Genomic DNA, 43,344 nt, shown 5'->3' on the forward strand with positions numbered 1-43,344 from the left:
AATCCAGTCGAGGTCACTATAAAATACCGCAACACACTTGTAAACAAGTAGTTGTGGTTTTTTTATGCTTTAGATTGTACGATTTCTGTACGGCTGCTTGTTTTTCCTAATGTTATTACTATAATTCAAATATTTCTATAAAGGCATTTTAAGGCTTTAATTCTCTCATTGTTAATATTAAGGAAGACGTTATTTACGCTTATATCATGTGGTAAATTATAATAATAGTGTTTATTGCCATAATAAATAAAAAAACATAAAGACAACCTACACTTAGTTTCTTTAAAGATGATTTCTTTTTAATTGTCGAATTGCTTGATATAAAATCATCAACCTCTATTAAATGACCATTGCTGTCTCTTTTGGGTCTATAGCCTAAAGTTCCTACAAACCCCCTTATTTTATTCTGACACTTTGAAACATCAACAATTTCGTTATTCATTGCGTATTCATAATTGAATGCATTATTTTTAAACGAGTCGCAATAAGAACAACAATTGTTTTTTGTAATGACTACTACCTCCATTTTATAAGACTCGAGTGGAAATATGCTTTTTAATTCGCTATCAATGGCTAATTGTTTTAACCTTGTGTCTATAGTTTTTTCATGTTTTATTCTGTAATTAGACATTGCGAAATAAATGCTAGAAAGTGATTTGTTTAGCTCATAAATGTTCTTTGTCTTATTAGGGATGTCATTTAATAGATAGTTATAGTAAGCCCATAGAACTGCTTTATGATTAGCATCAATATGGTTCTTTGTAAATTTATTATAAAAGTCAATTAATACCTTGTCTTTATATTTTAAAATATGGTTTATACTATTATTTCTAGGGACAAGAAGCCATTCAATTCCTGTTTTTCGTTTTGCCATATCTTGAGTTTTCTCAAAAACAAGGAAGTTTATTCTTGCAGATTGAAACAAGTTAAAATAATTTTGTAATACTTTTGTATAGAAATGTGTGTAAAATTCAAAAGAGGCATAACTAAATAGTCGTGCCTCTTTTTTTTGCTATGAAAGTTACTATTGCCATGAATAGTAAGTTAAATGTATTACAAAAATAATTAATGACAGATTAAAGTAAAGACTATTTATCTTTCCTGTCAGTATAGTATCTTATTAAGTGAATAATATAAGATTAGTTTTAGACTAACCCCAAAGCTATCATTTGCTTATTAGATAGATTAGCTAAAATTCCTTTTTTACGATTGTAATCTTTGATTGCACCATTTAGAGTAAACAACCTAACTATTGCCCATATTCCAGCCCCACCAAAGGTAATATAAAATAAGATTTGAGTTCCCACTTTATCCATAGACCCATAGCTCCATCCGAAGAATAAAAACAGTAACCAAATCACAGTTGTGTTTAATTTACCTGACTCATACATTAATAAATTCTCTACTGACTCATCCATAATTTTTTTTTAATGACTATTTAATTATTACACCTTTTAGCTTTTGCTAAACGTGGTCTTGTCTCCTATAAAATAGCAACTGTCGTAAAACTAACTCTTTATTTTAGAAACCCAAACTAATCAACCTTTAATTTAAAGATTCATACGACACAGAATGTCATTTTTCTCAAAAGAACAATGTCGAAATTTGATATTATCTATTTAAGGAAGAATTTATCTATTTCCTTCGGGTCGATAGTTTCTATCCCCTCAATTTGTTTGAGCAGCTTCAAATATCTTTTTGTTAGTTTCCCTTTGTACGTTTTCTTAAAGTGCTTACTATAAAGCTCCTCATAGATTTTATCTGTCTTAAAATACGCTCCCATTGATTTCCCTAATAGCCTGAACGACTTACTATACGTTTGACTTTCATACATAACACCTTTGAAGGCTTCACGATGTAGAAACAAACCACCCACTAAATACAAGTTTCTACACCGCTTCATTGTTTGAGGACAAAGAAAATACCACACAACACCCTTGCCTAAATTAGAAGGTACAGAAACCAAAAGTACTTTGTAGTTTTTAGGTTCTCCATTTGCTTTATAGTTTAAATGTACATAAGGCTCTGAGCTAACTGTATTCACTTTTATTGAGATAGTAGATTTACTGCCACCTCTACTAGTCCAGTGTACATCACCATTTTGAATATTTCCCTTATCTAAATACCTCCATTCTTTGAGTTTAGTAATCTTTAATTTAAGAACATCATCGTATAAAGTAGGAAAAGAATATTGTTTTGGCATATTGTAGTTTTGATTTGAAACCTAAATCCTTAGGAAACATTAATTTGTATTATTTAAGTTTTTTAATCTCGTATGATGGAATTACTCCAATTTCTTTTACAAAAACATCATTCATAATTTCAATAGTTTTGACTCGGTCTTTAGTTTTTACAATAACAGAATCATGAATAGTAAATGGTACAATTCCATTATCAACTAATTTCTTTGCAATGCAGTCTATAAATAAGTAACTCTCAAGACTTTGCAAGTAGATTGGTAGCGTTCTATGGTCTTTTACTTTTAAAGCTTTTATCACCTCGTAAACAAAGGGAAAAACACTTGCAAATATCTTTTTATCATCTTCGTAAGGCACAAATTTTTTATACCCTTTATAGCATTCGTTTCGAGAAAACAAAACTTTAATCACTATGTCCTTTACTGTATCTCTTACAACTCCAAAAGGTTGAACAAGGTCATCGTACAATGCTCCTTCCAAAGCTGAATTAAAGTAGTTTCTAAATTCCGCCATTAAAGGTTTTTCGTTGTTTTGGTGAATTAATAAAACTTGGTTAATCCTTTTAACACCAAAGGCTTTGACGAGGTTCACTTCATTTAAATAACAACATAAGGTATCCCTATTGTTTATAATACTATCTATCAATACTCCTAATAGAAAAGGTTGTGAGTTCTTTAAATCGATACTTACATAATCACCAATAATAAATTGCTTTAAATCACTTTTTAAGTTGGTTAGATTTGTGTCTAGCCTTCTGTTGGTTCTGTTTCTTTTGAAGTACCTAAACCTTTTATCTTCAATATGATTAATCGCTGTCAAATAAGGTAATTTCTGATTGTCATTTGCGTTGATTTCTGTCCATTTAATTGCACTTTGATAATCTAACTCAACTTTCATAAGTTCATCGTACATTGCCTTTAAATAAGGCTCTAGCCTATTGATGTGTGACTTACTTTTATAACGTTGCTTTATCAGACTTTTACTCAATTTAGATTCTTTCACTAATTTTATTTGGCAGAAGTCTTTTACAAATACTGGATTAATCTTATAACCTAAAGACTTAACTCCTGGTTTGTAAAGATTATCGCTTATTATAAATTCACCATTCTTTAGTGTTTTAATGTATCTCTCTATATTACTAACAGTTACACTCTTTATAAATTCATTATTTAACGAAAAGTATTCTTTCTTTTTGTATTGTATTTGCTTTAAAATCAAGTAATGAATTACATAATAGAAATAAGTTATTTCAAATTTGAAGATAGGCGAGTGCTTACTTAAATAACTATGTAATTCTTTAACTAACAGATCGGGCAAATACAAGATTATTGGCTTGTATACCCTCATCACTAAAAGAGTTTTAATTGGTTAGAATTAGTTAACTTTTCAAACTCCTTTGGATTGGTGGTTAACAAGTGTGCCATACATCTCGTGAACGGACAAACAACCTCATCAATTGACTGTACTAGATAGCCGTTTTTTTCAAGTGTTCTTTTGTATCTACACCCAGCTTCAATAGGTATTTCCAAAACTGTACAAAGAGCTTTTTTCGTTGTTGTAATATACTTTAGAGATACATAAAACAAATACTCTTCAGAGTAACTATTTTTTAGTTCTTTAAGAGACAATCCAGTTCCTTTTTCAATTTGATTTTTAATGTACTGTAAGTTCAAATACTTATCTTTACCTATTCCGTTTGCGTGCGGTGTTATAGGGTTATGTTTGTTGTCTACATTCATAACCTTATTTTTTTAAAGGTTTTAAACTCTCTAAAATCTCACTTCGCTTGTAATAATTCTTATTAGCGAGCTTGTATACAATAATTTTTTGACTGTTTTGCCAATGCCACAAAGTGCTGGAGTTGATTTGTAGAAGTTCCAAAACTTGTCCTCTACTCATCAAATCATCTTTTGAAGTCTGATTGTTTAGTTCATTTTTAAAGTCCTCTAGTTGACTTTTAACGCCTTCTTTGATTAATTGAGTTAAACCCTCAGGAGTTACATTTTGTAATAAAATTGAATTTGTCATTTACCTATTTTTTTAATTATTAATAGGCAAATATTGATTTGAAGTTGACCTTTGAAGCTGTACGTTTTGACCTATTCCAAGGTTATCTTAAGGTTGTTCTTGTATTGAGTATAATCGTTTTTTCTTTGGATGTTTGGTCTTGAATCCAAACTCAGCTTTTTTATTTCTGTTATCACACCATCAAAGTACTCTTTATTAATCCATACGATAAAATGTTTTAACTCAATTGTATCTTGAAAATAGTTATCTTCCATCATTAACTGAAAGACCACAGTTAAATCTGTTTTACTGCTAGCTGTAATATTCTTATTAATTCGGTATATCTCCCATACCTTAAACGTGTTACCTTTGAAAATTCGATTATGTAATTTCTTTTTAACCTCATAAGTATCAGTCTTTGTGTTTTCTGATTGCTGAGGTTTTTTAACTACTAGGGTGTCGTGTTCAATATCAATCTTAATTGATTTAATTTCCTTCTCACAAAAACCAACAAACGAAATACCAAATATATCTTTAGGCTTCATTAATTCCATATTAAAAGTAACTCTAGCAAAATCCAATGAATCGAACTCTAATCTCTCTTTTTTGTATTCTTTTTTTAATAGATTCCAGTATTGAATTTTACCCTCGTTGGAAGGAATACTTTTGCATTCATTTTTATAACTAAACCAAAAGTCGAATTTATATTTGGAAATAAATTTATCCATCTCCAGTTCCTTTTCTATACCATCAATAGTGCTTTGTATTATTCTAATATATTTATGAATAGTTTGTTTGTTTATTGCTTTTTTTAGCTGACCAATAGAATCATCTATAAACTCTTCTCTTTTACCTCCCTCTAATCTTTTATAGATGTAAAAAAACAATCGCTTTAATTCGTACAGTCTATCATGGGTATTGCTATACTCTTCTTTATCCTCATTCTCTTTAAATGTTTTAATATTCTGAAATCCAAATCTTTTATGCTTAACATAATGATTTAAGTAATCTAAATCAAACCATTCTACTTTATTCCGTTTACGCCCTAAATAATAGCTGATGGCACTCCCTTTTTGGCTGTTATCACTACTAATATTATCATATTCAAAATGGTCTACAAAAGTAACTTCTGTAGAATCTACGTTATCGGGATTGTACTCTTTTAGTAACGTATCGTAAACCTCGTCAATATTACTGTTGTCTTCGTTTAGTTGTTTTATGAATTTATCAATCATTTTAAATATTATTTCTGAGTTAGTCATTTAGTTTCTGTATCTTATTGTCATTAAATATAACAGATATGGATGTTTTTCAAGGTCAAAATATACTGAGTTTTATAAAAGAACTGCCAAATGATGAATTTTGTTTTAGAATTAATAGGTCACAATACAAAGAATCCATTTTTCATAAAACAATTCTTAGAATGGTACTACAAAAACCTAAATATCAAAAAAATATAAAACAGACATTAGGCGTATAACTCAGTATTATTTTATGTATGAAATGAACCCTAAAAATTAACTTTATTTTTCATTTAAAAATAGTTAGTTATTTCAAGAGCTAAATCTTTGTTGCTTTTACCTATGTAACTTAAGAATAAAGCCTCTGTGCTATGCCCTGTTACATTGATTAAATAAGTAGTTGGTATTTTACCATAAAAGTTTGTTGCAAAACTACGCCTCCCAATATGGCTAGTTGTCAATTCCCATTTAGGAAACAATCCAGCTTCTTTACGGTATTGTTTTACCGCATTTTTACTTTCCTTATCCACAATAAGTTCACTTGTTTTACTGCCTTTAATCTTTTCAGTTAGTTTGGCAATTCTGCAAACTTGTTTTATGTATAAATTATATTTAGGGTCTGAAATCACCTTTGGAAAATCTCCGCTTCTTTTCTCTAATATCTCAATTACTTTAGGATGTAAAGCAACTGTCATTATCTTACCTGTCTTAACTTGTGTAAACTCAATCAAAGGCTTTAAAACCCCTTCCTTATTATTTTCATACCTTATCATTTCTTTTGTGAAACGCATAAAATCAGATACTCTCTGCCCTGTATAACAACTAATAATTAACCAATCTTTTGCATTGTCATAATTATCATTCAAACGCCTTTTATCTATTTTATCTATTTTATCTAAATCATCAAATGATAAATATATCTTCTCTGTCTTCTGCCGAGGTGTTTTTATTTTATCTAACTGGTGACTGGTCTTTAACCCATTATACTTAGCATGATTACATACTGTTTTAATAGTTCTTAGATCTTTTGAAATAGTATTTTGTGCATAGCTGTTTTTCAAACAATAGTTTTCAAAACTTATTCTAAATTTATCATTCACATCAATTATTTGAAATATTCTTCTTTGCTCTAATTGAAACCGCTGTAATAGATGTTTTGATACATTATACTTTTTTAAAGTCCCCTTTGTTATTTCGTTTTTCTTACTCTCTGTAAAGTATTCAAAGTACTTTAACAGCTCTGTGGGTAGATCTTCGGTTTCTTTTATAGGATTGTAATACAAATCAATTTGAGTTTGCAACCAGTCTTTGTTTACCTCATCAGGATTAGCAGAATTAAAAGAGTTTATAATCTGGTTTTCAATTTTGTTTAATTCAGCATTTATTTCTGTTTGTTTATTAGCAACATCAATATTTTTAGACTTCTTTTTATGTTGCTTGCTCCAATATTGTTTTGAAACCTCTACTTGCGTTTTACTGCCATAAACATAGTCAATACCATTATGCCTAAATAACAAACGTAATATTAAACTTGATTTGTCTTTTGTTGAACGAAATAAATAATTAACTGATGCCATATTATAAATGTTATTAGTAATACAAATATAATATTTATGTACAGTAATTGTACGGTTAAATGCAAATTGTTTAAAATTATTGCAAACTACATCAATAAACAATACATTTACAAAACCTTACAATCATTACATTTACAGGCATTAACCAAACGAACAGTAAGATTTTAGAGTATTGCACTTTTCACCAATCGTAGTTCAGTCGAGGTCACAATGGTAAAGTTAACCAACAAATAATTCGTGCTAATACATAGTTAAAAGACTGTGTATTAGCCTTTTTTGTTTATTAACCTTTTATACCATTAAATAAAATGATCTCCAATGACTTAATTTTTGACACGAGGATTGACACAACTAAAATATACGTGTCAATGAAAACAAGATTTGTATTAAGAAAAGACAATAACAAAAAAGTGGTCCCAGTATATTTACATATTACCGGAGGATCAAAAAGAGAACGTCTTAACCTTGACTTAGAGGTAGACAAGCGTTTATGGAACGACAAAAAACAGCGTCTGAAAACAAAAAACACCGACAACTTTAATTATATCAGGGATCTGAATTTGATTTTAGATAATATTGAAGCCAAAATAACTAACGTCAAAACCGTATACAGATTATCTGATCAAATCATCTCGCCTTCTATATTAAAAAAAGAATTAATAGATGGATTGCCTCGGGTAAACTTCTGTAGCTACTTTGGACATAAACTAAAAGAGGAAAAAGAATTTCTAAAACCTGGCACATATAGAAAACTCGTGTCAAATCTAAGCAACCTAAAAGGATACAACGAAGAGATATTTTTCAACGACCTTACAAGTTCTTTTTTCACAAACTACAAACTCCACTTAAAAAAGAAAGGAAACTTAGATACGACTATTAATTCTAATTTAAAATCTATAAAAAAGTTTTTAAGACTGGCAATAAAGGACGGTATCAAAATTCCTATAAGCATAGACGATATCATAACAGGCTCTACACTCGGAAACAGAACCTCTTTAAAACCAGCAGAAGTAAAAAAATTATTTGAATTTTTTAATTCTCAATTTATCATACCTACGCATAAATTGATTCTTGGTTATTTTTTATTCTCGTCAATGACTGGATTACGATTTTCCGATGTGATGCATATAGTCAGATCTGATTTTGATGATGACTTCTTACAATTTTTAAGTCAAAAAACACAAAAGTCACAAACGATCTCTTTAAATAAAAGAGCGAAAGAAGTGATTGAGAACTGCGAGGATCTTTTTGTCACAAAATACACCAACGAATTTATAAACCGTGAGCTCAAAAAAATAATGAAATCTCTAGGAATAACTAAAAAAGTATCATTTCATGTTGCACGACACACTTTTGCTACTAACTATTTAAGAGTAGGAGGGCGAATTGAAAAACTACAAATGTTACTCGGACACTCCACTATTTCAATGACAATGGTTTACGTTCACATAGTATCAGCAGAGGCAAATGAAGACATTCATCTATTAGATGATTTATTTTAATATTCGTTAATTCAATCTAATAGGATCTTCAATGGCAACTGTCTCTATTTCTACCTGATGTAAACCTTCTTTTAACAGGGTTCTCGATTGACTTTTTACAATATGGTATTTTCCGTAAGCGAAAATTTTCTTTTTTAAATTTTTTAAATTTTCAGAATTAATCAAAAAAGACCAGGAATAAAAAAGACCGCTCACACGAATAGTGAGCCACGAAAAATAAAATTCAGCAAAAAGATTGCTCAATGCAAAAAAAGAAGTCGCTTCCGTGGCATTAATCCCGTTATCGTTCAGACCGCTATACATTAAAAATATAGTCGTTAAAGAACTACTACTCTCGCTGTCGTATGAGCTATTAACACCACCTCTCTGAAGGTGAACTAAAGAAACAACGTCTAATTCTATCTCCTCGGTATTGTCATCTGACAAGTCTGTATTAGACACTCCTTTATAGTTGAAAAACAAATATTCTTTTGTTTCAGAATCAACTTTTCTAAAAAGCAACACGCCTAAATTAGAAGGCTCTTTGTAAGGATAAACAACCTCGTATTCTGTTAAATTAAAAGCAACTTCTTCTTTCAAAGAATTTGTAATAAAATTCATATAAACCACAGTACCCGATACCTCTAAAGATATGTTCATTAGCTTTTTCAAAGTAGTGATAAGATCTCCGAATGTAATATCAGGAACTACCTGAGAAAGATCTATTTCATTTTTAAAATCAACATCTAAAACCACATCATCAACAACCTCAGTAACGACTAAATCACAAGGAATGTCTGATTTTGCCCCTACATAATAAACTTTCACCCCTAAAAACCCTATATTATCAGGGGTAAAAGTAAAATCAATTTCTTCCGTTACAACATCTCCTGGCAAATAGCCATTATCTGAGAACAAGCGTCTATAAAAATAATAAACAACATTCCCAAACATAGAATCGTTACTTATATGAAATATCGAGGCAGTACCCTCTACGCCTATTTCCAGGGTCACGGTGCCTGTAATTCTATATTTCTTGCCATTAGCGAGAGGTATATGTTTTTCACCTTCCCAGACGCCATAAATCGAATCCAAATCAGAGTCTTGGATAAGAACAGTCTGCTCATACAAATTTAATTTAAACCACTCCGCATCCTTATACACAAGCAATTTCTTTACTTCTGGATGCTCAATAAAATCTCCTTTCAAAACATAACCCGCATCAGAAAAACCAACGGTTAAGACATGTAGTAAATAAGGAAATGGTTGAATTATATTTTTATTATACCGAACGCCTGACGACGTGAAATTTGTCAGAAATGCTCCTTCTTTATAATTATTGATAGTGCCTTCAAAAGTCTCCCAAGTAAGCTCAGTATCGGGGTAATTGTCTGTATGGATTTGCGGAAAGTTATAATTCACGTCTGGCCAAGTTTTGTCAATTATATTTTCTGCATCGGTTATTATTGACTCTACTATTTTTTGCTCCAAAGGAAAATCCGTTAGCTCCTTTTCCCAGTTCGGAAACTCATCAAAACCGTAGCGCAACACAAACTCTACAGACAGGCCCTCAAATGAAATAATTTCAAATTTAGCGGCCTCTAAGACGTTTTCGAAAACATATGTTACCTCAAAAAAATAATTTTTAGTTGTATTATTGTCTTCTAATAAATAATTGAATGCTTTCAGCAAATCCCCTTCAAGATGAATAGTAAACGGAAATGAATATTTAGTAAAAAACTGATCTGAAAACCAATAATTATCTTCTACTATCTCTATTTCGCAGGTGCTTAAATCTAATTCAAAATCTGTATGTACTATTTTGTGCATCAGTTGGGTTGTTTATATGAAATAATAAATCGAACTGGAAGAGTTCTTCTCCGGAATCTAAAGTTCTTATTTTTTTAGACAAAGGAACTAAACACAAATAAACAGTATCAGAAACAACAAGCCAAGCTCGCTTATTCAAGATCAAACTATCTAAACTTATCGTATCTGTTTTTAAAACATGTCCGGTATTTATCGTTAAAGCAACCTCCTTAGTAGTGTCTACGATTTTTAAAACTTCCTGAAAATCTTCCCTGTATTTCTGCTTAAGTCGCGTGTATTCCTCATCAATATAATAACCGCCCGTACATTGAAAAGCAGACAATAGATTATATTCATTTTCAAAATACAACTGGGTTGAATACAAAGTTGAAGGAAATACTAAAATTTCATAAAAAATATTTGTCTCAGAAATTTTAACCTTAAAACAATCTCCTTGTTCTCCGTTAAAATTAGCTACATCAACCATGATCGTATACACATTGTTCTTGTCATCAGCAACGACTTCAATGCTTTTCTGCAATACGTTATTTTTATAAACCAACAACAGATAACTGCCTTCAGGTAACAAAAATGACACATTAACTACCCCTTCTGAAGTTACTCTACAAGGGTGATAATTTCGCTCTAACAGAGCTGTATTGTTTTCAAAAAGATATGGTTTATTGCCTGCTATAAACTTTACGCCCTCTAAAATTACTGTATCAATCAACTCTCCATCAATCTGCCCCAGCTCATTACAAATAATAGTAACTGTTACTGTTTTATATTGAAAGCCAGGAACAAAATTAGAATAATCATCAATCCTACTCATATAGCGATGAATAATTTCACTTATATTAAATTTTTGATATTTTTGAAACAAAGGTATTTTGTAATTTAAAATCTTAGTTTTTAAACTACTTTCATAAAAATCAAAATAGGATATTTGTAATTCCACAGAAAAATAAGTACCCTCTGCATCGGTAGAGAATTGTAAATACTCACTACCTAACGTAAAAGCAAAATCTTTAGTGTTGTAAGGAAACTGAACCATATTTATAATTTATTTCTTGAGATTAAAGACACATAACTATCTATTGTTTTTTTCATTTGCTTTCCTGTTTTCAAATCATTACTTAAATAAGCGATCACCCCGTCTTTATCTAATTTTTCTAAAACAGCGGTATTCCTGTTTAACGCTATCAGTAAAGACGCATTATAAGATACGTCTGAAGATGAAGTCTCTGAAATATTTTCCGAAATTTTAGAACCAACAACAGAAGCGTAGTAACCAGTTTCAAACCCTTTTACTCTAGAGATTTCTCGATGAAGAGATTGTTTTACCTCTGGTGATATTTCTTTATAAGCCGCACCATCAATAATCAACTCAGGCTCGTTGGGTCCTTTTTCACCTGCCAAGAAATCACCTCTGGGAGTTGAAAACACGGTTGGCTCATATACCATTCCTGTTTTGGTTTCACCTCCATACACCGCAGAAAAGTCTTTGCCATCCTGTGCTCTTACCACATCATACATACCCCCTTCAAACCCTTGAATAGTTGCAGCTGCTATTTGCGCCAACTGCACACCTGCAGTTATCTTTGTTGTTAATGCCTGCTTAGCACCTACAGCGGTATTTGTGATAATTGCAGCAGGAGCTAAGAAAGGACCGAGCAATAACGCTTGAGCATTCGCAGCAGATGTTGAGGCACTAATAATACCTAACGCCTTAGCAGCGCCAACAATAACCTCATTAATAGCCATCGCTTTTTCTATACCAAACATCAATTTATAAATAGCTGTTTTCTGCCCAAAAACAGCTCCCAATAAATCTACTCCAGAATAAAGTAAATTCTCTTTTGCCGCTTCTAATTCTTGGTCAGCTTTTAACTGAGCGGCCATCGATTTTTTATCAAGCTTTGCGTATTTTAAATCCTTTGCGGCTTTATCATCTAATTCCTTTTCATCCCATTTTGATCTAATTTCATCTAATTCAAATTGTTTGGCCTCTTCAAGACCAGCTGCTAGTGTAGTTTCAAACCCTGCTTCCTCTGCCATCTGTTCAAACTTTCTCTCAATCCGCATAAGTTCTTCCTCTTTTTCTCGCTGATCTTCATTAAACTTCAGCAACTCTTTTCGCAACGCCTCATCAGCCTCAAAAGCCTCTAAAAATTCTTTTAATTTTAATTTGGAAGAAATAATTGCCTGATCTTCTGGAGACAAATCCTCTGAAGGAGTTACAACTTTCGGTTCTACTAAAACCCAACTCCTATTTTTAAAAACACATTCAACTCCTCCTATCAATTTCGTGTCTCCTTCTTTATAAAGAGGGTCTGGAGAAGGAGGAACATCGGGCTTAACGGAATCAACCACACCTAACCTAACCTTGAGCTCATTTCTTTTTTCCAACAACACATTACCAATATCATTAACGTGATTTAACTTCTCCTGCGTCTTTCTTAAAAGAAGTAACTGATGATTAAATTCGACCGTAGAATTTACAAGCCTTCCGCCCTGCTGAGGACCTGCCTGTTTTAACAAATCAGCGGATTGTTCCATTAAACTAACATTGTCCTTCAACACAATACCGTACTTCTCCATCTGTTCACCCAACAAACTCCTAACCTTAATTTCTTGATTTATAAAAGCTGTTTTTTTTTCTGCAACAATTTTATTATGCTCATCAATACCTTCATCTTTTTTTTGAAGAATAATCTTATTAATAAGCTGATCATTAACCTTTCTTAAAGCTACTGTTAATTCTTCGTTTGAAACCTTCTCAGCGTCAATAGTACTCAGCAGAGTTGGATACTCTTTTTTTAAATTCCTAATAATTGTAAGACGGGCTTCGGAAGAAGTATTTACATCTTTTATTATCGACTCTAACAAAAATAAATTGATCCGCTGTCCTTCAATATTTTCAGATAGTTTTTTGGTTGGAGAAATTAAACCCGTTACGAGCTGTATCATGCTTGTTAAACCCTTAACTACAGCTTGCGAAGAAAAGGCACCGTAAATTTTCTTTTGGAGTTTTTCCAAAGAGGCCGCTAAATTATTGTTTTTTATATTATACTCATTCGTTAAGGAACTAGCTTCTCGCATCGAAACATTTGACAGATCCATCAACTCTCTAAACCTCTCTACGTTATTTCCCGCTGCACCAATAATTTTTTTAACACCATCCGCGTTTAACTTTAACTCCGCTAAAGTCTTAGCCGTCTCAGTTCCATTCATTCCTTTTAACCCTTCAGCAAAAGTTAAAAAGAACTCTGTAGGATCTGTATTAATTAAATGTTCCACCTCCGTAGTAGATATTCCCATCACCTTTGCAAAATCATCTGCACCAGTAGCGGCTGCACCTAAAAAAATTGAATACGCCCTACCTGAAATTTCTGCCAGCACACCACTTTCTTCGAAAGCAGCACCTAAGCTTAAAGCATCAGAAATTGTGGGTTTTAGTGCGTCCGGCAAAGCTCCAACCCTAGTAGCAAAGTTTGCTATATTAGCCTCGGTAGCAACCCCATTAGCTCCTAACTCATTTATAGCAGACCCGATACTTTCATAAGCCTTATCAACTCTAAGATTCTTAGTTTCTTTAAACAGGAGTTTCAACTTACCCAACTTAGCTGCTACCTCACTAACGCCGCCGACAAAACTGTCGCCCAAGGCAACAGTTGCCTTATTCATTACGGTAACAAAATCTTGAATATCTTTTTTTAAAATTCCAATTCTACCTCCCTCTTCAGCAACTTTCAACAAATCAATTCGAGAGGTTCTTGTAGCTAACATTCCAAACGACTTCGTTAATTCATCAACTTCTACCTTAGTCATTCCAGTTGTTTTTTGCACATCAGACTGAGCATCTGACAACTTCCCGTTGTAATCTATCATGCTTTGAAGCCCTAACACAACTCCTGTCATCGTAGCAATAACAGACGCTCCCAAGGCAGCGTACTTATTAAAGCCATTGGCCAGAGAACTTAAAGAAAGACGAGCTCCTTTAGCCTTGCTCTGTAATTTTCCTAGTCTCGCAGAAATTTCCTGTAAATCCTTAGTGTATCTTATATTTGCCGCTGAACCAGGAATAGTATGCTTAAGTTGCATACGAAGTAATTTAGCTTTTTTCTCTAACTGACTCATCGTTAAACCAGTCACGCCGATTTCTTTTTGCAAAGCCGACATACGTACTTTATTGATAGAAAGAGTTTCGTTATTCTTTTTAATTTCTGCGTTTAGAACCTTATACCCCTCTGTTTCCTGTTTACCAGCAGCTTTCAGTTTTTCCCGGGCAGTTTTTAGTTCATTATTTGATTTCGTTAACGAACGAGTGGATTTCTCCAGGTCCAACAATTCCTTTTGTGCAGAATTGCCGTTGATGACGATACTCAACCGAATTTTCTCGTCAGAAATTAACTTAGCCATAAACAGAAATTTGACCAAGATTACTACAAATGAAGTTTTTTTTTAAGACATGAAACAAAAAAACCAATCAAAACCACTCCCCAAAGAAGGGGGAGTTTATGCTTTTATTTATACGACAAATAGGAATACTATTTTTCCATTTTACCACATAACGAATTTTTTAAAAACGAGACAGCTCTAAGCTTATTCCGCCGATCCTCGTTATCGCCTGCTATGTCTAAATCTAAGTACAAGGATAATAAATCATCTAGTTCATTTATTGATTCTCTTACGTTTTTTTGGTACAACTTTTCGGTTAATTCGTTGTTTTTCTCCATTCGTTCTTTAAATTAAATCGCGTGCTTAATCACAGGCATATTAATTTACAATGTATCCTCTACATTATAAAATTTCGATTTAACAGCATCAGTAAACCCATACATCAACTCTCTTGCTAAATTGTTTAAATGCTCATAGATAGGCTTGTTGTGAATAGAATGTCTCTTTTTATTACTTACACCACCTTCATTTTGTCTTGTTTTCATATCCACAAATCTATGCTGCTTTAAAGTAGTGTATATTATTTCATTATCGGTAACGTCAAAGCTGCGGAAAGCCCAAAAAGACGAATCAAAACTAGACATGCGCTTAACTATGTCTTTATCAATTTCTTTTGCCGTAGTAACCAGCACGTGCTTAACAAATTTACCAGAGGCAATTGCCAAGCCTGTTTGATTTCTTTCCTCTCTTAAATTCATTTTTCACGAATTGATATAGCGTCTAAATTAAACAACACCTGTAGCATAGTAGCTAATTTAGTAGTCCTGTGCCTATAATTATAAACTTTCTGTTTATCTAAACCAGATCTCTTTTTAAAATCCTTTTTTGCAACTTCTTCTCTAAATAGTTTTTCAATTTCCTGCGCGTCCATAACCTTATTTTAGTAAACAAATATACGACTATTAGACGAAAGTATCAATTTTTAAATCTATCTGATAACCATCGCAACCTGCTAATTTCCAAATCGGGTTAATATCTATCGAACCAAAATCCAAATCTTTAAGAATTGAACATGTCTTTTGATCTACATGATCAGACAAGAGCAAATCAAATACTTTCTTAGTTACTAATTGACTTTGCTCTAATTTCTCCAAAAAATCATCATGAGTCATTTTAGACCTATCCACTTTATTAAGTATCAAAATAGAAAAATAATCCGCACTTTTTAAAGTTGATAAATCACCTACAGGTTTGTGCTTGGGAATTATACCAAACAATATATATTTATCATTAGACTTACATTCACCTACAAATTTAGTTATTTGACTATCATCCATCACTACTTTTTGAAGCTGAAATTGCGGTATTCTTTCTGCTATTGAGTCAATATAATCTCTGTAATCAGTTATTAGCAACATTGGTTGGGTTTGATTTTAATTGTTCATAGGCATCAAGATCTCTTTTACGAATATCATAAAGACGTATAAAAACTTCCCAAAGCGGGATTTGTCTTAAATCTTCCAAAGAACCAAATATTCCGCTTTCCGCTAAAGTATACTGAATAGAACGAATGCCTATCCCTGGCAAACTGCTTTTAAAATTACTGCCCAATCCAAAATCTTTATACAAAACAGACACGTCTATTTCAACTCCTTGTACATATAATTTTGCCGTTGTTAAATATTTCTGAAACGAAGCAAAAAGCAAATAAAAGCCATAAAACACTCCCACGTTCAGGAATCTTAATTTATAGCAAATCATAGAACTTCTTTCAGAACTATAATTTATTCGAGAATCTGTCATATATGACTTTCCAAATCGTTTGTAAAACGGTTTTTTTTCTCGATAAAAAGTAGCCGTCAACATTTTTAAATAATGCAGTTCTTTGGTTTGGTTAAAATCGGCATAATAGCCTAAAGCGTCAACGTACTCACCAAATTTTACATTATTAAACTCATCACTAGGACCGTAATAATCCCTAAACGCTGTTATTTTATAAATGGGATTATTTATAAAATATAATTTTATTTTTTTTTGATTCTCTTCCGGCACCTTCTCAAAAAAACCTTCAGCTAATTCTGACAAAAGCAATACGTTTTCTAATTTTTTATTCTCAATTTCTATGACACCTCCATCAACACGTTTCATATTCATTAAATAATATACAGCATGCGTCTTCAATTCTTCATAACTAATCTCATCAGTCATGTTCTTAAACAATAAACGGCACATATTTATATATTGCTCCTTTGAACATTCTCCTAAATGCTCAGGAAAATAAACTTTTATGTCAGCTTCAGGAATTTCAACTATATGCATCTCAGATCACTTGTAATTTATTATTCAGAACCACATTATGTCTTTTCATTTCAGATCCAAACTGGAGATCAACTTGAAATTTAATTTCTGCTATTGTAGCCAAATCCAATGGAATAAATTTTGACTTATTATCCTTATCCAGCTTTGCGTATTTGTGAATAAGTTTCGTAATCTCATAACGCAACAACAAACGTTTGTTTTGCTTGTTTTTTACAGCCTGCTTTAAATTTTTATTAATATCATTAAGAGTTCTTTTTCTTCTCCAGCTCTTAAAATAAAGAACAATTTGATTGATAATCTTTTTCATGTTTATTTTAGTGTTTTTCAGTTCTAATATTAGGTTGCTATATACTTATAAAACCATCATTACTATCGGCTTTAAAAACAATAGGAGCAATTTGCTCATCCTCTTTTTTATTCATTTCAGTAACCATGACTTCTAGTTCTAAAAAGGCATCTTTCGCATCTGACTCAAAATAACGAGCCACCGCAAAGGCCTCATTATTCTCTGGAGCTTTGGTTGCTTTTTGTGTCATTCTTTCGGACGAAAATCCCTGTAAGACCCCTTCAGGAAATAATTGCACAGACAAACGACGCATTGACCAAGCTAAAGCACTATAAACACATGCTTCCCTTACCTTATCAAGCAAAGCTTCATTCCCGTTTGCTGGCTCTTTTAAAGAGGTATACAATTCAGATCCTAGCCTTGATTTAATTTCTCTTGTCTCAGCGCGTCGTATTCCTGGAGCTAATTTTAAAAACAAGAGTCTTGAATTTCCAATCGGAAAATACGTATCAAAGTCGCAAGGTGAATTCAAAAACAAACCATGAGTAGCTTTGTAAGCGCTTGTTTCTTTCCAGGAGACAATCGAACTGTCTAAATACTTTATCAAATCATCCAATGCCTCGTAATAACTTCTTTCTAGGGCATTATTATCATTTTCAATCATCCATTGAAATGGTGATTTTTCATTATCCTCAACCCTATTTAAACGGCCTTTTGTTGTGTGGCTAAGATCATTATGAGGTGCGTATTTACGATAAGCCTGAATTGCAATTGGATTTGCTATATTAAAAATAATATCTAAATTCTTTTCTTCAGCTGCTTCTTTTTTAAATTCAACCAAAGCCAAGGCATACATCTCTTTACCAATCAAACCAATAACATCATTGCTTGCTGTTATCAACTTTGGTTTTAATTTATTAAAATCAATATCAACATCTAAAAAGCTTAAATAAATTTCTTTTATATCAATTGTCTCATTAAATAATAACTCCATAATTTTTATTTTTCGTTTCCTGGTCTTTCTGAAGGAGTTGTATCCTCCAAACGCTTTACTTCAACATGATAAAACCCAATCTTTAAATTCTTCTCAGGAAAATTAACTTTCAAAGCCATATTTATGGGTTTACACACAATCATTTCTGGAATATCGTTTTGCGTTTTTAAATAGTTTTCCATAGCGTAATGTTGCTCTCCTCCGCTATTTACCTTAGTTGTTTCGCCCGAACCCCCAATAGCGGAATGCAAACCAATAGAGGTTGCTATTTTTTTTGAAGAATGATCAGAAATATCAATTTGTCCTTTGATAAAATCACGGACACTACTGTCTATTTTTTTTATCTCCCAACCATGTTCTAACAAATTAGTGCCATCTATTTCTAGCGTCTTTTTAGAGTGCCAAAATTTACCTGTATTCTTCTCTGACGATAAAACCCGTGAAATTCCTTTCAGCAACTCACTCTCATAATCCTGTAACATTTTACTCGAATAAACCACACCTCTCGCTTCACAATTATCTTTAAGATCTTCTTCTTTTTGATTCCAAAAGGCTTGTGGCGAAACAATATGAAAAGTTGGATTTATGGAATGCTTAGACAAAGCCTTTAATATCATAGGAACCGCATTAGATCTCCTTAACCATTCCAAGGATCCATAAATATCTGGAACGGCATAATAATCAGCACAAAAGCTAAACATGTTTGAATACATCAAACTTGTTTTTGACTTAAACGGATTTTTGAAATTGAATAACTCATAAACCTTCATATCCGTCAACGCATTCAAGTGTTCAAACGAAAAATCCGTAACCACAGCGTGCGTAGGCTTCACTAACTCTTTATCACACTCAGATGCCAATCGTGTACGATCAATTCCCGAATGCTCAAGCTTTGATATATAATACCGTACCCCTTGAGGAACTCTCTTTGCTTTTCGATAAAATTTAGTAAACGCCCCTTCAACATGCGAATTATCAACATTACAGCGCACTAAATAATCTTCATAGTCCCACTTATCTAACCATGTCTGAACCTCTTCGTCATCAACCCATTCTCTAATTAATTGGTTATTCTCAAACTTTTCTTTATAAAGCTTAGGCCCTTTACCCCACAACAACTGCGTCTTTCTCTTGAACGACCCAGGAGCATCTGAATTCGACTGAACTACTTTTTGTATCTCTTTAGGTAGATCATTATTATCTCCATAAGAATGAATACGCCAGTCACCAATATGATAATCTTTACTAACCCAATCCAACGACTCATCGCCTGATTTGTAATTTGCAAAGTCTCTTGGCGTTTCAGATACCTCGTAAGAAAAGACCATTTGATCAGACTCAACAACTGCTGAGTTATTATGATAACTTATATTCATGGAATTACTTTTTGACCGTTAAACATCATCAATAAAGGATAATAAAAATGTCTGTTCTTATCAGTGGCTCTATCATCATAATCTATATAAGCAATCAACACATCCGACTTATTGCTTTGGTTGTCTCTATAACCACGCCTTAGTATAGCTTTACGAACCACCTTATATCCCCCCTCAGAACTATTCATAGTAGTACTACACCTGAAGAAACCTAAGGCAAAAGGAATATTTACTTCGGATAACTCTCTCATACATCGAAGCGCATCACGTTTCTTTATTGGTTTACTTTCATTCATTATATACTGTATTAAAGCTGTACAAGTATACATACACATATAGTATTCTTTCAGACATGAAAGAATTGGTTCATTCTCTAGCAAGAATGGACTTTGTAGTGGGTTGCGCCTGCCCAAAAGAGCAATCATATATCTAAAAAAACAAGCCTTTGCACGTGCAAAAACAGAAACCAGCGTGACGGGGAGAGTTGTCTTACAACCAATAGAACACCTTTTTACACAAAGGCTTATCTATTGATTGTAAGTAACTTATGTTTTTTTTATTTTATAAACAGTCTTTTTCCTGCTAATCAAAAGTGTTTTTTAACCTATTTATAATTATTACAAATTACGATTGACACAGGAATAATTTTCTTGTTTGGTCGTTTTTTTGTTTACTTTTTTGTACCTTTAAGTACTATTAATCAGTAAATTACATTTTATGAAAACAGTAACTAAAAACGAAAAAAGTACAATTACGAAAAAAAACAACCAACCTACAAAAACGCCCAGAGCAGACAAAAACCCAACCGTTTTAATGATGGCGACAAAGGAAGAAAAAAAAGAGTTGCACAAAATGATTCAAAACTTTGCGCCAACGGCTGAAGAGCGAATAAAAAACGCTGAAAACTTCAAAATTCTAACAACCAAATTTGAGCATTTAAAAGAAAAAAAAGACGAACTAGACAAATTCAAGATTTCGAGCGATGGAACTCAGGAAAAAATTTATTTAGAAAACTCGGAAGGGTTCAAGTTTGAAGTATCAAACACTAAAATAATGGACGAAACCCTAAAACTCCTTGAAAACACCCTAAACGGTATTCTAAGCAATACGAAAAAACAAGTTGAGGATTTTATAATCTAACAACTATTATCAACTGAAACGCTCCCAATTGTCGAGAGTGGGAGCGTTTTTTTCTAAACCGAAAGTTTATGACACTTACAACGATTAAGAGTGACAAAAATAAATCTTTTATTTTGTCCGAACAAGTAAAAAGAATACTTCACGAAAAGGGATTTTTAAAAATCTTTAATTACCCAGATTACAACTATTTTAAGGAGTTAAAAAAAAACGCATTTAATAAAGCCTTTGAAATTGCCACCTTATTTATAGCAGACGATCAAAGCACCAACACCAGCGACTTACAAGACTACATTTTTTAACGATGTATGTCATGAGACCTAAACGAAGAAGCAACACTAAAAGGTACTCAAATGTTTGATTTTAACAACCCAATCGCAACCAAAGGAAATTTTAAAATTTGCTTTGATGGCTTGGCTATGAACAACAAACAGTTGTATTGCTTATATCAAATCTCCCTTTTAGTTGGCTATTTCGATACTTTGGAAAGTGCAAAAAATAAAACAAATACAATTCAATCTTAAAATCATGCGAAATCTTTTTACCATTAAAGAAATTGAAATTTCTTACAATAGCAACACCATAAAAGCAGACAGAACCCGAATCACAAATTCTATAGATACTTTTGAAGTATCAAAGGAGGTGTTTAAAAACTCCATAGAATATAAAGAATCGTTCTTTTTGATGATTCTAAACAATGCAAATGAAATTTTAGGAATTAAAAAAATATCCGAGGGTGGACTTGCGGGAACCGTTGTAGATGTCCGTTTGATATTTCAAACAATTTTAAAAGCACACGGTACAGGTTTTATCATCTTACACAACCACCCAAGCGGAAACCTACAGCCAAGCGAAGCGGACAAAACAATCACCAACACCATCAAACAAGGTGCAAAAGTCCTAAATCTAAACTTATTAGATCATTTAATAATTACTAAAGAAAACTACTTCAGTTTCGCAGACTCTACAATCTTATAAATTATGGAAAACCTACACGAACAAATTTTTTCTTGTGCTACACGAGAGGAAAAAAAACAACTGTTAAAACAACTGAGCAAAACAGTATGCTAAAAACAAGAGACACTCCAAACGAGTTAAAACGTTTTAACTCGCTTTTTTCTTCCTTTGGTTATAAATACGATTTAAGCCGTTTATTTGATGACTTTTTAACGATTGTTATTTGTGTATTTGCTAGGCAAACCGAAGAAGAACTATATTTTGAAACCATAAAAGGCTACACTAAAAAAGAATTAAATGTGTTTGCTAAACTATTAGCCGAGTTACTTATTATTTACGACAAAGCCAGAAAGGACGAATTTTGGACCGACCCACTAGGCACGTATTACGAAGTACTAGCAAGCAACACAAAAAAAAGCGGATTTGGTCAGTTTTTTACACCGCAATGTATTTGCGATTTAATGTCGCAATTTGTTTTAGGTGCTAACGAATGGGGGAAAAGAATAAATGACCCTTGTAGCGGAAGTGGCAGATTGATATTATCAGCCAACAACCAAACCGAAGGAAATTATTATATCGCGCAAGATTTAGATGCTATTTGTTGCAAAATGACTGCTATAAATATGTGCTTTCATGACATCAGAGGAGAGGTACATCATATGAATTCCCTAAGCAATAAGCCGCCACGGGTTTCGTATTCTATAAATTACGAGTTTCATAAACACAAAACGCCGCTTATACTGCTTAAAAGACCTGTTAAACAGGTCTTTTAACGTCTTTTCCCTAAAAAAAATCCCGAAAAACGGTACTTATGTTCCGTTTTTCGGGATTTTACGCCCTACTGGGCTTTAACTGAATAGCTTTTTATTAAATTTCTTTAAACCGATCTTCCGTGTAATCCAAAATTATAGTTTGATCATCATCTACTAAAAAGCAGTATTTCCCTTTTTTAAGCCAAAGCTGGCCAGGATCTATTTCTTCTTTATCCTGATAAACAGTTGCTAAATTACGAAACAAACCGTCTGTTTTTAAAGCAAAAATAAGATCCTCATAAATTACATTATCTCTTAACCAATCCAATAACAAAGGAGTATCAAAATACAACTTCATCTCTGGAGACACTATTACTAATGGATTATTGTTGACATAGGGATATTGCAAACATTCCTTGACTACCTCTTTTAAGCTTTTATTTGAAAAATTCACCGTTTCACCTCCCAGAAACTTAACGGATAATCTTAATAAGGCTTTCTTGTTTTTTTGAAGCAAGTGCTCCTCTGTTCTCTGTTGCATAATAGAATAGGTTTAAACTACCCACATAAGCTTGCAACAGAGAACATACATTGAAAAATGTAGAAATAGAAACCGAAGTTTCTCTTATGTGGGAGATTGTTAAATTCATTTTTAAATTTCAATGTTAAATATATTCCTGTTGCATAGCAAATGTATTAAAAATTTATCGCACAAAATGCGTTCGCATAAAAAAACCAAGAAACCAGTATGTTTAATTAATTTTGAAAATCACCAATCTCCAGTATTCTCTGGAGCTAAAATATACCTGTAAAGACTATTTGCAAGCGAAACAGTTTCTCTCTCTACAGCTGCCAAAACAACTCTTGAAGCATCTAGCCCATTTTTATACATTTTTCGTAATTCATCTTCTGAATTCAAAAGCTTTTTATAATACCTTTTCAAATAAGGATCAGTAGTATTGCTTTGAAGCTTTTCTATTTGCTCTTTGTGATTTTCAAAACTATCTATATAAGCGTGTCCTTCTATAGAAGAAGAAACTCCCTGTGTTTTAACAACATAGTCTACAAAAGACAGTCTATACTTACCTTCTTTAAACTCCGTAATCATATCAAAATAAATAGGAGCATCAACAAAGTGCCCTTGAATATCAGTAGTTATTTGAAACATTCCTTTTACAATAATTTTAGACCCCGAATCTAAACGAATAACATTTTTAGAATTGTTAAAGTTTAACGCGATCCACTCATTCGCCCTTTTATGGATAGACAAAGCAGTTAAGCTGTCCACCTTATAAACCTGCTCAAAAGAGACTTTTACATTTTCATAATCAACCTTAAACTGAGCAGATACCGAAGCAGTAATAAACAGGAAAAATAAAACAAGTTTTTTCATAGGAATACTTTTACATCAGAATGCTAATTTATAAAAAACATACACAACTTTACACAACTACATGTGTATAAATTACTAAAACTACAATATTTGTAAAAAACCAAACTGCGTAAAAGAAACAATTATTTCTCCCTTAGTTTTCTTGAATCTTGAAATGTGTTTTTAGTCATTATATATATATATATATATATATTTACATCTCGCTTGGAGCGCCCATTTTTCCAGGACCTCTTTTACGAATAATTATCACCCATTTAGGTCTAAAGAAAAAGTACTTACCGGCATCAGAAAAATTGGTACTATACATCGGTAGTTTTTCTGGAGGTAATTTTTCTGAAGACTTGTCTTTGTGAATAGAGTTGGATCCTGTTTTTAAATTTTTACGAATCTTAGTTTTCGATAGTTCTAACGAGCTCTTGTATTCTCTACAACTAAACTTATCTATTTTTATTTGTGGTAAATCTTTGTCATAGCCACCAAAAAAAGATTTCATCAAAGTATATTCTTCCTCTTGTAAAATGGTTGCTTGGTTCTTATTCATCAAAATAACTTTCCAACCTGTTTTAGCTCCGTTTTGCACCTCAATTTCTCGCTGTAATTCCGTAGCCCAATCTTTTCTGATTTTTGAATATTGATTCCCTGAGCGGTCATAATAGAGGTTCAATACCTTTTTTTTATGGTATTTATAAAACTCAATAAATTGCGCTGCCAATTCTCTGGTACTCTCCGGAGGAATGGTAAAAAAGTTTTTTAACATATAAACAAAATTCCCTAATTCCTGGCCGGTCACCATAGAAAGCATATCACCAAAATCTACTCCAGCATCTAATTCACGGTTATGATCTATATAGCGCAAAGCCAATGAGCTTGGCGTAATAGTATCTCCTATTTTATATTTATTCTCATAATATTCCTTTAGGATTCCATCATCATAAAAATGATGATCACCCAAGGTAATATAAAATTTTAGTCCTTTTTTTAAGGTAGGCTTTAAACTTATTATTGAGCTCTTAAATTCTTCTATTCCCAAAGCCTCTAAAGAATCAGAAAAGTAACCCGGTTTTAGAATATCAACATTTGCAAAAGAAGAAACGATATAAAATAAGGTTGAGTTTTTACGCACCCTAACCCAACGAATCATCCATTTGGTGATTTGTTTTTGTAGCAATCTGCATTTTTTAAATTGCTTATCTCTAAAAGCGTTGTAAAATTCTTTCTTTACCTTATTTAAGGTAATTGCCATGGACAAAGCATCTTTCATTTGCTTTTTGTTCATGTCTTTCTCACGATCCATGATCCAATCATAATCCCCTTCAGAAACATTAGGCATATCTGTAGTAAAGGTATTACCACGGTAATAAATAGAATGACCAAAGGCAGGATATCCCCTTAAGGCAGGCATTAATTTTTTAATCTTAGCAAAATCTAAATACTTGGTTTCATCTCCAAATAAATGCTGATAGGAGTTTCCAGCTGCAGACGTTGGCGAATCCATACTGACCAATACAAAAAAACAACCATGTCTGGTAGATATGGTGTTTTTATAGGTCTGTGGTTGTTTGTAAGGCTGCTTAAAATGAGCTGGAGGTGGTTCATCTGTTACAAAATCAACCCCTTCTTTCCATCCTTTACGTTTCCAACCCTCAATTAAAGCCGGTACTATATTTTTTAAGGCATTTACATAGGTATCCGTTACAAATGCAAAATAAGCTCCAGGCATATCTTCACAAATACGCATGGACCTTTCGGCAATAATATCAGTTGTTTTGGCAGTAGCTCTCCCAGCAACTAGAAATAAATTTTTAGGAGCGATCAAATCGATCATCATCTTTATCCAAGACGCATACCGAACCTCAATAGCATCATCAATCTTTACGTGGGTTTTCTTCGTCATCTGGGAAAAGGTTTAAATCTGTAATCAGTGAATCCTGAAGAATAATCTCAAGCTGTTTTTCTGTGATTTCTGGATAAGCTTCCGCCTGTTCTTTAAGTTCAACTCTATTCGCTGGTATCAAACCAGCCTCCAAAGCATCGGTACTATACAGCACAAATTGTTTTTTAAACCACTCCCCTGGAATCTCTTTTTTTTCTTCTTTATCCAAACCACGCACTATAAAAGCATCTTTTATCATAGAAGCTACTGCCTTTGCATCTTTTACACCTTTTACGGCCATTTCTGCAATCGCAATCATTCGATCTATCTTATCGGCATATATGTTTTTTTGAGCTTGTTTGGATAGGTAGGTAGAACCATGGTAATACTCCAAACCATCATAATACACTTTGGTAGCCAAATGCCTTGAAAGTTTCTCTACCGAGATTAAATGTTTTAAAATAGATTCTTTGGTTCCAAAATCGGCAACTCTATTATGCATAGAACGCACCTTGTCCATCAGCTCAAAATAAAGAGACAGCCCGGGAGTCATTTTACTTTCATCCCCAACATCTACAAAATCGTAGCAATCGTTTATGTGTATGCCTTTTATAAGCTCGCTTTTATTCATCCTTCATTTAAAATTCTATTCTTATGATTTTCAAAGGTTCTTTTTTCCTGAGCTTTTTTAAACTCTTGAGTGGCTGTTATGTTTCCGGACTTTGCGTTTTCTAACAATTTATTATCCACTTCAAATTGAGCCAACAATACACCTCTATCATAATGCTCACGAACCAAAGAATCTGGTTTTTTATATTGATATAAAAACTCATCAATAGGAGCTGTTAAATACACCGCAACTTGAGTAGGGGAGTAGTTGCAAGCAGCCAAGTTCTCAATAGACTCATATTCTTCTTGAGAGAGTTTTAAGGGAACTACTAAATGGTTTGTATCCTCTATCATTTGTTTCTCAATTTAGACTCCGTAAATAAGGTTTTTCTAAAATCAAAAAGCCCTTTACTATTGGCAAATAAATATTGTTCGTATTGGGCATTTGAAGCCCAGTTTCCAGATCCTTCAATCACATAAAAATTGGAAGCGGTTTGTAAAATGCACACCTTTGCATGTACCCAAGAAAAAATCACTTCAAAATTTGCTCTACTATGTATCATTGCGTTTATATAATCTATCGTAGCTGGATTTCTTTTGAGTAAAGAATCAGAAATCATTAACGTAATTTTCTCTATAATTCCTTCATCATACAATTGTACTAGAGCATCTATCACTTTTCTACTAATACTATAGGTAGAGGCATACAATTCTTTGATTGATTCAAACTGACCCACAAGAGGAATAAACGTAAAAGCATTAAAACTGATTGCAGACTGCAGAAAGAAAAATTCTTCTGTATTGGGTAATCTTTGCAGATCAGTATGTAGCTTTTTTATTTTATCATAATGAGCCAACAGATATTTAGAAATAAAATATTCTGACGACTCACTCGTGTCTATTTCAACAGGCTTAGAAAGCTCAAAGAATTTATTCTTTATCACTAAAATTGAATTTTGTTTTGATCATTTGTAGTTCCACATTCCATTCCACTACTTTCTTATCATATTTCAATTTGTCATCCCCTTCAGCTTCGCTTGCTTTTTTAGTATCTCTACGGATGTAATTTTCTAAATTACTCATGCGCTTTGTTGCTTTTTCAACCGTTAAAGCTTCCACAGATTCTTTTAATTTTCTTTCAATAAAAATGGGATGATTGCCCAATATATTTCCAGATTCAGAATAATGTTTTAACTCCTCATAAATATCTTGATTAGATTCAAAATCTAAAACTGAGATTAAAGCCAATTCGGTAATTTCTTCAGAAGTCATTACAACAGGAGTTTCTCCCTCAAAGGCGATGCTAGTTAATAGCTTTGCATGCGCTTCAACATACCTTTCGTAATGTGCAAATTTATGTCCCACCAAAATATAAAACTCATCAGGACAGGTAGCAGGATCTTTTAAGAAAGGAAATTCATCTTTTAGCTTGATCGTTTCCTTTACTTCATCTGGAGCCGTTGCAAAAACTTCCTCTTTAGTAGCTGCTGTTACTTCAATAAGACCTTCATCATCAATCCTAGCTGCTATCAAAGCATTCTCAGCCCAATCTGTAATATTATTCAAAGACCAATCATTAATTGCTTGATCATAATCAGCATTTTTTCTGCCTTCAACCTCTATTTTATATTTTTCTATAAACTCTTTACGCTCTCTATTCCCAGAAGTTCCTTTGCTCCATGTTGGAATTGGATCCATTTCCATTCCTTTGGTTTTTAACCAGGCTAAAATCTCATCGGAAGTATATTTTTTAAGGTCTTCAACAGAGCTTATCGTTACAGCAGGAACCAATAAAATCACTTTTTTTGATTTTAATTTCGCCCCTCTAATCTCAGCTTCAGAAATGGAGTATTGCTTTTTTAAATCGTATAGTAAGTTTTCTAAATTAACTTTAGAATATCCTGCAGTATTTAAATAGCGTACCGTTTGCGGACTCGGATTTGAAGATTTCATATACAAGCTTAAAGCTTCATTAAACTGTAGCTCAGGCTTTGTAGGTAGTTCTTTTAAAAAATAAATAATTGCTGCTTTCATTTGATACATTTTAATTAAACCTCAAATTTGGCACTTGTCTGTGCAATTTTTAAGACATGAAACCATGTGCACGTGCAAAAACAGAAACAAAAAAAGCCTCTTATAAATAAGAGGCTTTCCAAACTAACCAAACACTAAAATTACGCGCGAGATTGCTCTATCAAATAAGTAGTAGCACCGGCATTGTAAACCTGTACGTTTATAACAGCTTTATCTAAGCCTGTCCATGTTGTATCATCTTTTAAAACAATGCTTACATCACCATGCACCCCAGAACTAAGGGTTGCAGGATCTGCACCACCCCCACCAATAAGGGTAATTATGGTACCATGTTCTATATCTATAGAAGCTGCCGTTACACTTGCAGTAGCATCTAAAGAGGGCAATTGATAAATAGGACCGTTCGCAATTGTAAAATCTACTGCTGCAGTAGCAGCCAAATGATTTTCAGCAAAAAACACTTCCCCGTCATACAAACCGATCACTTCATTGTCATTCACATACTGAGCGTATTGCATGTTGTTTTTAACACCGTCCTTATCAGATGAGTAACTTCCTTTTAATTTCATAGGATTGCAAGGGCTGCCTAAAACATCTCCTGTTTTATCGCCACAACCTTCTCCAAAAATAAGCACAACACCCACTCCAATATTATTCGCTACAAATTCTCTAACACCTAAAGGATTCCCAGGATAAATACCTTCTGCTTTTTTTACAAAAACTTCCATATCCTCATCCCCTTCAGTCTCTTGAGATATTTTTTGAGAAGAGGGTGTCATATATAATTTTTCCATTTTGGCTCCAGGAACCAACACAATATTTCCAAGCATTTTTACTTTGCTTCCATCTCTCTCTGGCCAACTTAAAATATCAACTATATACACAATATTTATTTCAGGCTTCTTTGGTTTTGCAGCACCTGCACCCACGACATTCGCGGGCATAGGAACTGATTTTCTAAAATTTGTCATATTAAGCTGTTATAGTTCTATTAAATTCAATCCAAACACCATCTACAAGAATCAACTCTATAGAATCCGCTGCCGTTGCTAAAGTAACTGCAGACGCAACTTTGATATTTCCTGTAGTACTCAAGGTCACATCTGTATTGGCTCCATCTACACCTGATATTTTAATTTGCTGTGCTGGCACACCATTTAAAATTTCTGTAATTGCTGTGTTCTCAGCTCCGCTAAATGTATAGTCATAACCATTATCTGCATCTAAAACTCCAGTCTCAAAAGTACTTTCTACCGTTACTGTTTGTTCAGGTTCTGCAGTTCTACTCAATTCTTTTAATTTGCCATCTGCCATTACAACCATCGTTAAGGTGCCGCCTGTATTTAAAGCGAAATCTGACCCTAATACAATATCTGCATTGTTTTTTATATGCTTATCTGCAATAATCGTATTGTCTCCTTGAATTTTTACAATTTGCCCTGGTACCAATCCGCTAATTTTAGTAATATCTGTGTTCCAAACATCATCTACTTTTAATTGATTGAAACGCGCTTCAATTTCACCGGTCTCATTATCAAATACCGGGATAAAGAAATCTTTATTAAACACAGAAACATCGTTAGACCAAACAGATTGCACTTTAAACTGATCAGGATCTCCAGGTTTTACTTTATTTCCAATATGAACATAACGCATTCCCATTTTATAATCTGCAAACACATATAAAATACGTTTGAGCATTTCAAATTTATACAAGGATTTCTCCTTTGGTAAATACTCTAAAATCTCCACATTATTACTTGGTGTAATCACCATAAAATCCGACCCTTCAAAATCTACGACTTCTACAAACTTGATATTTGGAAAGTCTTTAGGATAAGGCAATACTCCCGTATAATCTGTATTCAATGAATGTGTAACTTCGTATCTACGCTTATACGCTTTTACCCAAGTTGGGGACATTTCCATTTCTAAACCTGGCATATTTTTAACATCCAAAGGCAATTTATTGATCAATTCATCTACATAATCAACAATATTAGAAGATGTGGGTACTCCCAAGCTAAAGGCACGGTATTTTTTATCTATCTCTCTAGCTTTCCAAGCTAAATACAACAAACCGTCTTGTCTATTGATAAATTTACCCGGCTTTGTCGCATTGTCTGGAGTTTCAACATGAATAGCTTTGATACTAGCAATTCTATCTTCCGTTCTCGCCTGTTTGTCAATTTCTTGCAATAAAAAACGTACAAAAGTTAATTTATAAGCCTGAGATCCTTCTTTATTGTATTCAGATACCCATGAAGCTTCAATCACAGATAATAAATGTCCAATAAATTCTGCATCGATAGAGATAGGATACACTTTCCCCTCTTCTGCTTGAATTGCCTGTTTATTTTTAGGCAACCATGCTAATTTCCGCCCTTGAGTAATTGGCCCCGTAACAATTGTTCCAGACACAATACGATCTACAACATTAACAGTTCTCTTCCAATGAGAAGGCAGCCCAAAATTATCTCTATGCAAGGATTGCAACTCACTAGGATTCTGCCTGTGAAAGAGTTCCATATCACCATTTAACTTACTGATTTCTGTAGCGTCTGCCCAGTCTGTAGCAGATGTACTAAGACCAGCTGCGAGCTTATTCCAGTTTCTACCTTCAAAAGCATCGTAACCTTTTCCCGAAGCATACAGATGCGTCGCACTGTTTTTTACCATGTTATTTATTTTTCCTCCCTGTATAATTGCTAAAGGCATATCTCCTTCAGAGTCTTCAATTAGAGCTTTGATCGTTCTATCTCTCTCCTCCATTTTAGCTCTTAAGGCTGCTAAATTATCCTCTACCGTTGGAGGTTCTGCGGCTCCATTAGGATCCTCCTCTACTGTACTTGTTTTTTGTTTTGCTGAATTGGCTCCAGTCCTATCCTCGGTACTAAGTCCTTTAAGAATTTCAGTAATCTCCTTGTTAATTCCTTTAATCTGGGAATTTTCTGCAATTTCAGAATTGAACGCATCTACAAGTTGTGTGAGCTTCTCTTCTGTAAGCTCTTCCTTTAATTTACTGCTTTGATCCTCGTCAAAAGCAATCTTACCATCAACTACTGGCATCGACTTAATTCCTAAGAATGTCATAACCATCGCAGAAGCACTTTTTAGTCTTTTAAACTCCATTTACTTGATTTATTTATAATTATTAATTGAACTCAATGTGATAGCCATACGTATGGCTTTTTCCATTCCTCCTATACTGTGTATCATTTTTAAAGCTAAAGCCTTGTCAGCAAAGTAGGTTTTGCCCTTTAAGGTACCTTCCTCCTCTATCAAATTAGGGAGTTTAAAACGTACACGTTCTTGAAATTTTTTTGCTAAGGGAGATAAAAACTCGTCTTTAATCTTATCGTATTTCCCTTCCCTCGCCAATATAAACGGGAGGTTTTTTTCTGAAGATTCCTCTGGATAGATTTCATGAAAAACAACACCTTGGGCTTCCATCGCTTTTCTAGTATCAGCAAAGGTCAATACAACCCCTACGGAGCCAAAGCGAGCTGAGACATCATTGTCTGCCATAATATGATCACATACTTCTACGGCCGTCCAATAATGCAAAGACAAAGCTTGATCGCACAAACCGATGATTGGTTTTGTTTTAATATATTCAGCAAAGGATTTAAAAGGACCGATGGCAGCAACAGCTCCTCCAGGACCATCTATTTTAAAGATCGTCGCAATCACATTTTTGTTTCTATCTGCAGCTGTTAAAGCGGCCACAATTTCATCAGCTCCATAGACACACCAATCTCCATATTTTACAATTTCGCCTACCATAGACACAATAGCAATAGAACCTTTGGTAACTTCTACTTCACCATCATTGTTTTTAGACAACTGCTGGCCCTTAGAATCTATATACGTCAAGATGGATTTTGGCGTTACAGATTCTGAAAATGTACCCCCAGCTAAAATCTTATCGACCAAAGGCATATAAGACCCTATATTATGAAAATCTAAAAGCCATTCGCCTTTTATTAACTCAGAAATTAACCTACTACCTTTCATTCGTGTTTTTTTAGGCTAAAGTAATTCTGAGTTTGCTTTTTTTTCAGACATGAAAAAACCACCCTTTTTAAAGGGTGGTACTATCTCGCTATGAAAAGAGACACCTTTCGGCTCTATTAAAGGTAGTCAATTATTTTCTGTATTTTACCCAAAGTTGCTTTTTATAACCAAGCAATAATTGGTTTACTTCAACCTCGCGCAACTTAGGTTTAAAACCTAATTCCCATAAATTTCCTGTCCTATCTTGAAAAGCAGCTTCTATAAACAAACTTGATTTTTCAAAATATTTATGATTAACTCCAATTTTCCCTCCAATCCAAAAAGCAGAAATCGGATATTTTTTAACAATCTGCTTTGTGTCATAAACCGTGTTTTTCTGTGGCTTTAACGTCAACTCAAATCCACTTTTCAATAAATAGCCTTGAGTGGTTTGAAATAATTTTAGCTTGTAAATATCCGTTTCTGCAGAGTCTTTATATTTTCTAATTTTCTTGGCAGCCAATAGCTCTAATTTTTTTTTATATAAAAAATCTAACATCGCTACCGTATCATACATTTGTCTTGAAAACTGTGCGCTTAACTCTTTTTTTAAACTGTCAATATTTACCTTCTCCAACGTATATTCAACTATAGGTTTAGAAATAAACACTCCTGAATCTTTTATTTTTTCAGTAAAAACTAACCTTTCCGTAACCTCATTTACAATAACATCTTTTACTGGCTCGCTGTTTTTATTTGTGAAAAAATAAAAAACAAGCATACTAATAATTCCTATATATATATAATCTTTTGCTTTCATTTTTTCTTTTCTAAATAATTTCAACACTAATTTATTCCTGGTTCTCCAGTAATAACCAAAACAGCTTCAGTATAGCCCGATAAAGCTTTATGAAAATCGGCTAATGTTTTTTTGCTATCTGTTACATCTAAATAACCATCATTATCAAGATCTCTAGGTCTGCGACCAGGAGCGACACACCCATTTAATTGTTTCCAAAAATTGGCAGCATGAAATTTACACTCTGACCTATGACCACTTTCTTTAATTTCCCAAAGATCCATTTTAAACGCGGGACTATATTCTAACACAAGCGGGTAAATTCCGATAGGCAAACAGCTTACTCTATTTTCGTTATTTCGCCAACCACGTTCTAACATGACACTTGAATAAACAAGTTGCCGAATTGGATTTATAATAACCGCAGACGACAGGGTTTGATTCCTATCTTGGTTATATCGATGCATTCTTACTTCTGGACAATTCTTTTTCATGATAATAAATCTTCTCGCTCTCTCTCTGTTCGTATTTCTTCCCTTTCTAAACGCTCCTCAGCTTCCTTGGCTTTTATTTTATAAATAACTACATCTGATAAATTAATTTGATGTTTTTTCCAAGCGTTGGACATTTTTATCAATAAGGCAATAACACCGTAGATGACAATAAAAATAAATGGCGTTTGGCTTTTTGGATTTTCGTGAAGTAAAGTCAAAAAAACATCCAAACTCATTTCTGACTGTATCGCCAAACGAATGGTGACAAATGATGCCGCAGAGGCAAAAACAAACTTTACTACCGACGGACTAACCAATAAAAAAACAATACTCATGTTCTAGATTTTAAAACACAAATTTGGAGTTATTTTTAACTTTAAATAAGACATGAAATTTATAAAAATCGTAAAACTCTATTGTTTTGACCGTTTTGTAATCGATGCATTTTTACGTTTTTTTTAACCTCTCTATTGTACAAGCGCCTTAAAGTTTCTAATTTAAATCCATAATTATCTAACTCATATTCAATCATAAAATCCTCAAAAGCATCTTTTAACTTTAAGGCATAACCACGCTTGGCAGCTGACTTTATTGCCGAAGTAACTGAAAAAACAAAAGCTATTCTAAACTGATCCTCCAGGATCTGATTCAAAGCATCAACAACGAGCTGAGGAACTTTTAAAAATGAATTTTTACCCGACACACATTGATATATTTTACCTCGTGGCGCATCGGGAATTTCTGGCAATGTTAAATACAAATAAAAACGATCTATTTTTTTTTCTTTCTCCAGGTAATCAACTTTTTCCAAAGCACTCATAATCATAATTCCCAAAGAAGATTTTAATGTTATTTTACAAGCCTTCACTTTTTTATTCAAATAACTAGCCTCCACGCCCTCAAACTCCTTATAAAAAAAAGGAACCAAATGCGGCCTAATATCTACTGATATAACAATTTGTTGCATAGTTTTAAATATAAACCTATTCCTTAAAAACACTAAATAGTATTGAAATAATAAAATCAAAATAATAGACCAGCATACACAAAGAGGGGATCAATACACTAAAAAAGAAATCAAGAAACTCCGGCTTGCCTGTTCCTCTATACCAGTCAAAAAACTCTTTTCTACCTGCAGTAAACAACGTAATTATATATACGCTTAACATAACGGTGTTTTTAGTAACACTATCGAATAGTAACGATAGAAATAACATACCAATTACACCGATAAAAAAAGCAAGAGACCAAAGATACAAATGCTGTAACTTGTCAATTTCGGGTATTATTTTTTTAACACTCTCTTCTATTTTATTCATCCTAATCTGTTTTACAAGCCTGCATCTTCTACGATTTTCACTAGATTTAATTCAGTTGTTTTTGCATCTATTTCAGCCTGTGTGTCAGCTTCAAATGAAAATTCAGACAGACAGCCTGTTTTTGTAGATGTTTCAAATTCGCCCGATAAAATTATTTGATTATTTTTATCCCAAACCAACCTGAATGCTTTGTTTAAATGTACTATTGCCATAATTATAATGGGTTTTTTAATTTGTTATGAATCTATTGTAACGGTTACTCCTTGAGAAATTAGGGTTAAATAATCTGGATTTGTTATACCTCCTGTAGGAACGGCGTTATGTTGTAATCTAACTTCAGTTAAAGTAGTATTTATATTTGCAATGACTAGATTTCTTAAAATGTCATCAACAGCTGTTGTCGAAAAATTATTTATATATGCTATTAATTTAACTAAGCTTGTTAGCTTTGCAAGTCCTGACAAATTAGCCAACTTATTGTTGTAAATATCCATTTGACGCATTTTAACACAATTGCCTAAATACCCGAAAGACACGAGACTAGGAGAATTGAGAACAACTAAACGACTTATATTAATTAAATTAACAACATCTATCTCTGTAGCTGATAATTCAGAATTCCACAATTCTGCGATCCCTACCAAATAATCAAACCCTTTTGGAACTTTACCTTCTCTGAACGCGAAGGATGACGCTAAGTGAACTATAGATTCAAAAGTAACGGCATCATTTTTTTTTGCCCACTGTATAATTTCATCTGCAAACACTTCTTTAATTTGAATTATTTTATCTGCTTTAAGAATATCATTTTTGGTTTCTAAAGCTTGTAGCGTTAAAGCTTCTATTGCTATTTCGTTTTCTGTTGCCATAATTTATTTTTAAAATATTACTGCTAATGCTTTTGTTGTTATTATCTTACTATTTAATTCTTCATGTTGTAAATTAGCTGTAGTTTGTACGGCGGCAATAGCTTTCAGCAAGGCTACTTCAACTGCTATATCGTCCTCGTCATCTTGCTGTAAGATGACGGCAATTTCTTTTAAGGTATCATAAGCACCAGGTGCTCCGCCGATAAGATCCACTATTAAGTCATCAGCGTGTTTTTTTGCATTTTCTTCCGCTGTTTTTACATGAGTAAATACAGCTCCTCCTGTGGGAAGTTTTGGACTATTTTCCAATACATAGGTATCTTCAATATCTGCCACGGGTTCTTCTTGCTTCATATTTCCAGCATGGGTACCGCCATCACTTTGAAAACTCCAAAAATGTGTTGCATTGCTTGGATCTAAGGCTCTGTTTAATCTGACTATAGAATTGTTTACCGGCTTTGGAACCGTAGCCAAATAATAAGTCGTTGCCTCTGCTTTGGTATCAAAGGAATAGGTAGCAATACCCGTAAGGACTGACGATACTGAGCTTTTTAAGGCGTCATAAACCTCTTTTAAATAATTTATTGCATCTTGAAACATCTTAAACTCCGCCGAGCTGTAATAATATTTAGAGCCTACTCCTTTTAGTAAAATCAATTTATCTGGGTGTTCTTCTTTTGTCTCTATATTTAATGGAAACTTCATATTATAAATTTATAAATGTTAATGGAAGATCTGCGGGCAACAGCTGGTCTGAGACTTGTGAAATGTCTTGAATTTCTGCAAAGCCTGTTGGAAAAATGGATTTACTCTCAAACGAGACACTACTCATTCTCTCACTAGAAGAGATAGAAACTGCTGGTGGTTTGTTTTGATAAAAATCGTTTCGGCCAAAAACCAAACTTGTTTTATTTGTAAGTAATATTTTCAAAAATCGAACCTGGAAAAATAAAGCTAACCTATTTGCTCGGTTAAAATCATTCGACGGAAATTTTATTGTTAAAAATTGGCTAAATACAGTATTTCCCCTCTTGTCTGTTTTTGTCGTTTCTTTAAACGAAACTGTTTTTCTGCCAAAATAGATTTCCTCCCACGTAAGTTGATTTGCTTTTGAATTAAAAAAACCACCGCTTTCTGAAGACACGGGAACCAAATGGCCAGAGAAGTCAAGCTCAATTCCGTATATAAATGGTGTATCTTTTACTTTTTCAGCTAATTGCATCTTTATTCTTTGTTTAAACAAAAATACAATAAATATACTTATAGGTCTATTTTATGACGCAAAAATATACCCACAAGTGTTTCGAGGCTAAGGTTTCTGAATTAAATAAACATAAAAAAAAGATTCCATATTTTAGACGCAAACGGTTCAGAGCGACATTTACATTTACAAAACAATCGTTAATTGTTTATATTTGCTTAAAAAGTTATGATTATACATCGTTATCATGCAGCTGACACTGTTATTCGATGTGTTTTAGATAGATATAACTAGTTAGCCACAATTAAAAAAAAACAGCGTAAATAAAGAGCAATAAAGTGAATAAAAGTATCTTTGTACTTTAATTTAGAACCAAATATGTCAGATAAACCAGGATTATATGGAATCAAAAATTCCAACAGAGATTTTACTCAAAAAAACAGTTGGGGTAAAAATCAATTTAACTCATCTTTCCCTGCTTCTTTATCTGCCTATTTAAGTCATAAAAACCTTGAAAACAACTACATAAAACTAGGGAATGATTTAAAAGTAGAACACTCTTCTATATCAACAACTAAACTATTTGGAATAAACCCTAAAAGTGAAAAAATATTTTTTGCTTTTGAGAGCATTCATAATCCTTTTCAACCATTTGTAATTGGAACTTTACCAAGAGTAGATTTAGTTATTCAAGATATGGATGGAAATTGTTTAAGCGGAATAGAAATAAAATTAACAGCACTTCCTGACAACACAACTTGTAACTTTTCTGAAAACAGATATGGAACGGAAATAGTAATAAGACCTGATACGATTGTTTATTTGGCTTGTAGTATAGCGCAAAATTTCAAAGACAAAAGAAATGATTTAAAAACATATTTTCCTGAAAAATTCGATACTATAACTGATTGGTCTGAAATAGAAAACGTCCTACCTTTTATAAAGGAAATGGTATCTATTTTAGATAAAATATCTCATAGTATAATTGATTCTCAGAAGCCGATTGTGATGCAACCTATATGGAAAACAGAAGGTAAATCACCTCGATTAACTGAAAATTGTTTAGATGTATTTGTTTGGAGTGATTTAGGTTTTATGCAATTATTTCTTGATGCAGGAAGAGGAGAAAAAGAACTTACCAAAATAAATAGACAAGTAAGGACTATTGTTTGGCTTTTTAAAATGCTTTTTGAGTTTTCTAAAAATGGACAATTTGACCATCATAAAATAATTGATGAACTGTCTTACAATACAAAAAATGATAAAGCATTTGCGGTTAGCGGTATGGTAACTCACCCCTATATGACTTCAGAGTATCTAACTAAACCAAGAATTACTAGAGAAGAATTGAAAAACATAATTCTTGGAGGTGGTCAAAATTTACTGAGTCCTGAAAGACGATTTGATGCAATAATTTATAACTCACCAGAATTATTTTAGATATGAAGATAGTAGATTTATTTAGTGGTTGTGGTGGTCTTTCATTAGGTTTTCAAAATGCTGGTTTTGAAATAATTTGTGCTTATGATAATTGGTCTCACGCATTTGAAACTTATAAGAAAAACTTTAACCATCCAATTTATAACTTAGACCTTTCTGACGAAAAAAACTATGCCCACATAAAACAGCATAATGCTGACATAATCATTGGAGGTCCACCTTGTCAAGATTTTTCGAGTGCAGGAAAGAGAAATGAAAATAATGGTCGTGCAGATTTAACTATTCATTTTGCTAATATTATAGCATTAAATAAACCTAAATGGTTTGTAATGGAAAATGTTCAACAAATAACAAAAAGCAATACTCTCATAAAGGCTAAAGAAATATTTAAAAATTCTAATTATGGACTATCACAAGTAATTTTGAACGCAAGTCTTTGTGGTGTTCCTCAAAATAGAAAAAGATTCTTTTTAATCGGAGAATTAAATGGTTTAGACAATACTTTAACATCATTACTTTCTGATAATCAAAACACAAAACCTATGTCAGTTTTTGATTACTTAGGTAATTCATTAAAGACAGAACACTATTACAGACATCCAAGAAGTTATGAAAGAAGAGGCATATTCAGTATTTATGAACCAAGTCCAACAATTAGAGGTGTAAACCGTCCTATTCCTCCTAAATATAATTTTCATAAAGGAGATACTGTAAAAGACTTTTCTAAAGTTCGTCCTTTAACTCAAAAAGAGAGAAGTTATTTACAAACTTTTCCTGAAAGTTTTGAATTTATTGGTGCAAAAACAAATGTTGAACAAATGATTGGGAATGCAGTGCCTGTAAAACTGGCGGAATATTTAGCGACTAACCTTAAAGGATATATAAATAAAACAATTAAGCCGAAAAAAAACAGATATATTCAAACCGAACTAAGAGTAACTGTGGCTAACAATGTATAAAAATAATAGCGGTTTTAGTGAGAAATTTAAAGGTAAGTGCTTTCAACAAAAGTCATTGCTTAACTGAAAATAAGAGCATATAAATCCGCTACTATTCTTATACCAACCGTTAACTAAAATAGCTCGACTGAGCTACGAACAGATAAGATAAATCGAATTCTATGAAAAAGGACAATCCTAAAATGATTAAAATTGTCGGAATTATTTTTGCTATAATTGTGATAATATTATTTATTGATTTCGCTTTAGGAGGATTTTTGGAAGGTTGGAATAATCCAAATTAAACAGATTGAAAATTAATTTAAAGTTAAATTAGAGTAAAAAAAGAAAATTGATTTCACTTCAACTCTTCCGATTTGAGAAGTGAAACGAAAAATGACAGGACACAAAATTAAGTGAAAATATTATTTAAACATTAAGAATATGACAAATAAGAAAACTCCAAAATTTTTTTCAGTAATTATAATACTCATTTTAGGATATGCATTATATGATAAATTCGATTTTGAAAATCTAAAATTTGAGAAACCAGCTATTGCAATCGTTTACATAATTGCAATTGTAATTTCTATTTACTTGCTTATAAAAGATTTCAAAAAAAATAAGAGTGATTTAAAATGAGAACAAGAATGACAAAATTCGGAAAATACTAAAATTTAATTACCAGCTTAACGTGTCGCTAAATTAGTTAACAATGGGTATAATTCATTGCTGGGTTTGGTAATTGTCCGACATTCTTTCTGTATATTTAACCTGATTTCCAGTACGAAAATCCTAGCGGATTTATCGCAACGAAATCATAACCCTAACCCGTTGTGTACCATACCAAAACAGAAAATAAATGCCAGAAACATTATTATTAAATAGAGGTTCAGTTTGGACAAAATGGGATTTACAAGTTCAACCTATTAAAAACAATTGGTTGGGAAAAACCGATATTGAAACTCTTTCAAAAATCGAAATAAGTACACAAAAATATATAAAAGTAGCAAAAGAAAAAAACATTGAAGTAATTGCAATTACTGACCATAATAGTGGTGTTGCAATTGATTATGCTTTAAACACAAACGAAATAACAGTTCTTCCAGGTGTAGAATTAGATACAAGAGAAGGTTGGCATTTATTAATTATTTTCAATGAAAAATACAAAGAGAAAAGTAAATTAGAAAAATGGAGTGAAGTAATTGATAATTTCCTTGCAAATAAATGTAAAATAGAAAGACCTTTCTTTAATGAAGATAACACACATAAAAAAATAAATACAACAACGAAAGAATTAATTTCTGAGGTGTGGAATAACGAGATAGGAATTGTTGTTTTTGCTCATTGTATGTCTAATGATGGTTTTTTTAAGAAATCAGACGTTCAAGGAAGAAAAGAAATAATTGATTATTTAATTAAAGGAAACATTTATTTTGCATTTGAAATAAAAAATAATTTTGAACAAATAACAGAAATTAATGAGAAAATAAGAGGTTGGTATCCTAATAATCAACCTGAAATACCTATCCTAAGTTCTTCGGATGCTCATAAGGCAAGTGATGTCGGAATGACCTATTCACTAATTAAAGCAGAAAAATGTTATGAAGGGTTAAAACAAGTGCTATTTGAACCTACCGATAGGCTCATAATTGGTAGTGAAGAAAATGACAGTAAAACAGACTACTCCGTTATTCAGTCAATTAGGTATATAGATGATAATTTTTTTCCTCAAGAAATCCCTTTAAATCAAAATTTGTGTACAATAATCGGAGGAAAATCAACAGGAAAATCTTTACTTTTAAGGAGTATGGCTCAAGCAATAGATATTAAAGAAGTTTCTGATAGGCATAAAGAGGTAAACTTAGAACTGTTTTCTAAAAAAGTCAAAGGATTTGAAGTGGTTTGGCGTGATGGGCAAATTAGCAAATTAAATAATGATGACAATCCATCTAAGAAAATTATATACATTCCTCAATCATACTTAAATAGGTTAGTAGAAAAAAGTGAAGAAGAAACCTCTATTGATGATATAATAAAAAATGTACTGGTTCAAGATATTAAGATAAAAAATGCTTTTGATGATTTAGAGAGCAATAACAATCTTCTACAGTCAAGTATTGCAACAGATATTGAAAAATTAGAACAAAAAGTTAAACAATTCCGTCTATTATCTAATAATATTAAAAGTATTGGCGATAAAAAAGGAATTGAAAGTGAAATAAAAAAAATTGAAAAACAAATAACTGATTTAAAAGAAAAATCAGGCTTAAACACAACAAAAATAGATAATTATACTAAATTAACAAAGGAGAAAGCTGATTTAATAAAAGAACAAGCAGTAGTTCATAATGATTTTGAAAGTTTAAAAAGGTTAAAAATAGATTATAGTAAAATTGTCGTTACACCTTCGTTTAATAGTATTTCTTCTGAAATTCAAAGTTTTTTATCATCAAAGTTTCAAAGTATTAAAACAGAAACAGATAATAAATGGTTGAATATTTTAAATCTAAAAATTCAAAATTTAGATGCAGAATTAACAAAACAAAGTCAAGGTATGATTAATATTGATAAAAGCCTTAGACCTTTTTCAAGTAAAATAAATAATTCTAAGATACTAAATCAATTACAAGAGAAACTTGAACAAGAAAAAAGGAAATTGAACAATATTCAATTAGAACAAAACAAAGTTGATGAATTAAACACCGAAATAATTAATTTAATAGATAATCTGGCTGAAAACTCTAAGAATTTTTACACTAATTTAATTAATGCAAAATCAGTAATAATTAAACAAGAATTAATAAAGGATGAAATGGATTTTGAAATTGATGTTTTATTTAAAGAAAATGCCTTTCAAAAAGACTTTGTTATTGAAGTTTTTAATGGCACTAAACTTTCTACTTATGCAAGATCTAATGATTTAAAAATAGATAATTATAAATTTGAAACAATAGAAAAATTTAAAACTAATTTCAAAAAACTAATTTTAGATTTTATAAATCATAAAATTGAAACTATTAAAAGGTATGATAATCTTTCAAGTAGTTTAAGTATGTTGTTGAAAAATTGGTTTGTTTTTGATTTTAAACTAACAAGTCAAGAAGACAGGTTTAATGATATGTCAGCAGGTAAAAAAGCCTTTATTCTACTTAAATTATTGATTGATTTAGACAAGTCAAGTAAATATCCAATTCTATTAGACCAACCTGAAGACGATTGGGATAATAGGTCTTTATATAGTCAATTGAGAAAATTTATCAAACAGAAAAAGAAAGAACGTCAAATTATTATTGTCACTCATAATCCTAACTTAGTGGTAGGAACAGATTGCGAACAAGTAATAGTTGCAAACCAAAATAGTAATTCAACACCTAACCATAATTATAAGTTTGAGTACTGTTCAGGGGCATTAGAAAATAGTAAACTAAGAATTAATGACACTAAAATTTCTATATTAAATAGACAAGGAATAAAGGAACACGTTTGTGATATTCTTGAAGGCGGTGAGGTAGCATTTAAGAAACGAGAACAAAAATACGGTATAAGTACGGCACACAACACAGTATATAAATCATTGGGCAATAAGTGATTATATCAAAGTTAGTACTTTTAAATAAAGATAGAGATAAACCGAAAAGAAGTGCTTTTAAATACCCAACGCTTCATATACCAACCGTTGTACTTAATTAGAAAATGAAAACCTCCATTCAATAACTTAACGCAACAAATCTAAAATAATAGATTTGTAAAATGGAAGTAAAAAAACATAGCCGACTTAGCCTAAAAGAAAGGGTAATTATTCAGACTCTTTTAGAAGAAAATAAGACCAAAGCATACATCG

49 protein-coding genes and 1 pseudogene are annotated in these 43,344 nt (G+C 32.4%); 11 read left to right on the forward strand and 39 right to left on the reverse strand.

Going from position 1 to position 43,344, the window contains the following annotated elements; translation table 11 throughout:
- Positions 1 to 199: 199 nt before the first annotated feature.
- The 7 genes from V5787_RS06945 to V5787_RS06975 form a co-directional block, all read right to left on the reverse strand.
- A complete protein-coding gene (locus tag V5787_RS06945; protein ID WP_336892531.1) occupies positions 200 to 874 on the reverse strand; it encodes a hypothetical protein in 675 nt (224 codons plus the stop codon).
- Positions 875 to 1,145: 271 nt separating this feature from the next.
- Positions 1,146 to 1,418 (reverse strand): hypothetical protein, encoded by a 273-nt coding sequence (locus V5787_RS06950; RefSeq protein WP_336892532.1) that lies wholly within the window; start codon positions 1,416 to 1,418, stop codon positions 1,146 to 1,148.
- 197 nt (positions 1,419 to 1,615) lie between these two features.
- On the reverse strand, positions 1,616 to 2,203 hold the full coding sequence (locus tag V5787_RS06955; RefSeq protein WP_336892533.1) for a hypothetical protein: 588 nt from the start codon (positions 2,201 to 2,203) through the stop codon (positions 1,616 to 1,618).
- Positions 2,204 to 2,252: 49 nt separating this feature from the next.
- Positions 2,253 to 3,416 carry a hypothetical protein gene (locus V5787_RS06960; protein WP_336892534.1) on the reverse strand — a complete coding sequence of 388 codons (1,164 nt, stop codon included), beginning with the start codon at positions 3,414 to 3,416 and terminating at the stop codon, positions 2,253 to 2,255.
- A gap of 131 nt (positions 3,417 to 3,547) precedes the next feature.
- A complete protein-coding gene (locus tag V5787_RS06965) occupies positions 3,548 to 3,937 on the reverse strand; it encodes a hypothetical protein (RefSeq protein ID WP_336892535.1) in 390 nt (129 codons plus the stop codon).
- Between the two features lie 4 nt (positions 3,938 to 3,941).
- Entirely contained in the window at positions 3,942 to 4,226 is a 285-nt protein-coding gene (locus V5787_RS06970) for a DNA-binding protein (protein ID WP_336892536.1), read from the reverse strand.
- Between the two features lie 71 nt (positions 4,227 to 4,297).
- A complete protein-coding gene (locus V5787_RS06975; RefSeq protein WP_336892537.1) occupies positions 4,298 to 5,467 on the reverse strand; it encodes a hypothetical protein in 1,170 nt (389 codons plus the stop codon).
- A 92-nt stretch (positions 5,468 to 5,559) separates the two neighbouring features.
- Here V5787_RS06975 and V5787_RS06980 point away from each other — a divergent pair.
- Positions 5,560 to 5,685 (forward strand): annotated as a pseudogene (locus V5787_RS06980) (IS1595 family transposase); the annotation flags it as partial.
- Positions 5,686 to 5,739: 54 nt separating this feature from the next.
- Here V5787_RS06980 and V5787_RS06985 read toward each other — a convergent pair.
- On the reverse strand, positions 5,740 to 7,023 hold the full coding sequence (locus V5787_RS06985) for a phage integrase SAM-like domain-containing protein (RefSeq protein ID WP_336892538.1): 1,284 nt from the start codon (positions 7,021 to 7,023) through the stop codon (positions 5,740 to 5,742).
- Positions 7,024 to 7,391: 368 nt separating this feature from the next.
- On the opposite strand from V5787_RS06985, the gene V5787_RS06990 reads away from it, so the two are divergent.
- Positions 7,392 to 8,525, forward strand: a complete 1,134-nt coding sequence (locus tag V5787_RS06990) for a site-specific integrase (RefSeq protein WP_336892539.1) — start codon at positions 7,392 to 7,394, stop codon at positions 8,523 to 8,525.
- Positions 8,526 to 8,531: 6 nt separating this feature from the next.
- Here V5787_RS06990 and V5787_RS06995 read toward each other — a convergent pair whose 3' ends face one another.
- The 12 genes from V5787_RS06995 to V5787_RS07050 all read right to left on the reverse strand — a co-directional run bounded on the left by V5787_RS06995 (position 8,532) and on the right by V5787_RS07050 (position 19,985).
- On the reverse strand, positions 8,532 to 10,334 hold the full coding sequence (locus tag V5787_RS06995) for a hypothetical protein (RefSeq protein WP_336892540.1): 1,803 nt from the start codon (positions 10,332 to 10,334) through the stop codon (positions 8,532 to 8,534).
- Complete coding sequence (locus tag V5787_RS07000) at positions 10,306 to 11,367, reverse strand: hypothetical protein (protein WP_336892541.1); 1,062 nt, start codon at positions 11,365 to 11,367, stop codon at positions 10,306 to 10,308. Before V5787_RS07000 ends, V5787_RS06995 begins: the two co-directional genes overlap by 29 nt.
- Positions 11,368 to 11,369: 2 nt before the next feature.
- Positions 11,370 to 14,735, reverse strand: a complete 3,366-nt coding sequence (locus V5787_RS07005) for a phage tail tape measure protein (protein ID WP_336892542.1) — start codon at positions 14,733 to 14,735, stop codon at positions 11,370 to 11,372.
- A gap of 128 nt (positions 14,736 to 14,863) precedes the next feature.
- Complete coding sequence (locus V5787_RS07010; RefSeq protein ID WP_336892543.1) at positions 14,864 to 15,052, reverse strand: hypothetical protein; 189 nt, start codon at positions 15,050 to 15,052, stop codon at positions 14,864 to 14,866.
- A 45-nt stretch (positions 15,053 to 15,097) separates the two neighbouring features.
- Positions 15,098 to 15,472 carry a hypothetical protein gene (locus V5787_RS07015; RefSeq protein ID WP_336892544.1) on the reverse strand — a complete coding sequence of 125 codons (375 nt, stop codon included), beginning with the start codon at positions 15,470 to 15,472 and terminating at the stop codon, positions 15,098 to 15,100.
- Positions 15,469 to 15,645 (reverse strand): hypothetical protein, encoded by a 177-nt coding sequence (locus V5787_RS07020; protein ID WP_336892545.1) that lies wholly within the window; start codon positions 15,643 to 15,645, stop codon positions 15,469 to 15,471. Before V5787_RS07020 ends, V5787_RS07015 begins: the two co-directional genes overlap by 4 nt.
- Positions 15,646 to 15,676: 31 nt before the next feature.
- Complete coding sequence (locus V5787_RS07025) at positions 15,677 to 16,132, reverse strand: hypothetical protein (RefSeq protein WP_336892546.1); 456 nt, start codon at positions 16,130 to 16,132, stop codon at positions 15,677 to 15,679.
- On the reverse strand, positions 16,116 to 17,033 hold the full coding sequence (locus V5787_RS07030) for a hypothetical protein (protein WP_336892547.1): 918 nt from the start codon (positions 17,031 to 17,033) through the stop codon (positions 16,116 to 16,118). Before V5787_RS07030 ends, V5787_RS07025 begins: the two co-directional genes overlap by 17 nt.
- Before the next feature lies 1 nt (position 17,034).
- A complete protein-coding gene (locus V5787_RS07035) occupies positions 17,035 to 17,340 on the reverse strand; it encodes a hypothetical protein (protein ID WP_336892548.1) in 306 nt (101 codons plus the stop codon).
- Positions 17,341 to 17,377: 37 nt separating this feature from the next.
- Positions 17,378 to 18,313, reverse strand: a complete 936-nt coding sequence (locus tag V5787_RS07040) for a DUF6712 family protein (RefSeq protein WP_336892549.1) — start codon at positions 18,311 to 18,313, stop codon at positions 17,378 to 17,380.
- A gap of 5 nt (positions 18,314 to 18,318) precedes the next feature.
- Positions 18,319 to 19,689, reverse strand: coding sequence for a hypothetical protein (locus V5787_RS07045; protein WP_336892550.1), 1,371 nt, complete (start codon positions 19,687 to 19,689; stop codon positions 18,319 to 18,321).
- Positions 19,686 to 19,985, reverse strand: a complete 300-nt coding sequence (locus V5787_RS07050; protein WP_336892551.1) for a hypothetical protein — start codon at positions 19,983 to 19,985, stop codon at positions 19,686 to 19,688. Before V5787_RS07050 ends, V5787_RS07045 begins: the two co-directional genes overlap by 4 nt.
- A gap of 421 nt (positions 19,986 to 20,406) precedes the next feature.
- On the opposite strand from V5787_RS07050, the gene V5787_RS07055 reads away from it, so the two are divergent.
- The 4 genes from V5787_RS07055 (at position 20,407) to V5787_RS07070 (ending at position 22,556) form a co-directional block, all read left to right on the forward strand.
- Positions 20,407 to 20,829, forward strand: a complete 423-nt coding sequence (locus V5787_RS07055) for a hypothetical protein (protein ID WP_336892552.1) — start codon at positions 20,407 to 20,409, stop codon at positions 20,827 to 20,829.
- 68 nt (positions 20,830 to 20,897) lie between these two features.
- A complete protein-coding gene (locus V5787_RS07060) occupies positions 20,898 to 21,128 on the forward strand; it encodes a hypothetical protein (RefSeq protein WP_336892553.1) in 231 nt (76 codons plus the stop codon).
- A gap of 226 nt (positions 21,129 to 21,354) precedes the next feature.
- The gene (locus V5787_RS07065) at positions 21,355 to 21,804 is read left to right on the forward strand and encodes a JAB domain-containing protein (RefSeq protein ID WP_336892554.1); all 450 of its coding nucleotides are present in this window, start codon (positions 21,355 to 21,357) and stop codon (positions 21,802 to 21,804) included.
- 86 nt (positions 21,805 to 21,890) lie between these two features.
- Complete coding sequence (locus V5787_RS07070) at positions 21,891 to 22,556, forward strand: N-6 DNA methylase (RefSeq protein ID WP_336892555.1); 666 nt, start codon at positions 21,891 to 21,893, stop codon at positions 22,554 to 22,556.
- Between the two features lie 94 nt (positions 22,557 to 22,650).
- On the opposite strand, the gene V5787_RS07075 is transcribed toward V5787_RS07070, so the two are convergent.
- From V5787_RS07075 to V5787_RS07165, 19 genes are all read right to left on the reverse strand, one after another.
- Positions 22,651 to 23,076, reverse strand: a complete 426-nt coding sequence (locus V5787_RS07075; protein WP_336892556.1) for a hypothetical protein — start codon at positions 23,074 to 23,076, stop codon at positions 22,651 to 22,653.
- A gap of 228 nt (positions 23,077 to 23,304) precedes the next feature.
- Positions 23,305 to 23,928: a DUF4468 domain-containing protein gene (locus tag V5787_RS07080; protein WP_336892557.1), complete on the reverse strand. Its 624-nt coding sequence runs from the start codon at positions 23,926 to 23,928 to the stop codon at positions 23,305 to 23,307.
- A gap of 193 nt (positions 23,929 to 24,121) precedes the next feature.
- A complete protein-coding gene (locus V5787_RS07085) occupies positions 24,122 to 25,822 on the reverse strand; it encodes a hypothetical protein (protein WP_336892558.1) in 1,701 nt (566 codons plus the stop codon).
- Positions 25,794 to 26,432, reverse strand: a complete 639-nt coding sequence (locus tag V5787_RS07090) for a hypothetical protein (RefSeq protein ID WP_336892559.1) — start codon at positions 26,430 to 26,432, stop codon at positions 25,794 to 25,796. Before V5787_RS07090 ends, V5787_RS07085 begins: the two co-directional genes overlap by 29 nt.
- On the reverse strand, positions 26,429 to 26,764 hold the full coding sequence (locus V5787_RS07095; RefSeq protein WP_336892560.1) for a hypothetical protein: 336 nt from the start codon (positions 26,762 to 26,764) through the stop codon (positions 26,429 to 26,431). Before V5787_RS07095 ends, V5787_RS07090 begins: the two co-directional genes overlap by 4 nt.
- A complete protein-coding gene (locus V5787_RS07100) occupies positions 26,761 to 27,354 on the reverse strand; it encodes a hypothetical protein (protein WP_336892561.1) in 594 nt (197 codons plus the stop codon). The genes V5787_RS07095 and V5787_RS07100 overlap by 4 nt, the downstream gene beginning before the upstream one ends.
- Positions 27,341 to 28,444, reverse strand: coding sequence for a hypothetical protein (locus V5787_RS07105; RefSeq protein ID WP_336892562.1), 1,104 nt, complete (start codon positions 28,442 to 28,444; stop codon positions 27,341 to 27,343). The genes V5787_RS07100 and V5787_RS07105 overlap by 14 nt, the downstream gene beginning before the upstream one ends.
- A 140-nt stretch (positions 28,445 to 28,584) precedes the next feature.
- Positions 28,585 to 29,415: a hypothetical protein gene (locus tag V5787_RS07110; RefSeq protein WP_336892563.1), complete on the reverse strand. Its 831-nt coding sequence runs from the start codon at positions 29,413 to 29,415 to the stop codon at positions 28,585 to 28,587.
- Position 29,416: 1 nt separating this feature from the next.
- Positions 29,417 to 31,576, reverse strand: coding sequence for a hypothetical protein (locus V5787_RS07115; protein ID WP_336892564.1), 2,160 nt, complete (start codon positions 31,574 to 31,576; stop codon positions 29,417 to 29,419).
- Positions 31,577 to 31,585: 9 nt separating this feature from the next.
- The gene (locus tag V5787_RS07120; RefSeq protein ID WP_336892565.1) at positions 31,586 to 32,461 is read right to left on the reverse strand and encodes a hypothetical protein; all 876 of its coding nucleotides are present in this window, start codon (positions 32,459 to 32,461) and stop codon (positions 31,586 to 31,588) included.
- A 130-nt stretch (positions 32,462 to 32,591) separates the two neighbouring features.
- Positions 32,592 to 33,260, reverse strand: coding sequence for a hypothetical protein (locus V5787_RS07125; RefSeq protein WP_336892566.1), 669 nt, complete (start codon positions 33,258 to 33,260; stop codon positions 32,592 to 32,594).
- Positions 33,261 to 33,286: 26 nt separating this feature from the next.
- Positions 33,287 to 33,733 carry a DUF5675 family protein gene (locus tag V5787_RS07130; RefSeq protein ID WP_336892567.1) on the reverse strand — a complete coding sequence of 149 codons (447 nt, stop codon included), beginning with the start codon at positions 33,731 to 33,733 and terminating at the stop codon, positions 33,287 to 33,289.
- On the reverse strand, positions 33,730 to 34,068 hold the full coding sequence (locus V5787_RS07135; protein ID WP_336892568.1) for a hypothetical protein: 339 nt from the start codon (positions 34,066 to 34,068) through the stop codon (positions 33,730 to 33,732). The genes V5787_RS07130 and V5787_RS07135 overlap by 4 nt, the downstream gene beginning before the upstream one ends.
- 59 nt (positions 34,069 to 34,127) lie before the next feature.
- Positions 34,128 to 34,700: a hypothetical protein gene (locus tag V5787_RS07140; RefSeq protein WP_336892569.1), complete on the reverse strand. Its 573-nt coding sequence runs from the start codon at positions 34,698 to 34,700 to the stop codon at positions 34,128 to 34,130.
- A gap of 16 nt (positions 34,701 to 34,716) precedes the next feature.
- Positions 34,717 to 35,052, reverse strand: coding sequence for a hypothetical protein (locus V5787_RS07145; RefSeq protein ID WP_336892570.1), 336 nt, complete (start codon positions 35,050 to 35,052; stop codon positions 34,717 to 34,719).
- Between the two features lie 11 nt (positions 35,053 to 35,063).
- A complete protein-coding gene (locus V5787_RS07150; RefSeq protein WP_336892571.1) occupies positions 35,064 to 35,264 on the reverse strand; it encodes a hypothetical protein in 201 nt (66 codons plus the stop codon).
- Positions 35,265 to 35,288: 24 nt separating this feature from the next.
- Entirely contained in the window at positions 35,289 to 35,921 is a 633-nt protein-coding gene (locus tag V5787_RS07155; protein ID WP_336892572.1) for a hypothetical protein, read from the reverse strand.
- Positions 35,922 to 35,930: 9 nt separating this feature from the next.
- On the reverse strand, positions 35,931 to 36,626 hold the full coding sequence (locus V5787_RS07160; protein WP_336892573.1) for a hypothetical protein: 696 nt from the start codon (positions 36,624 to 36,626) through the stop codon (positions 35,931 to 35,933).
- Position 36,627: 1 nt separating this feature from the next.
- Entirely contained in the window at positions 36,628 to 37,143 is a 516-nt protein-coding gene (locus V5787_RS07165; RefSeq protein WP_336892574.1) for a hypothetical protein, read from the reverse strand.
- A gap of 357 nt (positions 37,144 to 37,500) precedes the next feature.
- On the opposite strand from V5787_RS07165, the gene V5787_RS07170 reads away from it, so the two are divergent.
- From V5787_RS07170 to V5787_RS07190, 5 genes are all read left to right on the forward strand, one after another.
- The gene (locus tag V5787_RS07170; RefSeq protein ID WP_336892575.1) at positions 37,501 to 38,562 is read left to right on the forward strand and encodes a HindVP family restriction endonuclease; all 1,062 of its coding nucleotides are present in this window, start codon (positions 37,501 to 37,503) and stop codon (positions 38,560 to 38,562) included.
- 2 nt (positions 38,563 to 38,564) lie between these two features.
- Positions 38,565 to 39,521 (forward strand): DNA cytosine methyltransferase, encoded by a 957-nt coding sequence (locus V5787_RS07175; RefSeq protein WP_336892576.1) that lies wholly within the window; start codon positions 38,565 to 38,567, stop codon positions 39,519 to 39,521.
- Between the two features lie 161 nt (positions 39,522 to 39,682).
- Positions 39,683 to 39,805, forward strand: coding sequence for a hypothetical protein (locus tag V5787_RS07180; RefSeq protein WP_336892577.1), 123 nt, complete (start codon positions 39,683 to 39,685; stop codon positions 39,803 to 39,805).
- 139 nt (positions 39,806 to 39,944) lie between these two features.
- The gene (locus V5787_RS07185; protein WP_336892578.1) at positions 39,945 to 40,142 is read left to right on the forward strand and encodes a hypothetical protein; all 198 of its coding nucleotides are present in this window, start codon (positions 39,945 to 39,947) and stop codon (positions 40,140 to 40,142) included.
- A gap of 220 nt (positions 40,143 to 40,362) precedes the next feature.
- Positions 40,363 to 43,092, forward strand: coding sequence for a TrlF family AAA-like ATPase (locus V5787_RS07190; protein WP_336892579.1), 2,730 nt, complete (start codon positions 40,363 to 40,365; stop codon positions 43,090 to 43,092).
- The last annotated feature ends 252 nt before the right edge of the window (positions 43,093 to 43,344 follow it).

It is taken from the genome of Flavicella sp. (assembly GCF_037132785.1).
Lineage (GTDB): Bacteria > Bacteroidota > Bacteroidia > Flavobacteriales > Flavobacteriaceae > Flavicella.

Excerpts from the sequence above, each read along its gene's own strand:
- V5787_RS07160 (WP_336892573.1), bottom strand. The coding sequence starts at position 36,626 with ATGAAGTTTCCATTAAATATAGAGACAAAAGAAGAACACCCAGATAAA.
- V5787_RS07120 (WP_336892565.1), bottom strand. The coding sequence starts at position 32,461 with ATGAAAGGTAGTAGGTTAATTTCTGAGTTAATAAAAGGCGAATGGCTT.
- V5787_RS07000 (WP_336892541.1), bottom strand. The coding sequence starts at position 11,367 with ATGGTTCAGTTTCCTTACAACACTAAAGATTTTGCTTTTACGTTAGGT.
- V5787_RS07030 (WP_336892547.1), bottom strand. The coding sequence starts at position 17,033 with ATGCATATAGTTGAAATTCCTGAAGCTGACATAAAAGTTTATTTTCCT.
- V5787_RS07115 (WP_336892564.1), bottom strand. The coding sequence starts at position 31,576 with ATGGAGTTTAAAAGACTAAAAAGTGCTTCTGCGATGGTTATGACATTC.
- V5787_RS06985 (WP_336892538.1), bottom strand. The coding sequence starts at position 7,023 with ATGGCATCAGTTAATTATTTATTTCGTTCAACAAAAGACAAATCAAGT.
- V5787_RS07085 (WP_336892558.1), bottom strand. The coding sequence starts at position 25,822 with ATGACGAAGAAAACCCACGTAAAGATTGATGATGCTATTGAGGTTCGG.
- V5787_RS06970 (WP_336892536.1), bottom strand. The coding sequence starts at position 4,226 with ATGACAAATTCAATTTTATTACAAAATGTAACTCCTGAGGGTTTAACT.
- V5787_RS07015 (WP_336892544.1), bottom strand. The coding sequence starts at position 15,472 with ATGAATTTAAGAGAGGAAAGAAATCAAACAGGCTTGGCAATTGCCTCT.
- V5787_RS07145 (WP_336892570.1), bottom strand. The coding sequence starts at position 35,052 with ATGAATAAAATAGAAGAGAGTGTTAAAAAAATAATACCCGAAATTGAC.
- V5787_RS07005 (WP_336892542.1), bottom strand. The coding sequence starts at position 14,735 with ATGGCTAAGTTAATTTCTGACGAGAAAATTCGGTTGAGTATCGTCATC.
- V5787_RS06955 (WP_336892533.1), bottom strand. The coding sequence starts at position 2,203 with ATGCCAAAACAATATTCTTTTCCTACTTTATACGATGATGTTCTTAAA.
- V5787_RS06965 (WP_336892535.1), bottom strand. The coding sequence starts at position 3,937 with ATGAATGTAGACAACAAACATAACCCTATAACACCGCACGCAAACGGA.
- V5787_RS07150 (WP_336892571.1), bottom strand. The coding sequence starts at position 35,264 with ATGGCAATAGTACATTTAAACAAAGCATTCAGGTTGGTTTGGGATAAA.
- V5787_RS07155 (WP_336892572.1), bottom strand. The coding sequence starts at position 35,921 with ATGGCAACAGAAAACGAAATAGCAATAGAAGCTTTAACGCTACAAGCT.
- V5787_RS07060 (WP_336892553.1), top strand. The coding sequence starts at position 20,898 with ATGACACTTACAACGATTAAGAGTGACAAAAATAAATCTTTTATTTTG.
- V5787_RS07095 (WP_336892560.1), bottom strand. The coding sequence starts at position 26,764 with ATGATAGAGGATACAAACCATTTAGTAGTTCCCTTAAAACTCTCTCAA.
- V5787_RS07090 (WP_336892559.1), bottom strand. The coding sequence starts at position 26,432 with ATGAATAAAAGCGAGCTTATAAAAGGCATACACATAAACGATTGCTAC.
- V5787_RS07165 (WP_336892574.1), bottom strand. The coding sequence starts at position 37,143 with ATGCAATTAGCTGAAAAAGTAAAAGATACACCATTTATATACGGAATT.
- V5787_RS07070 (WP_336892555.1), top strand. The coding sequence starts at position 21,891 with ATGCTAAAAACAAGAGACACTCCAAACGAGTTAAAACGTTTTAACTCG.
- V5787_RS07135 (WP_336892568.1), bottom strand. The coding sequence starts at position 34,068 with ATGAGTATTGTTTTTTTATTGGTTAGTCCGTCGGTAGTAAAGTTTGTT.
- V5787_RS07025 (WP_336892546.1), bottom strand. The coding sequence starts at position 16,132 with ATGTTGCTAATAACTGATTACAGAGATTATATTGACTCAATAGCAGAA.
- V5787_RS07080 (WP_336892557.1), bottom strand. The coding sequence starts at position 23,928 with ATGAAAAAACTTGTTTTATTTTTCCTGTTTATTACTGCTTCGGTATCT.
- V5787_RS07010 (WP_336892543.1), bottom strand. The coding sequence starts at position 15,052 with ATGGAGAAAAACAACGAATTAACCGAAAAGTTGTACCAAAAAAACGTA.
- V5787_RS06995 (WP_336892540.1), bottom strand. The coding sequence starts at position 10,334 with ATGCACAAAATAGTACATACAGATTTTGAATTAGATTTAAGCACCTGC.
- V5787_RS06975 (WP_336892537.1), bottom strand. The coding sequence starts at position 5,467 with ATGACTAACTCAGAAATAATATTTAAAATGATTGATAAATTCATAAAA.
- V5787_RS06945 (WP_336892531.1), bottom strand. The coding sequence starts at position 874 with ATGGCAAAACGAAAAACAGGAATTGAATGGCTTCTTGTCCCTAGAAAT.
- V5787_RS07065 (WP_336892554.1), top strand. The coding sequence starts at position 21,355 with ATGCGAAATCTTTTTACCATTAAAGAAATTGAAATTTCTTACAATAGC.
- V5787_RS07175 (WP_336892576.1), top strand. The coding sequence starts at position 38,565 with ATGAAGATAGTAGATTTATTTAGTGGTTGTGGTGGTCTTTCATTAGGT.
- V5787_RS07050 (WP_336892551.1), bottom strand. The coding sequence starts at position 19,985 with ATGAATGAAAGTAAACCAATAAAGAAACGTGATGCGCTTCGATGTATG.
- V5787_RS06990 (WP_336892539.1), top strand. The coding sequence starts at position 7,392 with ATGAAAACAAGATTTGTATTAAGAAAAGACAATAACAAAAAAGTGGTC.
- V5787_RS07170 (WP_336892575.1), top strand. The coding sequence starts at position 37,501 with ATGTCAGATAAACCAGGATTATATGGAATCAAAAATTCCAACAGAGAT.
- V5787_RS07075 (WP_336892556.1), bottom strand. The coding sequence starts at position 23,076 with ATGCAACAGAGAACAGAGGAGCACTTGCTTCAAAAAAACAAGAAAGCC.
- V5787_RS07045 (WP_336892550.1), bottom strand. The coding sequence starts at position 19,689 with ATGAATATAAGTTATCATAATAACTCAGCAGTTGTTGAGTCTGATCAA.
- V5787_RS07140 (WP_336892569.1), bottom strand. The coding sequence starts at position 34,700 with ATGCAACAAATTGTTATATCAGTAGATATTAGGCCGCATTTGGTTCCT.
- V5787_RS07185 (WP_336892578.1), top strand. The coding sequence starts at position 39,945 with ATGACAAATAAGAAAACTCCAAAATTTTTTTCAGTAATTATAATACTC.
- V5787_RS07035 (WP_336892548.1), bottom strand. The coding sequence starts at position 17,340 with ATGAAAAAGATTATCAATCAAATTGTTCTTTATTTTAAGAGCTGGAGA.
- V5787_RS07180 (WP_336892577.1), top strand. The coding sequence starts at position 39,683 with ATGAAAAAGGACAATCCTAAAATGATTAAAATTGTCGGAATTATTTTT.
- V5787_RS07040 (WP_336892549.1), bottom strand. The coding sequence starts at position 18,313 with ATGGAGTTATTATTTAATGAGACAATTGATATAAAAGAAATTTATTTA.
- V5787_RS07190 (WP_336892579.1), top strand. The coding sequence starts at position 40,363 with ATGCCAGAAACATTATTATTAAATAGAGGTTCAGTTTGGACAAAATGG.
- V5787_RS06950 (WP_336892532.1), bottom strand. The coding sequence starts at position 1,418 with ATGGATGAGTCAGTAGAGAATTTATTAATGTATGAGTCAGGTAAATTA.
- V5787_RS07110 (WP_336892563.1), bottom strand. The coding sequence starts at position 29,415 with ATGACAAATTTTAGAAAATCAGTTCCTATGCCCGCGAATGTCGTGGGT.
- V5787_RS07020 (WP_336892545.1), bottom strand. The coding sequence starts at position 15,645 with ATGGACGCGCAGGAAATTGAAAAACTATTTAGAGAAGAAGTTGCAAAA.
- V5787_RS07125 (WP_336892566.1), bottom strand. The coding sequence starts at position 33,260 with ATGAAAGCAAAAGATTATATATATATAGGAATTATTAGTATGCTTGTT.
- V5787_RS07105 (WP_336892562.1), bottom strand. The coding sequence starts at position 28,444 with ATGAAAGCAGCAATTATTTATTTTTTAAAAGAACTACCTACAAAGCCT.
- V5787_RS07055 (WP_336892552.1), top strand. The coding sequence starts at position 20,407 with ATGAAAACAGTAACTAAAAACGAAAAAAGTACAATTACGAAAAAAAAC.
- V5787_RS07130 (WP_336892567.1), bottom strand. The coding sequence starts at position 33,733 with ATGAAAAAGAATTGTCCAGAAGTAAGAATGCATCGATATAACCAAGAT.